A 55,140-nucleotide genomic window follows, 5' to 3' on the forward strand; every position below is an offset into this window, starting at 1 on the left:
AAGACGCAGGCCATCGTCAAGCAGGCCTGCCAGAAGGCGGGTATCGACGTCGAACTGAAATCGGTCGTCGCCTCCGTGTTCTTCTCCTCCGACGTCGGCAATCCCGACACCTATTCCAAGTTCTACGCCGACATGGAGATGTTCCAGATCCCGCTGAGCCAGCCCGATCCGTCGCAGCACATGCGTCGTTACCTTTCGAACCTCGTCGCCACCAAGGAGAACAAGTGGCAGGGCACCAACTTCCCGCGCTGGGTCAACAAGGAGTACGACGCGACCATCCTGGCCGCCGACGGCGAAATGGATCCGGTCAAGCGCGCGGCGCTCTACATCAAGGCCAATGATCTCATGTACCAGGACATCGTTTTCATCCCGGTGCAGCACCGTCTGAAGGTCGAGGCGGCCGCCAACAATCTGCGCCCGGTCGTTTCCGGCTGGGCCAACGAGACCGACAATTTGTTCGACTGGTACCGCGAAGAATGATCACGCACGCCTAGAGCGGTCCTTCTTCATGAGCCAGTATGTCCTGCGTCGCCTCCTGATCGCGATTCCGAGCCTGCTCGGAATTTCGCTCGTGCTGTTCGTCGTGCTCGCACTCGCCCCGGGCGATCCCTTCTCCGAGCTAGCGACCAATCCGAACGTGCCGCCCGAAGTCGCTCTCGCGCTTCGGGCGAAGTTCGGCCTCGACGATCCGATCTACCTTCGTTACCTGCACTGGCTCAACGCCATGCTGCACGGCGACTGGGGTTTCTCCTTCGTCAGCCGGATGAACGTGGACACGCTCATTCTCCAGCGACTGCCAACGACGCTGTACGTGATCGGCTCGGCGCAGATCCTTGCGCTCCTGATCGCGATCCCGGTCGGGGTCTACGCCGCGACGAAACCTTATTCGCTGTTCGACCAGGTCGCCAACACGCTCGCCTTTGTCGGCTTCTCGCTGCCGACCTTCTTCACCGGCATCCTGTTCATCCTGATCTTCTCGGTCACGCTGGACTGGCTGCCTTTCGTCTACACGACCGACATCAAGGGCACGGGGATTCACTGGGTGCTGGAGATGATCCGTCAGGCGATCATGCCGGTGGCGGTGCTCGGCCTGTTCCAGGCTGCGTCGATGACGCGTTTCGTGCGCTCGGCGATGCTCGACGTGATCCGGCTCGACTACGTCACCACCGCGCGCGCCAAGGGCATCGGCCAGAGGCGGGTGATCATCAAGCATGTGATGCGCAACGCGATGATCCCGGTCGTCACGTTGATTGCGTTGCAAATCCCGGCGGTGTTCGGCGGCGCCATCGTCACCGAGCAGATCTTCCGCATCCCCGGCATCGGCTCGCTGCTGATCTCCTCCATCCTTTCCAACGACACGCCGGTGGTGATGGCCGTCACCTTCGTCTTTGCGTGCCTGGTCGTGCTGTTCAATCTCATCGCGGACGTTCTTTATGGCTGGCTTGACCCTCGCATCTCCCTCCGCTGAGCGGCGCGTCTACTCGCCCTGGCGCGAGACGTGGCGGCGCTATAGCCGCCACAAGCTTGCCGTGGTCAGCGCGTTCCTGCTCCTCGTTCTGATCCTGGCGGTGGTGGTCGGCCCCTTTATCTGGCGGGTCAAGATCGACGACATCGACATCGTGGCGGGCATGCAGGGGCCGTCGCTGGCCCATCCCTTTGGCACCGACGATCTCGGGCAGGATATCCTCGCCCGCATGATCTATGGCGGGCGCATCTCGCTCGCGGTCGGTCTCGCCGCGATGCTGGTCTCGGTCTTTGTCGGTGTGCTGATCGGCGCGCTCGCCGGCATGTCGCGCGGCGCGCTCGGCCATGGGCTGATGTGGCTCACCGATCTCTTTTTGTCGCTGCCGCAATTGCCCCTGCTGCTGCTGCTGATCTATCTCTTCCGCGACGGGCTGAAGGCAGCGTTCGGCCCCGAGGGCGGCATTTTCATCCTGATCGTGCTCGTGATCGGTGGCTTGCGCTGGATGCCGGTCGCCCGCCTCGTTCGCGCCCAGTTCCTGTCGATCCGCGAGAAGGAATTCGTCGAAGCCGCGCGCGCTCTCGGAGCCAGCCCGGTACGGCAGGTGGTGCGCCATATCCTGCCCAATGCGCTCGGTCCGGTGATCATCGCCGGCACCATCGACGTGGCCGCAGCCATCATCGCGGAATCGACGCTGTCCTTCCTCGGCCTCGGCTTCCCGCCGGATACGCCGACCTGGGGCCGGCTGCTTTATGACGCGAAAGACTTTCTCGACATCGGCCCGCACTGGGCGCTGTTCCCGGGCGGCGCGATCTTCATCGCAGTGGTCGCCATCAACTTCATCGGCGACGGCCTGCGTGACGCGCTCGATGCGCGGCGGGTGATCTGATGGCGCCGCTGCTCGAGATCAAGGGACTGAAAACCCACTTCTCCACCGACGACGGCATCCTCCAGGCGGTCGACGGTGTCGACATCTCCATCAACCGCGGCGAGACGCTCTGCGTCGTCGGCGAATCCGGTTGCGGCAAGACCGTCACCGCGATGTCGATCCTGAAGCTGATCGCGATGCCGCCGGGCCGCATCGCGGCAGGCGAGATCATCTTCGAGGGCCGCGATCTCGTGCCGCTGACGAGCAGTCAGCTCGACGAGATCCGCGCCAAGGAGATCGGCTTCATCTTCCAGGAGCCGATGACCTCGCTCAATCCGGTGCTGACCATCGGCGAGCAGATCGCCGAAAGCCTGCGCCGCCATGAGAATGTCACCAGGAAACAGGCGCTCGATCGCACCATCGAGATGCTCAAGCTGGTGCAGATTCCCAACGCCGAAGGCCGCGTGCACAACTATCCGCATCAGTTCTCCGGCGGCATGCGCCAGCGTGTGATGATCGCGATGGCTCTCGCCTGCAAGCCGAAACTGATCATCGCCGACGAGCCCACCACGGCCCTCGACGTCACTATTCAGGCGCAGATCCTCGACCTGCTCCAGGACATGAAGGAACGCTTCGGCATGGCGGTGATGCTGATCACCCATGCCATGGGCGTCGTCGCCGAGACCGCGCAACGCGTCGTCGTGATGTATGCCGGCAAGGTGGTGGAGGAGGCGCCCGTCGACGACCTCTTTGGCAATCCCGGCCATCCCTATACCCAGGGACTGATCCGCTCGATCCCGCGCATCGATCTCGCCAGCGAGCACAAGGTGCGGCTGGAGGCGATCGGCGGCTCGGTGCCGATCCTGATCAATCCGCCGGTCGGCTGCCGCTTCGCCCCGCGCTGCCGCCACGCCATGAGCGTCTGCACCGAGAGGGAGCCGCTGCTGCGCGAGATCGCGCCCGGCCACCGTATGGCCTGTCATCTGGGAGATACGCAGTTGGGAGGCGCAGCATGACCGAGCCCCTGCTCCGCGTCAGCGGCCTGAAGAAATATTTTCCCGTGCATGGCGGCCTGTTGTCGCGCCAGGTCGGCAGCGTTTATGCCGTCGATGGGGTCTCGTTCTCGGTCAACCGCGGCGAGACGCTCGGCCTCGTCGGCGAATCCGGCTGCGGAAAGTCGACGACGGGACGCTGCGTGCTGCGCCTGATCGAACCGACCGACGGCGAGGTCGTGTTCGACGGTCAGGATGTCCGCCAGCTCGGCGGCAACGATTTGCGCGCGATGCGGCGGAACATGCAGCTTGTGTTCCAGGACCCGTTCGCCTCCCTCAATCCGCGCATGACGGTCGGCGCCATCCTCGGCGAAGCCCTCGTCATCCATAAGCTCGGCTCATCCGCCAAGGAGCGTGAGGATCGCGTCGCGAGCCTGCTGGTGAAGGTCGGGCTCAAGGCCGAGCACATGCGCCGCTATCCGCATGAATTCTCCGGCGGTCAGCGCCAGCGCATCGTGATCGCGCGTGCGCTCGCGGTCGAGCCGAAACTGATCGTCTGCGACGAACCGGTGTCTGCGCTCGACGTCTCGATCCAGGCGCAGGTCATCAACTTGCTGGAAGATCTCCAGGCGGAGCTGAACCTCACCTATCTCTTCGTTGCGCACGATTTGTCGGTGGTCGAGCACATCTCCGACCGAGTCGCGGTGATGTATCTTGGCCGTATCGTCGAGCTCGCCAAGGCCAGCGACCTCTACCGCAATCCGCAGCATCCCTACACGAGGGCGCTGTTATCGGCGGTGCCGGTGCCCGATCCCAAGCTCAAGCGCGAGCGTATCCGCCTCAAGGGCGACGTTCCGAGCCCGATGAAGCCGCCGTCGGGCTGCCACTTCCACACCCGCTGTCCTATCGCCCAGCCGCGTTGCGCGGAAAGCGCACCGGAGCTGAAGGAGGGAGCAGGCGGGCACTTTGTGGCGTGCCATCTCGCCTGACGCCGGGAAAAGCGGATCGCGCATTCATGCGTGAAGCAGGCCGTGCTCCGACAGGGCCCGCCTGAAAGCCTCAACCGAGGTGTGGTGATGCGCGAACAGGCCCGCCTCTCGCGCACCGGCGACATTGGCCATGAGATCGTCGACGAACAGGACGTTCTCCGGTTTGACGTCGAGCTCCGACAGACAGAGGCGGAAGCAGCGCGGGTCCGGCTTCGCCGTCTTGAACCGGGCCGAGGCGTAGATTCGCGAGCCGAACAGCGGTGGCAATTCCGGCAGCAGCGCTGCGATATGGTCGGCGACCAGCGTCGTGTTGTTGGTCAGGACGGCAATGTCGACGGTTTGACGCAAGCTGCCGACAATCTCCAGCATGGCACGATCGGCCTGCATTGAACGGCGTCGCGCCTCGATCCACTCGTGCAGTGACAGCGGATAGCCGATGCGGTCGCCGAAACCCCGCAAATAGTCCGCGGCATCGAGTGTGCCGGAATCGCCGAGCAGCTCGAAGCCGCTGTCCCAGATCGCCTTGTGGACGGATTCGCTCGTGGTCCCCGCAACCTTCGCCAGCCATGCGACACGCTTTGCCCTGTCGTAGTCGCAGAGGACATTGTCCATGTCGAAGAGGACGAGTTTGATTTGACCGGTCACCGCAGCACTCTCGGATTGGCCGAACATCCGGCCGTGATCCAAGCCATACCGCGCTGGAGCGCAGGCAACAAATCGGGCCAACGGTCGATCCGTCACGCGCTCCTGGCGGGCCAGGGAACGACCTGTCCCGACATCACCAGCCGGTCACGGCCGTTGTCCTTGGCGGCGTAGAGCGCGCGGTCGGCGGCGCCGACCAGCGTGCTGCAGTCCGCCGTGGTTTGGGACGGCAGACTCGTCGCGCCGCCAACGCTTGCGGTCACCAGGCGCGAGGGGGGACTTTGCGCATGCGGCATGGCGAGATCGTGCAGAGCCTTGCGAATCCCTTCGCCGACCTCGGCGCAGCCCTCGGGACCGGTGTTCGGCAACAGCACGGCGAATTCTTCGCCACCGTAGCGCGCCGCGACGTCGGCCTGGCGCTTGGTGTGGGTTGATAGGATCCGGCCCAGCGCGCGCAGGCATCCGTCGCCCGCCAGATGCCCGTATTGGTCGTTGAACTTCTTGAAATGATCGACATCGATCAGCAGGAGCGAGAGCTGCGTGCCATCGCGCCGGGCCCGGGCCCATTCCTCGGCGAGGCGCTCGTCGAACGCGCGCCGGTTGACGAGTCCGGTGAGGCCGTCGGTCGTTGCAAGCGAGGCGAGCTTGTCCTGAAGATCCTTCTGCTCGGTGATGTCGCGCACCACCGCGACGACGCCGTCGATCTCACCGCTGTCCGACGCCAGGGTCACGTGCAACGCCGCCTCCGCCCAAATCTCGCCCTTGTCGCGATGACGGTGGCGATAGACGAACCGCGTCTCCTCGGCCTCGCCATTCTTAAGCGCGGCGATAGCCTGCTCGACCCGCTCCATGTCGTCGGCGTGAATGCCGGCCAGGGCCGAGGTGGATAGCAGCTCGTCGGAGGACCAGCCCGTGATGCGTACGCACGAGGGGGAAACGTAGAGCAGCCGGTTGTCCAGCCCGATCCGGGTCACCATGTCGCTGGATTGCTCGGCCAACAGGCGGAAGTTTGCTTCGTTGACGACGAGGGCCTGGGCCGTGCGCTGCCGCTGTACGAGCTGACGGACCAGGTAGAAGCCGATCACCGCGATCAGCAGCACGAGGCCGAGGACGAAGGTGGTGCGCGCAGCCGCGGCTTGCCGCCACGGCGCCAGCACGTCGTCCCGCGACTTGCTCGCCAGCACCATTAGGGGATAGCGGCTGCTGCGTTGGTAATAGCTCAGCCGCTGGACGCCATCGAGCGGCGACTTGAAATAGTAGACTGCTGCGGCGGGGCGACTTTCCCATCCCTTGAACAAGGGCGCATTGGACAGGTCGCGTCCGACAAAGCCGCCACTGTCGTCGCGGCTGCGCGCCAGCATGATGCCGCTATCGTTGAGCAGCGATGCCGAGCCGTTCGTACCGATGTCGAACCGCTCGTAGAACTTGACGAAATAGCCGACGTCGATCGTGAGCAGGGCAACGCCGGCGAAGCCGCCGTCGGCATCGTTGATCCGGCGGGACGCGGTGACGACCCATTGGCCCCCGGCTCGACTCTTCACGGGCGGTCCGATCAGCGTGCCCATCTCCGGCGAGTCCCGATGACGCTGGAAATATTCGCGGTCGCTGTTGTTGAGCTTGGAGAAGTCGAGCCGCTCGGTCGTGGCAAGCCACTGCCCGCTCGCGTCATAAACGAAGATGCCGCGGATCCGGTCCGATGATTTTCGTGTCGGCAGATAGGCCTGAAGCTTGGTGATCGTGTCCGGACCCGTCCCGTCGATTTCGAGCCGGTGGACCAGGCCTACGAGGATTGTATCAACGAGTTCGAAGGTGTCGTCCGCGTGCTGGATCAGCGAATGCGCCAGATTGGCGACGTCGATCTCGGCGTTCTTGAGATCGGCATTGCGGGTTTCCCATTCACGCCAGGCGCTCAAGCCGAGGATGGCGAAGCAGGTCAGGATGACGAAACCCGCTGCCCAGAGCGGAAGGCGCGTCTTTCCGAGTTCGCGGCCCGTGGTCATCAGGCTTGCTCCATTTCGGCGCAAACCTCTCACTTTGGCCTTAACGGGCTGTTGCAACTTCCGTGCGGATTGTGCGCTTCCGGTCGGAACAATCCTCGACAATTGACGGGCTATCGTCGAGCTAACCAGGCTGACCCCGCGCGCCGGGCCTTTCTGCCTCACTCATCCAGCGTGAAGCCGACCCGCAGCGTCACCTGGTAGTGGCGCACGGCACCGTTCTCGATATGGCCGCGCGTTTGCACCACCTCGAACCATTTCATCTCGCGAACGGTCTTTGCGGCCCGGCTGACCGCGTTCTTGATCGCATCCTCGATCGACGTCTCGGACGATCCGACCAGTTCCAGGATCTTGTAGACGTGATCCGTCTCGCTTGTGGCCATGACTATTCTCCCCTCGTGCTGTGGCGGGACCGGATATGTCTGTCGCGGACAACTGGCGCCCGCGCGACATCCGGCCTCGACTCTGAACGGATGCCGGCGCCCCGAGTTCCGTCCCGGCAGGAGCCTGCCGCTCGCCTTCCGAGCGCTGCCTAGGCGTCCCAATTTTTCTAAGTGCACGAAAATCTGGATCGCGTGTGCAAGCGGCGCTCCTGAATTGGCGCGCGGTCGCCGGCCCGCTCTTGCCGGTTCCGATATGAGTAAGCTAACCTCGGCCTTTCCTCTGGCGTCTTCGAAGTGCGGTGATGATCGAGCGTTGGACGAGGGGCGCTCTGGCTGCGATCGGTCTCTGCGTTGTGCCCGCGCCAGCCATCGCGCAGGACGATCTCGACGGTGCCCCGATGAGCATGTCGCTGCAGGTCACGACCGATCCCTCCACCATCGAGTGCCGTCGGCTGGAGAAGGTCAATCCGGCCTCGCTGGTCTTCTTGCCGCTACGCCGGACCTTCAACGAGGATTTTGACGAGCATCCGCTGGCAAACGGACGCTGGGTGCCGCATTACGCCGGCGGCGCGGCCTGGCCGGAGGCGCGTTACTGGGGCGGCGACGGCTCCGACTTCAAGCGCAAGACCAGCGCCAATGGCGAGCAACAGATCTATGTCGATCCGCGGTATGCGGGGCGCAACGCGGCGCCGCTCGGGCTCGATCCGTTCAAGGTCAAGGACGGCGTGCTGTCGATCGTCGCCAGCCGTACCCCGCCGGGGTTGAAGCCGGTGCTGTTCGACAACGAGTACATCTCCGGGATACTGACGACCCAGGGCACGTTCGCGCAGAAGCACGGCTATTTCGAGATCCGCGCCAAGGTGCCGGTCGGGCACGCAGTGTGGCCGGCGTTCTGGATGCTGGCGGATGACGGTGGCTGGCCGCCGGAGGTCGACGTGCTGGAAGGCCGCGGCGAAAAGCCGGGCGATCTCGTGATGACGACGCATTGGCGGATTCCCTCGACCCAGAAGATTCAGTCCTGCGGCTTCGACTTCGCGGTCGGCGACGCGTCGAGCGCATTCCACACTTACGGTGTGCTGTGGGAGGAGGATCGCCTGGTCTATTTCATCGACCGCAGACCGGTGTCCGACATCAAGGTGCCGATCGGTTTCGACGATCCCATGTACATGATCGTCAATCTCGCGATCGGATCCAAATTCTTTCTCGGCGTCGGTCCGGTCGACGCGGAGTCGCCGCCTACCGTCGCATTCGAGATCGACCGGATTTCCGTCTATCAGATCGATCTGGAGCAGGCGCGCAGATAGAAGCTCGCTGATCTCTCCCGGCGTTGGGCGGCGCGAGTCAACGATGGATTGCCGAGGGCCTGCACGCCGACGTTACGGATCCAGCTCCGTATCCCAGTAGAGATAATCCAGCCAACTGTCGTGCAGATAGTTCGGCGGGAACAGGCGGCCGTTACGGTGGAGCTGGTGCACGGTCGGCGCGAAGGCGTGCTGGCGTGGAAACATCTTGGCCTGCACCGGCGTCAGATTGCCCTTGCGCAAATTGCAGGGCGAGCACGCCGCGACCACGTTCTCCCAGGTGGTCTGGCCGCCTTTGCTGCGCGGGATGATGTGGTCGAAGGTGAGGTCTTCGGGCGAGCCGCAATATTGGCAGGCGAAACGATCGCGCAGGAAGACGTTAAATCGGGTGAAGGCAGGGTGGGTGGTCGGCTTGACGAAGGATTTGAGCGAGACGACGCTCGGCAGCTGCATTTGCAGCGTGGGGCTATGGACCGCCTGATCGTAATGCGCGACGATGTTGACGCGGTCGAGGAATACCGCCTTGATCGCGTCCTGCCACGACCACAAAGACAGTGGGTAGTAACTCAGCGGCCGGAAGTCCGCATTCAGCACCAACACCGGCCAATGGCCTTGCGAGACATGTGCGTTCAAGTAACGCTCCTGGCCTCCAATGTACGCTGCGAAGCAGCACGTAACTGACATACTACATGCAGCGTGACGGGATTGTGAAGCCCGTTGAGCGACTTATTCCGGCACAAGCAATGCGGCCGGGGGGTGGCAAAGCGCGCAAAACGCTGTGATTTCCAAGTCCGAGGCCGTTGAGGCAGCGTCATCCTGACAGCGCGACGTGGATGTGCCGAGGCAGCTACTCCCGCACGCGCTCCAGCTTCTGCAAACATCGCGTCGCGCGCACCACGGCCGGCATCTCCTCGTCCGGAAAGCTGGTCTTCCAATCGGTGACGCCGACCTCGCCGACATAGATGTCGCCCCTGGAATCCAGTGCGATGCCGTGCGGCGCCAGGAACTTGCCGCTCGCAACGCCCGGGCCTTCCTCGCCACCGAGCCGCGCGATGCGGTTGCCCTTGGCGTCCACGATCGAGAGCCGCGGGCCGAGATTGGGCACCTTGCGGTTGACGGCCAGGCCAGGGCCGAGTTCCCCGATGACGAAGGTCGGGCTCTTAGCCCCACCGCAACAGCATAGCGCACAAGGGCGGTGCAGATTGTTCCACTGCGTCTCGTACTTGCCGTTGCCGTCGAACACCTGCACGCGGTGGTTCTCGCGGTCGGCGACATAGACAAAGCCGTCGGCGTCGGTGGCGATGTTGTGCACGATGTTGAACTGGCCGGGATCGGTGCCGGGTTCGCCCCAGCTTGTCATCAGCTTGCCGCCGGGCGTGAATTTGTGCACGCGCGCATTGCCATAGCCGTCGGAGACGTAGATTTCACCCTTCGGCGACAGCGCGGTGTGGGTGCAGCGGTGGAAGGGATCGCCGCTCATGAACGGCGACGGTTTCTCGGGGATGCCGATCGTCAGCAGCACCTTGCCGTCGGTGGTGCACTTGCGCACGGTGTGGTCGCCGTCATCGGTGCAATAGAGATTGTCGTCGGCATCGATGTGCAGGCCGTGGGCGCGCGAGAACAGGCCTTCGCCCCAACTTCGCAAGAAATTGCCCTCGCGGTCCAGCACGACCATCGGATGGGCCCCGCGGTTGAAGACGTAGACGCGGTCCTTGCTGTCGACCGCGACCGAGGCGACGTCGGTGAGCTGCCATCCGTCCGGCAGCTTTGCGAAGTTTTCAACGACGCGGTAGCGGTGCTCGCCGGTGCCGAGAATGGCTGGCATGAATTCTCCTCTTGTTCGTTATCGTGGTGCGACACTGCTTCTACGGTGTTGTTCAAGCGGTGCTCGCCGCTGCCGCTCCAGTCTGCCCCAAAATCCCTTCCTCGATCGCCTTGATCTGCAGCGCCAGATATTTCGAGTTGATCCGGCATTGCGCGAGGCTGCCGGCGATGAACCAGAGGCCGGGCTGCCTGGTGCGCGTATACATGTTACGCAGCTCGAGGCCGTCGCCAAAGCCCCAGATCGGGCCGACCCGGTCGGCGACGGCGTCGCCGAACAGTTTCTGCACCAGATATTCCTGTGTCTTGTAACCGGTCGAGAGCACGATCAGGTCGGCCGAAAGGGTTGTGCCGTCCTTCATGCGAACGCCCTCGGTGACGAAGCTCTCGATGTCGGAAAACTGCCTGAGCTTGATCGCGCCCTCGATGACGAGGTTGGAGCAGCCGACATTGAAATAATAGCCGCCGCCACGGGTGAGATATTTGAACTGCCAGCCGGTGCCGGCCTCGCCGAAATCGAGCTTGAAGCCGACGCGCCGCAACCCGTCGAGCAGTTCCTTGTCGAGCTCCTTCGACTGCTCCGTCAGCATCACATGGGTCTTTTTCGCGAGCGGTGTCGGCATCGAGGTCGCGATCAGATCGTTGTCCTCGAGCGTGCCCTCATTGTAGGTCGCATAAGCGAGTTGGGCCGACGGCTCGATATTGGTGACGAGCGTAGGTGAACGCTGCACCAGCGTCACTTCGGCACCACTGGAGTGAAGATCCTGCGCGATGTCGTGGCCGCTATTGCCGGTGCCGATGACGATGGCGCGTTTGCCTGTCCAGGTCTCGCCGTCCTCGTAGCGGCTCGAATGCAGCAGCGTGCCCTTGAAGTTATCCAGGGTCGGAATGACAGGCACATTGGCGATGCCGCTGACGCCGGTTGCCATCACCACATGGCGCGGGTGCATGATACGCTCACTGCCGTCGGTGTGCCGCAGTGTGACGGTCCAGTGGTCTTTCGCATCGTCGTAGGCGCCGCCCTCGAATTCGGTGCCGGTCCAGAAGTTCAGCTCCATCGCCTCGACGTAAGCTTCGAACCAGTTGGCGAGCTTGTCCTTGGGGATATAGGTCGGCCAGCTCGGCGGAAACGGCATGTAGGGCAAATGATTGACCTGCACCTGGTTATGCAGGGTCAGCGCGTGGTAGCGCTTGCGCCAATTGTCCCCGATCCGCGCCTCGCGATCGACGATCAGGGTGTCGATGTTCAACTGTTTCAGCCGCGCCGCGATCGCGAGCCCGGCCTGGCCGCCGCCGACCACCAGCACGGCGGGATCGCGATCGGCGTAGTCGCGCGAGCCGTTGCGCAAGTCCAGCCAGTTCGGTCCACGGAAGTCGCGCGAATAGGCCTGGCCGCGCGGCCGCGAGGTGCCGAGCTGCTCCTCGAAGCCCTTGAGCTCGTCGAGCGCGGTGAGGAGCGTCCACGCTTTCAGGCGGTCGCCGTCGGTGGCGTCGGGCACAAGCCTGACGGTGCCGCTGCCGCGCCCCAGTGCGGTTTCGAAATTGAAGATCACCTCGATAGTGTTGGTCCCGGCACGCGTCACCCAGCGCGGTGGCGCTCGGTTCGGCGCAATCTTGAAGCTGCCCGGCGCAGCCTTTGCCGCGAGCGTTGTCAGCTCCCGCTTGATCGAGTCGCCGCCGCCGATCGTTTGCAGGTTCCAGCTTAGTGCCAGCACATCGCGCCAATAGCTGTCGGCGAGGAAAAGACGATCCAGCGCAGCGCTATCGGCTGCGCCCAGCGTTAGCTCGACCTCATCGAGCCAGGCTTGCGCGGATGCGACAATGTCCTTGGTCCTGTCCAGCATGCGCGACCTCGTGCCGTCTCCGCGGCGTTTCCTCTACGGTCGAAAGCTATACTGTTTCGCAGACGGCCAATAGCCGATTACCCGAGCAGTGAGAACATGTGGCCCTGCTTCAGCGGAATGCGCTCGTTGAGAGAGACCTGCGGCACCCTCGTGGTGTTCGAGGAGGGGCACGCGAAAGAGGCTCCACCTTGGTGGAGCCTCCCTCGCGCTCTTGGGATTCACAGCCGCTGGCGTGGCGGCGAGCGGAACATCCCTACCTCACCCGCGTGCCGGCGCCGTACAGCTCACGCTCACGGCCGACATCGTCGGGTGACAACGGCGGGCTTGCGGCATCGAAGCCGTTCCAGCCGGATTTTTGCCAGGCGGCGCTCCGTTCCTGCAGGTTCACGGCCTTCTCGTGCAGAAGGGCATCGAGACGTGTGCTGTCCTGGTCGGGTACCCGCGCCGATACCAGCGTTCCGCCGCGACGGACGCCCTCCGCGTAGCGCGACGCATCATCCTTGGAGACGCCGGCTTCGGTCAGCGCGCCAACGATGCCGCCCGTCGCCGCGCCGGCCGCGGCACCAACTGCGGTCGAAGCCAGCCATCCGGCGGCAACCACCGGTCCGAGTCCCGGAATGGCCAGCAGGCCGAGTCCGGCAAGCAGGCCGGCCGCGCTTCCGAGGCCTGCGCCGATGCCGGCACCCGTGCCGGCACCTTCGGCGCGATCGTCGACGCCGTCGCGATCACGGTCAACCTTGCCGGTGGAGGAGCCGTACCAGTTATCGGAATTGTTCGCGACGATGCTGATGTCGGAGTGCGGCACGCCCGCGGCCTCCAGACGCCTGACCGCACGTTCCGCATCCGAATAGGTGTCATAGAGTCGAGAAATAGTGGTCGTCATGTTTCATCCTCCTTACTTGGCGGGGTTCACGTTGCCCTGGAAATCGACGCTCACGTCCGCCTTGGTCCCGGCCTTGTCGGCCTTGCCGCGCCAGACGCCGTTGTCGTCCTTTTGCAGTCCGGAAACATTGGAATAACCCGCGCCCTCGATCTTCGACTTCGCCTGGCCCTCGGTGAAGCTGTTGCGGCCCGCGACCGGTGCGTTGGAGTTGTTGTGATCAGAGCTGTTGACGGCGTTGTTGCCCGGCCCGCTCTGCGCAGGCTGTGACTGTGCACTGACAGGCGCTGATCCGAGCAGCAGCAGAGCTGCGGCGAGCATGGTGAGACGAGACATTTTTTATTCTCCGGCTGTTGATTGTGCCGGTCGACAACAGGCGAGATTCGAATTGGTTGCTCTTCCATTTGCGACGGAAGCGCGCGTCTTCAATCTGCCGAATATTGGAGAGGCGCAGGAACGATTGCCACTCGTTCCCGTTTATGCGGTCCGGCACTCTCGGACGGCGTTGCCTGTCCTCACATCGTCCAATAGGGCTCCCGCAGCTTGCGCTTGAAAATCTTTCCCGTGGCCTCGCGCGGCAGCGCGTCACGGAATTCGACGTCCTTTGGCACCTTGAAATTGGCAAGCCGCCCGCGCAGGAACGATCGGACGGCGTCGGCCGAGAGCTCGGCATCCGATTCAGGCTCGACAAAGGCGCACAGCCGTTCGCCGAATTCCGCGTCGGGGATGCCGAACACGGCACAGTCGCGCACGCCGGGCATTCCGATCAGCACGTTCTCGATCTCGGCGGGATAGATGTTGACGCCGCCGGAGATCACCATGTCGCGCTTGCGATCGCACAGGAACAGATAGCCGTCCGCGTCGAGGTAACCGACGTCGCCGACGCTGACCAGGCCGTCACGGCCGGCTTCGGCCCTTGCCTGCGACCTGCCGTGATAGTCGAAATCGGGCACTGACGTCTGGCGCATGTAGATTTCGCCGACTTCGTTTGCACCGCACGGGCTGCCGTCATCGCGGAAGATCCTGACGATGCCGCCTTCGATGGGGCGGCCGACCGTGCCAGGCTTCTTCAGTGCTTCCTCGGCCGAGTGCCACACCGGGATCCCGGTCTCGGTGGAGCCGAAATATTCGTTGATGACCGGTCCCCACCAGTCGATCATGGCGCGCTTGACGTCCGGCGGGCAGGGGGCGGCGCCGTGCACGACGAAACGCAGCGACGACAGGTCGTAGCGCTGCCTGACCGCTTCGGGCAACCGCAGCAGCCGGACGAACATGGTCGGTACCATGTGAATGTGCGTGACGCGGTGGCGCTCGATCAGCGCCAGCAGCTCCTCGGCATCGAACCGCGCCTGGAGGATGATGGTGCAAGCGCTGCGGAACGCCAGCATGCCGTAGGAATGCGGCGCCGAGTGATACATCGGGCCGTTGATCAGCACGATTTGGTCTTCCCGCGGCTTGATGCCATAGGCGATCCCGCCCACGCGTTCGGAGGCGGCCGCCTGTTCGGGCTGCATCGGCATGCGCCGCACGCCCTTCGGCATGCCCGTGGTGCCGGATGTATAAATCATCGCTGCGGCCCGCCGCGGCGGCTCCTGCGCTTGCGGATGGTCGTCGCGCCAGCGGTCCCAATCGGTCAGTCCCACCGGGATCTCGGTCAGTTCCCCAGGGATCGAAAAGGTCGCTGCGAGTTCGGGCGGCGTCGCGACGACCAGGAGAAGGACATCCGCCGGTACGCCGTCACGGATCTGCGGCAGCAAATCCGCGTGGCAGACCAGGATCTTCGCCCCGCTGTCGGCCAGGATGTAACGGACCTCCTCGGCCTTCAAATGCCAGTTGATCGGCACCACCGGACTGCCCAGCGCGGCCGAGGCCGCAACCACCTCGAACAGAGCGAAATCGTTGCGCAGCATCATCGCGACCGGCGCGGCCTCGGCAAGCCCCAGGGCGCGGAAGCCGCTCATCGCCCGCCTGATCCGAGCCCGGATGTCGTCATAGCTGATCTGGCGTTCGCCGCTGATGATCATGGCGTCTCCTCATCCCGCTCGTCTAGCGATCATCCAGCACGTCGCCGAAGCCGACCCAGCTCTTGCCATTGAAGCGCCGGAGCTGAAGCTGCTGGAACGGCAGATAGTCGTCGGGGCCGGTCGTAACCGCCATTCCCGGCAGCAGCAGCGGCAGCTTCACATCCTTCAACGAGGCCGCCTGGCGCATGATGTTGTCGCGGCTGATATCATCCTTGCACCCCTTCAGCACCGTCATCAGCAGCGTGGCATAGTGATAGCCCGCGGCGTAGTTGGAGTTGGAGAGGTCCGCGGCCGGCATGTAGCGCTTCATGAAGGCGAAGTATTCCTTCACGCCGGGATCGTCGACCCATTGCGGGTCCATCGTGTCCTTCTGATTGCTCGACGAGATCAGGCCGACCGCGTTGTCGAGCCCTGCCGGTTCCAGGAAAGAGATCGACGACGCCGAGGTCGGCACGAAGAACAGCTCCGGCTTCCAGCCGATCTCGGCCACGCCCTTGACCATTTGCGAGGTGAACTTGCCGAGCACGACGCCGAACAGCACGTTGGCGCCCGAGGCCTTCAAGGTCGAGAGTTGCGAGCTGATCGTCGGCGCGCTGGTCTCGTAGCTCGCTTCCGCGATGATCATGCTTGCGGCCTTAGGCCCGAGCGCTCGCTTGAAGCCGGCGACATAGTCGCGGCCGAAATCGTCGTTCTGCGAGAGGATCGCGATCCTGGCGTCGGGCTTGGCCTGCAAAATGTATTTGGCATAGACCACGCCCTCGGATTCGTAGGCCGCCATGCCCGGCATGGTCCACGGGTTCTTCTGCGGATCGGCCCATTTGGTGGCGCCGGAGAGCACGAACAGCTGCGGCACTTTCTTGGCGTTGAGATAGCGCTGCACGGCGCTGTTGGTGGCGGTGCCGAGCGAGCCGAACATCATCAGCACCTCTTCTTGCTCCACCAGCTTGCGGGTCTGCTCGACGGTCTTCGGCGGCGAATAGGCGTCGTCCAGCGTGATGAACTTGACCTTGCGGCCGTTGATGCCGCCTTCGGCATTGACCTTCTCGAAGAACGCTTCCTGCGTCCGTCCGATCGCGCCGAAGCCGGAGGCCGGGCCGCTGTAGGGCAGGGTCTGCCCGATGCGGATCTCGTCGCTGCCTTCGGCATGGGCGCTGCCGCCGGCCAGCATCAGCAACGACATCCCGATCAGTGCGGCTGCCAGCTTCATGGTGTCCTCCCGTTTTATTGTCGGTCCGAGACGTCAGGCGCTGACGCGCATCAGGAAATCCTGTCGGGCCTGGTCGAATTCCCGTTTCATCCGGTCGACGAGCTCGGCGACCGGCGGCGCGTCGGCGATCTGGCCGATACCCTGGCCCGAGCCCCAGATGTCGCGCCACGCCTTGGACTTCATGTTGCCGCCGGAGCCGAAATTCATCTTCGTCTTGTCGGCCGCCGGCAGATTGTCCGGATCGAGCCCGGCCGCGGCGATCGAAGGCCCGAGATAGTTGCCGTGCACGCCGGTGAAGAGGTTGGTGTAGACGATGTCATGCGCGGTGTGCTGCGTCAGCGCCGACTTGTAGGCTTCGTCAGCGTTGGCTTCCTTCGTCGCGATGAAGCGCGTGCCCATATAGGCGAGGTCGGCGCCCAGCGTCAGCGCGGAGGCGATCGCGAAGCCGTCGCTGATTGCGCCCGACAGCAGGATCGCACCGTCGAACCATTGTTTGACCTCGCGTACCAGTGCGAAAGGCGAGAGCGTTCCTGCATGTCCTCCAGCGCCGGCGCAGACCAGGATCAGACCGTCGACGCCCTGCTCGGCGGCCTTGCGCGCGTGCTTGACGTTGATGACGTCGTGGAACACGAGGCCGCCGTACGAGTGTGCGGCCTCGACGAGCTCGGCGGGCGGTCGCAGCGAGGTGATGATGATGGGCGCCCTGTGCTTCACACAGGTCTCCATGTCCTTCATCAGCCGGTCGTTGGAGGCGTGGCAGATCTGGTTGACGGCGTAGGGTGCGACCTTCTTGCCGGGATTGCGCGACTTGTATTCGCCGAGTTCGTCCTCGATGCGGCTCAGCCATTCGTCGAGCTTTTCCACCGGACGGGCATTGAGTGCCGGAAACGAGCCGACCACGCCGGCCTTGCACTGGGCGATCACCAGCTCAGGGCCGGAGACGAGGAAGAGCGGCGAGCCGACCACGGGCAGCTCGAGCGAATCCTTCAAGAGAGCGGGCAGCGCCATGATGTCCTCCCGGAAACGCAGCCCGCCGGCAGGCGGATGACGAGGCGTTTCCTTCTTTGATTGTCGCGGGCGAGTTGCCGCCCATGTTTCATTTGACGTCATTATAGGGGTTGGAGTGGGGCCTCTTATCGTTCAATATTGAACGGACGACTATTCAGATTTGAACAGAGGCCGCTCATGGACTGGGACCTTTGCAAGACCTTCCTCGCGGTCGCCGATACCGGCAGCTTCACCGGCGCGGCGCGCCGGCTGCACAGCAGCCATCCCACCGTCAGCCGCAAGATTGCGGCGCTGGAAGCCCAGCTCGGCACCAGGCTGGTGGCGCGTGCCGCCGACGGCCTTGCGCTGACGGCGGATGGACGGACGCTGCGCGAGCACGCCGAGGTAATGGCGGCGGCCGCGCTGCGGGCGGAGACGGCAGTCTCGGCCGGAGGGCATAAGGCGCGCGGGACCGTCAAGCTATCGATCGGCGCAACGCTGGCCTCGCATTGGCTGATGCCGCGCCTGCCTGCGTTCCTGCGCGCGCACGATCACGTCCAGCTCGAGATCATCACCCATCCGTTTCCGGCGAGCGTGCGCCGGCGCGAGGCGGACGTGGTGTTGCGGCCCTTCGACAGCGGCGAGGAAAATCTGGTCGGCCGCAAGATCGGCCGTCTCGGCACGGGATTCTACGCCTCGCGCGGCTACGCCGGCGGGCGGTCCTTGCCGGAACGGCGCGGCGAGTGGAAGGGGCACAGCGTCATCGGTTTCGCCGATCAGACCTCCAATCTCCAGCTTGCGCGCTGGAGCGACGTCGTCACGCGTCAGGCCTGGGTGGTGATGCGCTGCTCGTCCCAGGGCGACATGCTGGCGGCGGTCCGCGCCGGACTCGGAATCTCCGCCCTGTCGTGCTTTGTCGCGGAAAGCTATCCCGATCTTGTGCGTGTCGCGCCGCAGAAGCTCGCCAGCGTGGCGGACCTGTGGCTGCTCGCCCATCCCGACCTCGTCGAACTGCCGGCGGTGCGGGCCGTCATCGACTTCGTCGCCGATTGCGCCCGGACCGATCGCGTCGGGCTGCGGGGCTAGAGCGTGTTCGAGCGAAGTGGACACCGGTTCGCGTCAAGAAAACGCGTCAAAACAAAACACTAGAGCCCCGTTCCGATTCCATCGGAACGGAACTAGCTCTAGGTTGATCCCGCGATGACGCCTTCGCGTTTTTTCACCGCGCGATAATAGCTCCACCACAGATGTGCCGCCGCTCCGCGCAGGGGGCGCCAGGGTTCGGCGAGCGGCGCCATCTGCTTCTCCGTTGGCCGCGCCTGCAAGCCGAGCCCGATGCGGATGCCTTCCTGCACGGCGAGGTCGCCGGCCGGCCAGGCGTCGCCATGGCCGAGGCAGAACAGCAGATAGACGTCCGCGGTCCAGGGTCCGATGCCGGGCAGTGCGATCAACGTGTGATGCGCGGCATCAGCGTCTTCTTCCGCGAGCACGTCGAGGTTCAGCCGTTCTGCGGTGATCTCGCGCGCGAGATGTTTCAGCGTCTTGATCTTGGCGGCGGACAGGCCGAGCCGCCCCAGCCGGTCGGTGCGGGCGCGGCGGACAGCCTCGTGGTCGAACGGATCGAACGCGGCGGACAACCGTCCCCAGATCGCCGCGGCGCTCGCAGTCGAGAGCTGTTGCCCGCAGACGATGTGGGCAAGCCCCGCAAAACCCGGCTCGCGCCGCCGCAACGCCGGCATGCCGGCAGTCGCCAGCACTGGCTTCAGGCGCGGATCGCGCTTGACCAGCGCGTGGACGGCCTCTTCGAGATCGGATTGGGTTTCGAGGTGGATGGTCATGGCAATCGTCAACTCTCTCCGGCGTCATGGCCGGGCTTCCGCCCGGCCATCCACGTCTTTCCAACGTGCATCATTGTTAGCACGGCTGGTGATCATCGCATTCTCGGGGACCTTGACACGATCGGTGCGCCGCTCCGAAGAACGTGGATGGCCGGGACACAGGCGAGCGGAAGCGACGCCATCCGTCTAGACGGCTATGCCCGGCCATGATGAGTTCCGAAGCATGTCGCCACCCGTTTTCCGATTTGCCCCCAGCCCGAATGGCTACCTGCATCTCGGCCACGCTTATTCCGCGCTGCTCAATTCCGACCGCGCGCGCGAGACCGGTGGGCGGCTGTTGCTGCGGATCGAGGACATCGACGCGACGCGTTGCCGGCCGGAATATGAGACAGCGATCTACGAAGACCTCGCCTGGCTCGGCATCGCCTGGGAGACGCCGGTGCGGCGGCAGTCGGAGCATCTCGATGCGTATCGGACGGCGCTGGACAGGCTCTCGGCGCTCGGCCTGGTCTATCCAGCCTTCGAAAGCCGCGCCGAGATCGCAAGGCTGGTTAAGGCGCGTGAAGCGGATGGGCCGTGGCCGCGCGATCCCGACGGCGTGCCGCTCTATCCCGGCGCCGCCAGATCGCTGTCCGCGGACGAGCGCGACCGCCTCATCGACACCGGTGCGCCTTACGCGCTTCGGCTCGACATGGCAGCCGCCTGCCGCCGCGCTGTGGGCCTGAGCTGGAACGAACTGGGCGAGGGGCCGGATGGTGAGCGTGGCGTCGTCCCGGCGCGGCCAGAAGCCTGGGGCGACGTCATTGTGGCCCGCAAGAAGACGCCGACGAGCTACCATCTGTCCGTTGTTGTCGACGATGCGCTCCAGGACATCAGCGAGATCGTGCGGGGCCAGGACCTGTTCCACGCCACTTCGGTCCACCGTCTGCTTCAGGTTCTGCTCCACCTGCCCGAACCCGTCTACCGCCACCATGGGCTACTTCGCGACGAGCGCGGCCGGAAGCTGTCGAAATCAACCAGCTCGACCGGCCTTCGTGAACTGCGCGCCGGCGGCGCCACGCCGGCCGGTATCCGCCGGTTGGTGGGATTAGGTTAAGTTTCTCTGGGGGTTAGCCAAACGGCGCCGTGACTCCGGGTGTTCCGCCGTGCCATGCTCGGCTGACAGCGCGGGGTTCGAAGGGGATACTTCGAAGGGGAGTTATGGCGGCGAAAACGCGCGCAGCGCGCACTACGCGGACGTCCAAGCGAGTGGCTCGGAAGCGCTCCGGGCCGACCGCCCGGTTGCGCAAGCGCAGCACCAAGCGGGTCGAGCCGGACGTCGTCCAGGCCGCGCTTGCCGCCTTTGCCCATGAGGTCCGCACCCCCCTGACCGGCATTCTCGCGATCAGCGACTTGCTCGCGACTTCGGATCTCGGCGAACGGGAAAGACGCTGGGCCGACACGATCAAGGCCGGTGCCGAGCATCTGGCGAACCTTGCCACCCTGTTCGTCGATGCCGCCAGAACCGGCAAGGGGACCGGCAAGGGCATCGGAGGTGGAAGCTCGCTGCGGCAGGATTTGTTCGACCTGCGGACCCTCGCCCGCAACGCCGGCGATTCGCTGGCCGGTCGCGCCGCGGCCAAGGGTCTCCAGGCCGAGGTCGATATCTCGGAGAAGCTGCCGGGGCTGGTGGTCGGTGATCCCGTCCGCCTGCGCGCCGCGCTCGAGAACCTGATCGACAATGCCGTGAAATTCACCGAGCACGGCGGCGTGGCGCTCACGGTCGCGCCTTGGCGTTCCGTCAAGAGCAAGGACAAGACCAAGAGCAAAGGCAAAGCAAAGGGCAAAGGCAGCGTCGGTGTCGCCTTCGCGGTGTCCGACAGCGGCATCGGCCTCACCATGGCCGAGATCAAACGGCTGTTCCGACCGTTTACCCAAGCCAATGTCACCATTGCCTCGCGCTTCGGCGGCGCCGGACTGGGCCTGTCGTCGGTGAAGCAACTGGCGCGCGCGATGGGCGGCGACATCACGGTCGCGCCTCGGCCCGGCGGTGGCGCCACCTTCACATTGACGGTGTCGGTGTGTGCCACGGGATCGGGCAAGTCCCGCAAGTCGAAGGGCGAAGCCGAGATGGATGCGGTTCCGGCGCTGCGCTTGCTCAGCGTCGAGGACAATCCGTTCGGCCGCGTTGTGCTCAACACCATCCTGACCGAACTCGGTCATCATGCCGAGTTCATCGGGCGCGGCGAGGACGCGGTGAACCGGCTCGCGCAGGGCGCCTTCGACGCGGTGCTGATGGATATGGTGCTGCCGGGCATCAATGGCGTCGAGGCGATCAGGCGGATCCGCACCATGGCGACGCCGCTGGCTCAGATCCCCATCATCGGGGTGTCAGGTCGGGGCGAAGATGAAGTCGCCTCACGCGAGGCCGGCGCCGACGCCTTTCTGGTCAAGCCTGTGTCTCCGCGGGCGCTAGCGACTGCGCTGCTTGCAGCGACACGCCGTGAGGAAGCCGCGACTTGATGATCGCGGCGTTGAGCTCGCCGCCGTAAACGAAGATCGCGGCGATGAAATACAGGAACACCAGCGCGATGATCACCGAGGCGAGCCCCGCATACATCGTCACGTAATTATTGGCGAAGCGCGCCAGATATTGCCCGAACACGATGCCCGAGATCAGCGACGCCACGATGGTGAAGACGATGCCGGGCAGGATCTGGAGGAACCGGCGCCGTCCCGCCGGCAGCCAGGTATGCAGGATCATCAGCGCCACCACCAACGCGCCAACGGTGATGCCATAGCGCAGCCAGGTGAGGATCCTCTCGTTGGATTCAACGAACAGCGGGATGTGCGCACGCGCGGCCTCGATGAGCAGCGGCCCGAGCACGATCAGGAATGCCATGGCGAGCGCGGTGAAGGCCGCAATCAGCGTGTAGGCGATCGATTCCAGCCGTAGCCAGTACCAGGGCCGCATCTCCACGACCGCATAGGCGCGGTTCAGTGCGACCCGCAGCGCCTCGACGCCGTTGGAGGCGAAGTAGACCGACAGCACCGCGCCGATGGTGAATAGGCCGGTGCGGGTCGTGGTCAGCACGTCGTGGACTTCCCCCGAGATCGAATCCGCGACCTGCTTGGGCCAGACCTGGAGCATGAGGCTCGCAGCCTGATCGGCGAGTTCCTTGGAGCCGAAGAAGCCGGCGAGCGATGTCAGGACGATCAGGAACGGGAATAGCGCCATCAGCGTCGACAGCGCGATGTGGCTCGCGATCGCCCAGCCGTCATCGGCGAGGAACGTGTAGAACGCGTCCATTACGACAAGGTAGATGGTGCGGATTGCCTTCACGCACCACCTGCACTGCTGTTGCTGCTTCCGCTTCCCGCGCGCGGGAAACGCATTCCGACCTCTCCCCGCAGGCGGGGATAGGTCAAGAGGATAGGCAATTGGCGCAAATCCAGATTCATCCAGCTAGCTTCTGATATTATTGGCTTAAAAGCCAGATCGGGAACGCCATGGCGGACCGGCGCGGAGGGTGTTATTTACCCTCGAATGGCATCTCTCCTGAGTACTTTCATCCTGCCGATTGCGGTCGGCGCCGTGGCGTTGGTGCTGCTGCTCGGTCTCATCAACATGATGCGCGGCGGCTCGCCCAACACCTCGCAGAAGCTGATGCGCTGGCGCGTGCTGCTTCAGTTCGTGGCGATCGTCATCGCGATGGCCGCCGTGTGGGCGATGGGGCGTTAACATGGTCGTGCTCAACCGCATCTATACGAAAACCGGTGACGACGGCACGACAGCGCTCGGCTCGGGCGAGCGCCGGCCGAAATACGATCTGCGCATCGAGGCCTATGGGACGGTCGACGAGACCAATGCTGCGATCGGCGTGGTCCGGCTTCACACCGGGGATGCGCCCGAGCTCGACGCGATGCTTGGCCGCATCCAGAACGATCTGTTCGACCTCGGCGCGGACCTCGCGGTGCCCGAACGTGAGGGCAAGGCGGAGCGGCTGCGGGTGGTGGCAAGCCAGGTCGAGCGGCTCGAGCGCGACATCGACGCGCTCAACGACAAGCTGGCACCCCTGACCTCCTTCGTGCTGCCGGGCGGCACGCCAGCCGCGGCCTACCTCCATGTCGCCCGTACGATTTGCCGCAGAGCGGAACGCGTGATGGTGGAACTGGCGGCCCGGCCGGACGAACCTGTTGGTGCCGCTGGCATCCAGTATATGAACCGCCTGTCGGACTTCCTGTTCGTGGCCAGCCGCGCGGCCAACGATGACGGCGCCGGCGACGTGCTCTGGGTTCCGGGCCAGAATCGCTGACCCATTGGGCCGCGCATTTCTGGGCGCCAAAATTAGACCCCTTCGCGCGTTGACCGGGCCGGATCAGGCCTTTAGGTTCCGCGCCAGTTGATAAACCCCTCCCAGATTGAGTGAAAGAGGATCGATGAAGGTCTTGGTGCCGGTAAAGCGGGTGGTCGATTACAACGTCAAGGTCCGCGTCAAGAGCGATGGATCGGGTGTTGAACTCGCCAACGTCAAAATGTCGATGAACCCGTTCGACGAAATTGCGGTCGAAGAAGCGCTGCGCCTGAAGGAAGCCGGCAAGGCGACCGAAGTCGTGGTGGTCTCGATCGGACCGGCGCAGGCGTCGGAAACGATCCGCACCGGTCTCGCCATGGGCGCCGATCGCGGCATCCTGGTGAAGGCCGAGGGTGCGGTCGAGCCGCTCGCGGTCGCCAAGATCCTGAAGAAGATTGCGGACGAAGAGCAGCCGGGCCTCATCATTCTCGGCAAGCAGGCGATCGACGACGACAGCAATCAGACCGGCCAGATGCTGGCCGCGCTGCTCGGCTGGTCGCAGGCGACCTTCGCCTCGAAGCTCGAGGTCGAAGGCAGCGACTTCAAGGTCACCCGCGAAGTCGACGGCGGCTTGCAGACCGTGAAGCTGAAGGGACCGGCGATCGTCACCACCGATCTCCGTCTCAACGAGCCGCGCTACGCCTCGCTGCCGAACATCATGAAGGCCAAAAAGAAGCCGATTGCGGACAAGACTGCCGCCGATTATGGCATCGATCTCACCGCGCGCCTCGAGGTTCTCAAGACGACCGAGCCGGCGGGCCGCAAGGCGGGCGTCAAGGTCAAGGACGTCGCCGAGCTGGTGTCGAAACTCAAGAACGAAGCCGGGGTGCTCTGATGACGACGCTTCTGATTGCCGAACACGACAATGCGTCGCTCAAGGATGCGACCAACAAGGCCCTGACCGCGGCGGCCGCGCTCGGCGCGGACGTCGAGGTTCTGGTGGCCGGCGAGAACGCCAAGGCCGCGGCGGACGCCGCCGCAAAGCTCGCCGGTGTGAAGAAGGTGCTACTCGCCGACGGCGCGCTTTACGCGCACGATCTGGCCGAGCCACTGGCCGCGCTGATCGTCTCGCTGGCGCCGTCCTATGACGCCATCGTCGCGCCCGCGACCTCGCGCTTCAAGAACGTGATGCCGCGCGTCGCGGCCCTGCTCGACGTCATGCAGGTCTCGGAGATCACCAAGGTGATCGCCCCCGACACCTATGAGCGCCCGATCTACGCCGGCAACGCCATCCAGACGGTGAAGTCGAAGGACGCCAAGAAGGTCATCACGGTGCGCACCTCCACCTTCGCCGCAGCGGGTGAAGGCGGCAGCGCGTCGGTCGAGAGCGTCGCGGCGGCGGCCGATCCGGGCCTGTCGTCCTTTGTCGGCGAGGAGGTCGCGAAGAGTGACCGTCCCGAGCTGACCTCGGCCAAGATCATCGTCTCCGGTGGCCGCGCCATGCAGAGCCGCGAGAACTTCGCAAAGTACATCGAGCCGCTCGCCGATAAACTTGGCGCCGGTGTCGGCGCTTCGCGTGCGGCGGTGGATGCGGGCTATGCGCCGAACGACTGGCAGGTCGGCCAGACCGGCAAGGTCGTGGCCCCCGAGCTCTATGTCGCGGTCGGCATTTCCGGCGCGATCCAGCATCTGGCCGGCATGAAGGACTCCAAAGTGATCGTCGCGATCAACAAGGACGAGGACGCGCCGATCTTCCAGGTCGCTGATTACGGCCTGGTCGCCGACCTCTACCAAGCGGTTCCGGAGCTGACGGCCGAACTCGGCAAGCTCGGCAAGTAAAACGCGCTAAACACCGGCCGGAGCTATAAACTCCGGCCGGTGTTGCTTTTTGAGGCGTTTTCTTTGGCGCGGGACACGCCTTCGAAGCGATCCAATCTAGGTTTCGAGGCCGGGTTCTGATTAAATCAGACCTCCCGGCTCAGGGGGATAGGCAGGCGCGGTTGATAGCGCGCCGTTCCGGTGGATGACATTATGGCGGCAGTAATCAAGAAGGTCGGCGTGATCGGCGCGGGGCAGATGGGCAATGGCATCGCGCATGTCGCTGCGTTGGCCGGCTTCGACGTGGTGCTCAACGATATTTCGACCGACCGCCTCAAGTCAGGCATGGCCACGATCAACGGCAATTTGACGCGCCAGGTCTCCAAGAAGGCCGTCAGCGAGGACGACAAAGCCAAGGCGATGGCGCGTATCGTAGCCGGCGAGAGGCTGGACGATCTCGCGGACTGCGATCTCGTGATCGAGACCGCCGTCGAGAAGGAAGAGGTCAAGCGCAAGATTTTTCACGATCTCTGCGCTGTGTTGAAGCCCGAGGCGATCGTCGCTTCCGATACTTCCTCGATCTCGATCACGCGGCTGGCCGCCGCCACTGACCGGCCCGAACGCTTCATCGGCATTCACTTTATGAATCCGGTGCCGTTGATGGAACTGGTGGAGTTGATCCGCGGCATCGCCACCGACGACCAGACCTTCGAGGCGTCAAAGGAATTCGTAGGCAAGCTCGGCAAACAGGTCGCGGTCTCCGAGGATTTCCCGGCCTTCATCGTCAACCGCATCCTGCTGCCGATGATCAACGAGGCGATTTACACGCTGTACGAAGGCGTGGGCAACGTCGAGGCGATCGACGCGGCGATGAAGCTCGGCGCGCACCATCCGATGGGCCCGCTGGAGCTCGCTGATTTCATCGGCCTCGATACCTGCCTGTCGATCATGCAGGTGCTGCATGAGGGCCTCGCCGACTCCAAGTACCGCCCGTGCCCGCTGCTGGTGAAATACGTCGAGGCGGGCTGGCTCGGTCGCAAGACCCAGCGCGGTTTTTACGACTACCGCGGCGCCAAGCCGATTCCGACGAGATAAGGGGTTTCGTGCCGGGACATTGCGCAGCGCGTTAGCGATACGCAGCAGAGCCGGGACACGGAGAAAGCCTACCTTACGGCGACTCGCGACAATTCATGTCCCGTTAACCGCCCGCCTCTAGGTTACCGCCGGTACGAGGGTTTGCGTAATGGACATGATGGCGATGGTCAGCAGCATGCTGGCCTCTCAGCAAGGCGCGCTGCAGTCGAATATCTCGGCGACGCTGATGAAGCAGAACGCGGATGCGGAGAAATCCACCGTCCTGACGCTGCTCGGCGCCGGACAGCCCTCGCTTGCCAATGTCGGCGCTGGCGTCGGCAGCAACCTCAACGTCACCGCCTAAAACATCATCAATTAGAACGACGCTGCGGCTTTGCCCGTCGCAGCCCGGATCAGCTTGAGCGCATCCTCGCTCGCCCATTCCGCCGGCCCCGCGATCGTCGCGATCTCGCAGCCTTGAGGATCGACCAGCACCGAGGTGGGCATGCCCAAGGCCCGGCCTATCGCCTTAAGATCCTGAAAAACCTTGGCTTTCTGATCGCTGAAATAGCCGAGCCTGATGAGATTGGCCTCTTTCAGAAACGTCTTGGGCTTCTCGGGGTCGCGGGTGTCGATATTGATCGCCACCACCTCGAAATTCGGGCCCGAAAGTTTGCCCTGGAGCTCGTCCAACGCCGGCATTTCCTTGCGGCAGGGCACGCACCAGGTGGCCCAGAGGTTCACCAGCAGCGTCTTGCCGCGGAAATCCGACAGCTTCTTCGGCCTGCCGTCGGCGTCCTCGAAGGCCAGGTCCGGCAGCTTTAGCGGTGCGGTCGCCATGGTCAGCGCCGCCACCTCGCCATGGGCAAGCGGCGCGATCTTCTGTGCGGTGTTCACCGCGGCCCGGCAGGCGGGATCGCCGGAGGGGGCCCGGCCCAGGCCCAGCCCGTACAGCGCGGCAAAGCCAGCCAGGCCCCCGACCACCACGGTGGCGATGACCACGGGGATACGGCGCGTGGCCGACCGTGCTGTCCTTTGGTCGAGCCTGTCGTTGGGGTCGAGCATATCGTTTGTCATCCGGTCGCAGATATGGCTATCAGAGGCCTCTTAATACGGCTGGCAGCCGTCAGCAAACGTGCGGCGGCCACAGGCAAGGCGTGAGCAGGGGATCATGAGCAACAAGATGTGGGGCGGCCGGTTCTCGGAACGTCCCGACGAGATCATGGAAGAGATCAACGTCTCCATCGACGTCGATCGTCACCTCTTTGCCCAGGACATTGCCGCGTCCAAGGCCCACGCCGCGATGCTGGCCGCGCAGGGCATCATCACGGACTCTGATGCGAAAAATATCGGCAAGGGTCTAGACACGATTTTGTCAGAGATCGGCAAGGGCGCCTTTGAATTCAAGCGCGCGCTCGAGGACATTCACATGAATGTCGAGAGCCGCCTGTCCGAGCTGATCGGCCCTGCCGCCGGCCGCTTGCACACCGCGCGCTCGCGTAACGACCAGGTCGCGACCGATTTCCGTCTCTATGTCCGCGATGTCCTCGATGAGACCGACGCCTCGCTCGCCGCGTTCCAGCAGGCGCTGGTCGAGCGCGCGCTGGAGCACGCCGGAACGGTCATGCCGGGCTTCACGCATCTGCAGACCGCGCAGCCGGTGACCTTCGGCCACCATCTGCTCGCCTATGTCGAGATGGCCGCGCGCGATCGCGGCCGTTTCCAGGACGCGCGCAAGCGGCTGAATGAGTCCCCGCTCGGAGCTGCAGCGCTCGCCGGTACCTCGTTCCCGATCGACCGTCACGCCACGGCGAAGGCGCTCGGTTTTGACCGTCCGATGGCGAACTCGCTCGATGCGGTCTCCGATCGCGACTTCGTGCTGGAGACGCTGTCGGCGGCCTCGATCTGCGCCGTGCACATGTCGCGCTTTGCCGAGGAGATCGTGATCTGGACCTCGCCGCTGGTCGGCATGATCCGCCTCAGCGACAAGTTCACCACGGGATCCTCGATCATGCCGCAGAAGCGCAATCCTGACGCCGCCGAGCTGGTGCGCGCCAAGACCGGCCGCGTCATCGGCGCGCTCAATGGGCTGCTGATCGTCATGAAGGGCCTGCCGCTCGCCTATCAAAAGGACATGCAAGAGGACAAGCAGGGCGCCATGGAAGGCTTCGCCGCGCTGTCGCTCGCGATCCGCGCCATGACCGGCATGGTCCGAGATCTCGTGCCTGATGAAGCGAAGATGAAGCTTGCTGCAGGCGAGGGCTACGCCACCGCGACCGATCTTGCCGACTGGCTGGTGCGGACGCTGAAGATGCCGTTCCGCGAGGCCCATCACGTCACCGGCCGCATCGTCGCGAAAGCCGCCGAGGGCGGCGTGGCGCTGCACGAGCTGCCGCTGAGGGAGATGCAGGCAATCGAAGCGAAGATCACGAAAGACGTGCTTGGCGTGCTCTCGGTCGAATCGTCGGTGAAGAGCCGGACCAGTTTCGGCGGTACCGCGCCGAAGAACGTGGCATCGCAGGCCAAGGCCTGGCTGAAGCGGCTGGAAAAAGAGCGAAAATTGGGCTGAGGGGCAAAATTTCGCTTATGTTTCATGGTCATCCGGGTCTCGCCAGAGCGCGCCAATCTCTGTATGGTGCGCCGCGCGTAGTGGGGATTTCGTCGTGACGTCAAAGTTTCGCCCGGCCGGCTCGGGGTGGGCCATCATTGTCTTGAGCCTGACGGCGCTCGCGCTTGCCGGCTGTGGCCGCAAGGGCCCGCTGGATCTGCCGCCGACCGCCTCCAGCGCGTCAACGGCCAACGTCGCGCCGCCGACCGATACCGAGACCGAAGCCCAGAAGACGCCGAGCGTGTTCAACCCCACCTATGGCGCGGACGCCGCACCGGCGGCGACCAAGGGCAGGAAGAAACCGTTTATCCTCGACCCGCTCCTGGACGAAAGACCCAGCCGATAGGCTGGGGCAACTGAGCCAACGCCATGAATCATTTTGACTATCGCAACGGCGTGCTGCACGCCGAGGCGGTGAACCTGTCCGAGCTGGCTGCAACCGTCGGCACGCCGTTCTATTGCTATTCGACCGCGACGCTCGAGCGGCACTATCGCGTTTTCACTGACGCCTTCGCGGGCGAGAAGGTGCTGGTCTGCTACGCCATGAAGGCAAATTCCAACCAGTCGGTGCTGCGCACGCTGGCCAGGCTCGGCGCCGGCGCGGACGTGGTGTCCGGCGGCGAATTGAAGCGCGCGCTGGCCGCCGGCATTCCAGCAAGCAAGATCCTGTTCTCCGGCGTCGGCAAGACGGAAGCCGAGCTGCGCGCTGCGCTGGCGGCCGACATCCTCTGCCTCAATGTCGAATCCGAGCCCGAGCTCGAGCTGCTGTCGCGCCTTGCGACCGAGACCGGGAAGACCGCGCGGATCTCGATCCGTGTCAATCCTGACGTCGATGCCGGCACGCATGCGAAGATTTCGACCGGCAAGTCCGAGAACAAGTTCGGCATCCCGATCGCGCATGCCCGCGAGGTCTATGCCCGCGCCGCGAAGCTGCCGGGCATCGAGGTCACAGGCACCGACGTGCATATCGGCAGCCAGATCACCGACCTCTCCAAGATGGAGATCGCGTTCCGCATCCTCTCCGAATTCGTGCAGACGCTGCGTGCCGACGGCCACAACATCTCGCATGTCGATTTCGGCGGCGGTCTCGGCATTCCCTATTACATGGACCGCGAGGCGCCGCCGGCGCCCGACGCCTATGCCGCGATGGTCAAGCGCGTCAGCCACAATCTCGGCTGCACGCTGATGTTCGAACCGGGCCGCCTGATCGTCGGCAATGCCGGCATCCTGGTCGCCAAGGTGATCTATGTGAAGCACGGTGACGGCAAGAATTTCGTCATCATCGACGCCGCCATGAACGATCTGATCCGCCCGACGCTGTACGAGGCCCATCACGACATTCTGCCGGTGACGCAGCCTGCGACGGGGGCCGCGACCATCATGGCCGACGTCGTCGGCCCGGTCTGCGAGACCGGCGACTATCTCGCACTCGATCGCACGCTACCGACGCCAAAGCCCGGCGACCTCATCGCCATCATGACCGCCGGCGCCTACGGCGCAGTGCAGGCCGGCACCTACAATACGCGGCCGCTGGTGCCCGAAGTGCTGGTGAAGGGCGACCAGTACGCGGTCGTGCGTCCGCGCATCGAGGTCGAGCAATTGATCGCGATGGATACGCCGGCGCCGTGGCTATGAGGCTGTGATTGTCCACGATGAGCGCAGCTAGCGCTGCGCCCATCGCTGCATTGACCCTACTTCTTGAACCGGTCCCTGATTGCGGCGAGGCCGGAATCATAGACGCCGCCGAGGGCATCGACCGCTTCCTTCTCCCGCCCCGGGTCGGGCGTGTAGATGCCGGTCCATGTCACCACCGATGCGCCTTCACCCTTTGCCGTGACCTTGATGGTCGACTTGTACTGGCTCACCGGCAGTGGGCTCGACAGGAACGCGTAGGAATAGCTGTAGTCTTTGTCGTTCCGCGCAGTCTGCGTCTCCACGAACGAGGCCTTGCCGTCCCTGGTGACGAGCGTCCGGGTTGGCGGCGACTTGCCGTCCGCAATGCACTGCCCCACCGGCGGCAGCCAATCCTTGATCGCGCAGAACGGCCCGATGACGGACCACACCTCGGCCGCAGCACTGCTGACCTCGATGCTCCTCGTCAGATTGGCTGCGGACGCCGGCATGACGCCGACGCCCAGGCCGAGGGTGCAAATCGCGGCGCTGCGAACCGAAACGAGCAATCTGGAAGCCGTTGAATCGTATTTCTTCATGGTAATCTCCTGTGTCCGGCGGGCCGCGATTGCGGCGGCCGGCTTGCCAATGCCGGTCGAATAGACGCTCACCACGGTCCGCGGCCAGTTCAGAGAATGAATCGCTGCTGATACAGAAACTGAACTAGGAAGCCGCGCGCCGCGGCCCTAAGGTTGCGCCTTCGCTTGTCACGGAGGCCCGCATGACCATCGGCAGCTACAGGCAGTTCTGTCCGGTCGCGATGGCGGCCGAGATATTGTGCACGCGCTGGACCGTCGTGCTGCTACGTGAACTCGTCGCCGGCTCGACCCGGTTCAACGAGTTGCGCCGCGGCGTTCCCCGCATGTCGCCTGCGCTGCTTTCCCAGCGCCTCAAGGAACTCGAAGCTGCAGGCATCATCATCCGCCAGCCGTCGGCTTCCGAGCGCGGCGTGATCGAGTATCAGCTGACCGCTTCCGGACGCGAACTCGGCCCCATCGTCGAGGCGTTCGGCATCTGGGGCCAGCGCCGCATCGAGTCGGATCTGTCGCTTCAGCATCTCGATGTCCAGCTGTTGATGTGGGACATGCGGCGGAATTTGAACACGACGCCGATGCCGACCCGCCGCAGCGTGCTGCAGTTCGCGTATCCGGAATTACCTTCGACGCAGCGATTGTGGTGGCTGATCGTCGATCCCGACGACAGTGTCGACCTCTGCTCGATTGATCCCGGTTTCGATGTTGACCTTTACGTGTCGGTTGATCTGCGCACCATGACGGCGATCTGGATGGGACTCGATTCCGTGCGGGCGGCCGCCGCAAGCCGGCGGATGCTGCTCACCGGCGATCGGCAGCTTGCCGCGGCCATGCAAAGTTGGCTCGGCCTTAGCCCGTTCGCCAAGGAACGCAAGCTGGCGAGCTGATCCAGGGCGGCGCAATTCAGTATTTGTATCGCCCCGCTACAGTTCCCGTACTGGCAAGTCCGCGCCGTGTTCTGGCACCAAGTGATGCCCGCCCTTCAACGCGGAGCTGAACTCGAGCCAGGAGACACGACATGACAGCGTATCTGATCGCGGACATCAAAGTGACTGACGGAAAGTGGGTGCCGGACTACGCCGCGTCCGTCCACGAGCTGGTGCACAAGCATGGCGGCAAGTATCTTTCCCGCAGCGGCAATGTGAAAACTCTTGAAGGTGCCCCTCTCGACACATCGCTGATCGCGATCATGTCTTTTCCCACGGCGAAAGCGGCGGAGTCCTTCGTTACTGATCCCGCCTACGGCCGATTCGCGGCAGCGCGCAGGGGCGGCAGCGAGAGCCGCTTCCAGTTGATCGACGATACGGACTTGGCCGGCACGATCCCCTATCTCGCCAAGGCTTGAACTGCGTCTTCGTCAAAAACCCGGCCGCAGGCGCAGACGTGCCCGGCCAACACAGGAGATCGAATGAACGATTCACTCGCCGGCGCCGGCCTGCTTCGCATGCTTTTCGTAGCTTGCAGCGTGGCCTTCGTGCTCGGACTCTCCGGCGTCGCGTCGGCCCGGGTCACACGGTGCGACATTACGTGGGTCAGCTGCAACAATACCTCTGCGAAATGCTCGAGCGAGAGACGGTGCATGCGCAGGTGCGACGAGAAGTATATCAAATGCAGCGGGGGCTCGGCCTCCCTGCAACTGGAGCAGCCGACCGACCTTCCGGAACTTGGCAGACGCCGCTCGTAGCAGATCGTTCCAAGGAGGACAGCGCAGCGCCGGTCGTCGGCGCTGCGTTCTCATGTTGGCCCTAGCTGGGTGGCCTGCCGCCAACCAAAACGCCCGCTTTCCTCTCGATCGGCTTGATCGCCGCGGTGAAATCGGACTCGGCGCCTTCCGCGCTGATGACCGTCTCCCACAACCGGCCGACCGCATCCGCGACTTCCATCGACAGGCCGAGCTGCTTCATCTCCTCCAGCGCCAGCCGCACGTCCTTCACCATCAGTCCCGTGGTGAAGCCGAAGTCGAAACTGCGCGGCAGCACCGAGCGCGGAAATTTGTCGCGACTGGCGGTGTTCATGCCGGAGCCGGCATTGATGACGTCGATCATCACGGCGGGATCGAGTCCGGCCTTGACGCCCATCACTACCGCTTCGGAGGTCGCCACGATTGCGGTGGCCGACAAGAAGTTGTTGGCGAGCTTCATGGTCTGCGCCGCGCCGGGCTTCTCGCCGATAAAGAAAACCTTTCCGATGATCTCGAGCGCGGGCTTGAGCAGCTCGAACTCCGTCTTCGGCCCCGAGACCATCACCGCGAGCGTGCCTTTCTCGGCGCCGCCGACGCCGCCGGAGACGGGGCAGTCGATCTGCACGATGCCATGCTTGGCGAGCAGGCCGTGAATCTTCACCGCCATCGCCGAGCCGACGGTGGAGAGATCGATGAAGCGTTTGACGCTGCTCCCCTCGATCACGCCGTTCGGCCCCGTCGCAACCGCAAGCGAAGCCTGCAGCGAAGGCAGGCTCGCCATGACCGTCTCGACCTGGTCGGCGACCTGCTTCGGCGACGTCGCCGCAGTGGCGCCGCGCGCCACCAACTTGTCAACGACCTCCTGGCGCGCGTCGAACACGACGAGCCGGTTGCCGGCCTCGATCAGCCGTCGCGCCATCGGGAAACCCATGTTTCCGAGGCCGATGAATCCGATGTCCATGGTGTTTCCTTCCCGTTGTCATTGCGAGGAGCGAAGCGACGAAGCAATCCAGACTGTCGCCGCGGAGGGTTCTGGATTGCTTCGCTCCGCTCGCGATGACGAAGCGATAGAGTTAGGAGCGTTAGTCTAGCTCACGCCTTGCCGTCGATCTCGGCGAACACCTCGCGCGCGATCCGAAAACTGTCGACCGCGGCCGGCATGCCACCATAGATTGCGACCTGCATCAGGATCTCGCGGATCTCGTCGCGGCTGACGCCGTTGGTGAGTGCGCCCTTCAGATGCGCGCGGAATTCGTGCTGTCGATTGAGGATCGCGATCATCGCGATGTTGAGCATGCTGCGGGTCTTGCGCGGCAGCTCCTCGCGGCCCCACACGGTGCCCCAGCAATATTCGTTGAGCATCTCCTGGAACGGACGGTTGAAATCGTCGACGCTCTTCAGGGCGTTGTTGACGTAGGCCTCGCCCAGCACCGCTTTGCGGACTTCCAGGCCCTTGTCGTGCATCTTCTTGTCCATGGCGTTTCCTTCTTTTTCCTTGGATGGCGGCGCGGAAATTACGGGGTTGCGGCGGGCCAGTCACGTCCTCGTGTTATGCGGGAAAAGGGGTGTCTCCCGTGCAGGAACGGATGCCTCAGTGCTGCCGTTGTGGTACGCTTCTCTACCGGGCAACCTGGAGAGTTGATTGAACGGCGTCACCCCCGACCCGTCAGACCCGATCCGCGATGGCGACGCTCTGTCGCGGTTGAAGCTGGCGCAAGCCCTGCAGCGGGCCACTTATGCCATCGCGTGGGAGCGTGCCTGGCCAAATTTGGCGCGGCTTCTCACCGTCATCGGTCTGTTCCTGGTGGTGTCCTGGGCCGGCCTCTGGCTGGCGCTGCCGTCCATTGCCCGCGCCATCGGTCTTGTCGTTTTCGCCGGGGTCGCGACTGCCGTCCTGTTCCCGTTGAGTCGCTTCCGCTGGCCGAGCCGCGAGGAGGCGCTGGGCCGACTCGACCGCGGCTCCGGCATCCGTCACCGGCCGGCCACCACGCTGACGGACACGCTGAGCTCGCAGGACCCGGTTGCGCAGGCATTGTGGCGGGCGCAGCGCGAGCGCACGCTGGCTTCGATCAAGCGCATCCGCGCCGGTCTGCCGAAGCCCCGGCTCGCTTTGCATGATCCATGGGCGCTGCGCGCGCTGGTCATGGTGATGCTGGTTGCGACCTTTTTCGCCGCTGGCGACGAGCGTGCGATGCGGCTCGGGGCCGCCTTCCACTGGAACGGCGTGCTGGCCCCGACGAATGTTCGTGTGGATGCCTGGGTCACGCCGCCGCTCTACACCGGCAAGCCGCCGGTCATCCTGTCGGCCGCGAACAAGGAGGCCGCCGCGCTGCCGGCCAGCGGCCCGCTTGCCGTTCCCGCAGGTTCGACGCTGATCGTGCGCTCCTCCGGCGGCAGCCTGGATGTTGTCGTCTCCGGCGGCCTCAAGGACGTCGCGCCCACCGAAGCGGCGCCCAAGGGCACCAACGAGAAGCATTTTACCATCAGCGGCGATGGCACCGCGCATGTCCGCGCGCCCTCCGGCCAGCCGCAATGGGCGTTTGCGGCAACGCCGGACCGTGCGCCGACGATCGCGCTGGCCAAGGATCCCGAGCGCCAAGCCCGTGGCGGACTCCAGCTCACCTACAAGGTCGAGGACGATTACGGCGTCACCGGCGCCGACGCGCAAATCGGCCTGCGTCCCGCCGATGCCAAAGATGGCAGCAAGGAGGCCGACACCAAGGCCACCGCGCGGCCGCTATTCCAACCTCCGCAGTTCCCGCTCGTGCTCCCGAATGCGCGCACCCGCAACGGCGTCGGCCAGACGGTGAAGGACCTCAGCGAGGATCCTTATGCCGGCGCCGATGTCACGCTGACCCTCACTGCCAAGGACGAGGCTGGCAACGAGGCCAGGAGCGAGCCCTTCAACATGCGCCTGCCCGAGCGGCTGTTCACCAATTCGCTCGCGCGCGCGCTGGTCGAACAGCGCCGCATCCTCGCGCTCGACGCCAACAAGAATTCGGATGTCTACGCCGCGCTCGACGCGCTGATGATCGCGCCCGAATTGTTCACGCCGGATGCGGGCTGCTATCTCGGCCTGCGCAGCCTGGCGCAGCAGCTGGAGGCCGCCCGCACCGACGACGCGCTGCGCGAGGTGGTGGGAAGCATGTGGGCGTTCGCGGTCACCATCGAGGACGACGGTGTCGCCGGCAGCGTCAACGCCGCGCTGCGCTCGGCGCAGGATGCGCTCAAGCGGGCGCTCGAACGCGGCGCCAGCGAAGACGAGATCAAGGCGCTGACGCAAAAGCTTCGCGAGGCGATGGCCGGCAAGGTGCGCGATCTCGCCCGGCGCGCCGAGCAGAATCCGCTTGGCCCGCGGCAGCCTTTCCCGGCAGAGGTTCAGCTCATCCTCGACAAGTCCGTCGAGCTGAAACAAAAGACCCAGAACGCCACGCCCGAGCAGCTCGAAGAGCTGGCGAAGCAGCAGGACGCGCTGCGCGAGCAGCTTCAGGCCTATCGGAAGTCGGCGAGCAGCCGGGCGAAGGCGGGCAACGACGGGGCCAACCAGTCGACGCGAGACCGTAAATGCGGAAGCTAGCACGCGTGCCAGTCTTGAAGGCGATCTCGATCGCCTGCCTCGCCTTCCTGTTGGGAGGCGTCTCGCCCGTGGCTGCCCAGCAGGATCAGGATGTCGATGCCCTGCTCGATGGCGCTGAAAAGGCGATGCAGGATTCCGGCGACAGCCTCAGGCAGAAGGAATCCGGCAAGAGCCTGAACAATCAATCCGATGCGATTCAGAAGCTCGAGGACTACAAGCGTGCGACGGAAAAGAGCCAATCCTCCAATCGCGATCGTTCCGTCATCACGCAGCGCGACCTGGACGAATTGCTGAAGCAAATCGAGAAGGCGGCGCGCGAAGGCAATAAAGAAGCGGCCCAGCGCATGCTCGAACAGCTCGCGCAGATCATGGAAAATCTCCAGATGGCGCAGCCCGGGCAATCCGGCGACAGCGACATGGAGCAGGCGCTCAACGAACTCAGCGACATGATCCGCAAGCAGCAGCAATTGCGCGACAAGACTTTCAAGCAGGGGCAGGATTCCCGGCGTGAGCGCTCGCGCGGCAAGCAGCAGGGCGACCAGTCGATGTCGGATCTCCAGCAGGATCAGCAGTCGCTGCGCGACCGCCTGAAGAAGCTGCAGGACGAGCTCGCCAAGCGCGGCCTCACGCAGAAGGGGCAAAAGGGCCAGAAGAGCCAGGGCCAGAAGGGGCAAAAGGGTCAGCAGGGCGAGCAGGGACAGCCGGGCCAGGATGGCGATCAGGACGGTGACCAGGGCGATGACGACGGCAGTCTGGACGCCGCCGACGGGGCCATGGGCGATGCCGGCTCGCAGCTCGGCGAAGGCAATTCGGATGGTGCCGTGGACTCGCAGGGGAAAGCTCTCGAGGCCTTGCGCAAGGGCGCGCAGAAGATGGCCGAGGCGATGCAGCAGGGCGATGGCGACGGGCAGGGCGATGGCCCCGGCAACCGGCCCGGTCGTCAGCAGAGCGGCGGCAATCAGACCGATCCGCTCGGTCGCCCACTTCACGGCCGCGATCTGAGCGACGACTACACGGTCAAGATCCCCGGCGAGATCGACGCCCAGCGCGTCCGCCGCATCCTCGAGGAGCTCCGCCGCCGCTTGGGGGACAGCTCGCGCCCGCAGATCGAGCTCGATTACATCGAGCGGCTGCTGAAGGATTTTTGAGTTCTCTGTCATCGCCCGGCTTGACCGGGCGATCCAGTACTCCGAGACGGTTGTGATTCAATCGAGAGGCTGCGGCGTACTGGATGCCCCGGTCAAGCCGGGGCATGACAGCGGAATACGTGGCGCCCCGACGCCGCTACCCCTTCTTCGCCGCCAGCGCGTCCGCCACCGCCGTGCGGATGTCGGCGACCGAGAACGGCTTGGTCACGACGTCATGCACCAGCGCATTGAGGTTCGAGGCGCGCTCGCGCTGGTCGGCAAAGCCGGTCATCAGCAGAATGGTCAAATCGGGGAAATCGCGTGCGACAGAAAGCGCCAGCGCGATGCCGTCCATCACCGGCATCTGGATGTCGGTGAGCAGCAGGTCGAACCTGCCGTCCGCGCGCGTGAGGATCTCCAGCGCCTCGGCGCCGTCTTGCGCGGTGACGATCTCGTGGCCGTCCATGGCGATGGCGCGCGCCACCAGCTGGCGCATCGAATCCTCGTCGTCGGCGATCAGGATCTTGGACATGAGACCAACCTTGGGATCAATCTCGCCACCAACTTTGCCTGCGAGACCTGCGAAATCGATTATACGCTGCCGCCGGCGATGTCGCGCCGGTTGAAGAAGCGAACGTCGATATTGCGGCCCTCCGGCGGCGGCGAGGCCAGGCGCGAGCGGAAGAAGGCGCGCTCGCCGGGCTGTAGCACGGTCTGTTCCAGAACGGCGTTCCAGGCGTAGATTTCCGCGCCTTGCGCGTCGCGCACTGCGAAGCGCAAGCGGGGAATGTCGAGCGGCTTCTTGCCCTGTCCCACGATCACGCCCTCGATCACCAGCACCTGCTTACCGTCTACTGTCTCGCTGGAGAGCTTGACGTCCTTGAAGGCGAGTGCGCGCAGGTTAACTTCGAGGCCAACCATCCTGTAGAAGGCTGCCGTCTGCGGCAGCAGCCGCACCATGTCTCCGCGCCAGATCACCAGCGCCAGGACCAGCGCGCCCATGGCGGCGCAGGCGGTCGGCAGGCCGAAATGGGATTTTCGCGGGGCCGCCGTGGCCACCGGACGGCGCACTCGCGCGCCGCGGCGACGGCCGAACAGGCCACGGAACCAGGACTGGTGCTGTTCGCCGCCGACTTCCTCCTCAACGGATCGGGCGGCCGCGGACCATTCGTCCTCGGTGTCGGCGGCTTCCTGGTCCGGCCAGTCGCTGGCGATCGAGGGGCTGTCAACGACAGGCGCGTCAGCGGCTCCGTCGTCCTGGGCATAGGAGTTCCATTGCTCGGCGAGATCGGCCTGGTCGTCGGCCCGGCTGGCCGCGGCCATGGCCGGCACAGATGCCTCCTCGATGGCATCCTCGGCATGGGCGACCCACGTTTCCTTGCAACGGGAACAGCGCACGGTCCGGCCGTTCGCCCCAAGGCTCGCGGGCTTGATGGCGTAGGATGTCGTACAATGAGGGCAGACGATATGCATGGACGAGCCTTGATGCATGGACAAGTCTTGACCGTGACACGGTCGTGGAGAACCGAGACGGAAAGATGCTACCAATTATGCTACAGGACGACCGTTAACGAACCGGAAACCATAACGGCCGCAAAACCCGCGGATCGCGTGTGGCGGAGCACAGCCGTGCGGCCCGCGGCCTCTCTCGAACGGAGCTGAGCTTGGTTCGGTTCGAAAATGTCGGATTGCGTTACGGCCTGGGGCCCGAGGTCCTGCGCGACCTCAACTTCCAGATCCCGGCGCATTCCTTCCAGTTCCTCACCGGCCCGTCCGGCGCCGGCAAGACCTCGTTGCTGCGCCTGTTGTTCCTCTCGCATCGCCCGACGCGGGGGCTCGTCAATTTGTTCGGTCACGACATCTCGCAGCTCGGCAAGGACGAGATCGCAGACTTGCGCAAGCGCATCGGCATCGTGCTCCAGGATTTCCGCCTGCTCGATCACATGACGACCTATGAAAACGTGGCGCTGCCGTTCCGCGTGATGGGCCGCAGCGAATCGAGCTACCGCAAGGAGGTCATCGATCTCCTGAAATGGGTTGGGCTCGGCGAGCGCATGGACGCGCTGCCGCCGATCCTGTCCGGCGGCGAAAAGCAGCGCGCGGCAATCGCGCGCGCCGTGATCTCGCGGCCGCAGCTGCTGCTGGCCGACGAGCCAACCGGCAGCGTCGATCCGACGCTCGGTCGCCGCCTGCTGCGGCTGTTCATCGAGCTCAACAAGTCAGGCACCGCCGTCATCATCGCCACCCACGATATCGCCCTGATGGACCAGTACGAGGCGCGACGCTTCGTGCTGCACCAGGGACGGCTGCACGTCTATGAATAGGCCCGACGAGCGCGGCGTGCTGGTCGATCTCGGGCAGGAGGGGCCGCCGCTTCCGGCCCGGGCGCGCAATATGTCGCCGATCGTGCCGCGCGCCTCGATCCACGGCCGCGCGCTGGTCGCCGTTGTCGCCATCATGACCTTCCTGGCCTCGATGACGACCGGCACGGTGCTGCTGGTGAGCGCCTCCGCCGCCGAATGGCAGTCGGATGTCGCGAGCGAGATCACCATTCAGGTCCGGCCGCAGACGGGCCGCGATCTCGAACGCGACACCGCGGCGGTGACCGAGGCCATGCGCGCGCAAGCCGGCATCGTCGAGGTCAAGCCGTTCACGAAGGACGAGAGCGGCAAGCTGCTCGAGCCCTGGCTCGGCACCGGGCTGTCGATGGACGATCTGCCGGTCCCGCGCATGATCATCGCGCGCGTGCAGCCCGGCACGGCGCTCGATCTCGGCGCCTTGCGCGCCCGCGTGACCCAGGTGGCGCCAAGCGCCAGCGTCGACGATCACCGCGCCTGGATCGAGCGCATGCGCTCGATGACCAACGCCACCGTGCTCGCCGGTCTCGGCATCCTCGCGCTCGTCATCGTCGCCACCATCATCTCGGTGTCGTTCGCAACCCGCGGCGCCATGGCGGCGAACCGTCCGATCGTCGAGGTGCTGCATTTCGTCGGCGCCGGCGACCGCTACATCGCCAACCGCTTCCTGCGTCATTTCCTCAGGCTGGGGCTGGAGGGCGGCGTGATCGGCGGCGGCGCCGCCATGCTGGTGTTCGGCTTCTCCGAGTCGATTGCAGGCTGGTTTTCGGGCACTCCCGTCGGCGACCAGTTCGCCGCGCTGCTCGGCACCTTCTCGCTGCGGCCGTCCGGCTACATCGTGCTCGCGGTGCAGGCCGTGCTGATCGGCGCCATCACCGCGGTCGCCTCGCGCCAGACGCTGTTCGCGACGCTGAATGATGTCGATTGAGATGGTTTTCTTCCTTCTCCCCTTGTGGGAGAAGGTGGCGCGAAGCGCCGGATGAGGGGTTCTATCCACGTGCACGAACGTCGAGGCGAGTTCGCGGAGACATACCCCTCACCCGTCTCGCCGCTATCGCGGCGAGCCACCCTCTCCCACAAGGGGAGAGGGGAAATCTGGTTCGCGGCCCCAGCGCTTCGCCACATAGTTTGAGGCCGACAAACCGGACTCCACTTCGCCTCAAAACGTCCTAAAATCACCTCTGGGAAGGGATCACCGACATCGCATGAGCGCGCCGACCGACGATCGATCGCCGAAACTGCCGCGCGGCTGGCTGCGCGCGGCCGTGATGTCGACGATTGCGCTCGCCTTCGTCGGCGCGGCGGCGGGCTTTATTGCGTTTCTGTCGCAATTGCGCGGCGCCGAGATCGCGCCGGACCGCAAGGCGGACGGCATCGTGGTGCTCACCGGCGGCTCCTCGCGGGTGTCGGATGCGATGGAGCTGCTCGCTGCCGGCTACGGCAGGAGGCTCCTGATCTCCGGCGTACACCCGGCCTCGACGGCGAGCGACATCTCCCGGACGCTGCCGGAGAACCAGTCTTTCATGCGTTGCTGCGTCGATCTCGACCGCACGGCGGTCTCGACCCGTGGCAATGCCGCGGAAGCGCGGCGCTGGGCCGCGGGACGCGGCTTCAAATCGCTGATCGTGGTCACCTCGAACTATCATATGCCGCGCGCGCTGGTGGAATTCTCGCATGCGATGCCGGAGGCGACACTGATCCCGTTCGTGGTGGTCGGCGACAAATGGCGCGAGGAGCCGTGGTGGACCTCGGCGTCCACTTTGCGGCTGCTGCTGTCGGAATATGTCAAGTATATCGCGGCCGAGGTCAGGGTGCGGCTGGAGGATTTCGGGATTGACCTTTCGCCCGAGATGTCGGAGCAGCCTTCCGGGCTGCAGGCGAAGCGGCCCGCCACCGCACAGGCCAATTGATCGGCAACTGATCGGCAATTGATCGGATCCTCGATGTTCTTGATTTTCCTGCGATCGCTCGTGTTCAACGTGCTGTTCTACACCGTGCTGGTGTGCCTCGCGATCGTGGCGCTGCCGACCTTCGCATTGCCGCCGCGCGCCATGCTCACGGTCGCGCAATGGTGGGCAAAGGCGACGCTGTTTCTGATGCGGGCTGTCTGCAACATCAAGGTGGAATTCCGCGGCCTCGAAAAGATCCCGAGGGGACCATTGGTCGTTGTGGCGAAGCACCAGTCGTTCTGGGAGACGTTCGTCTTGCCGGGCTTCTTCGACCGTCCGATTTTCATCCTCAAGCGTCAGCTCATGCAGATCCCGGTGTTCGGCCAGTTCCTGGTCAAGACCGGGATGATCGCGATCGACCGCAATGCCGGCGTCAAGGCGCTGCTGGACATGACGCGGCGGGCGCGGGAGGCGGTGCGCAGCGGCGGGCAGCTCGTGATCTTTCCCGAAGGCACGCGTCGCGCCCCGGGCGCGCCACCGGACTACAAGAGCGGCTTCGCGCAGATCTATTCGTCCTGCGGCGCGCCGTGCCTGCCGATCGCGCTCAATTCCGGCCTGTTCTGGCCGCGCCGCACCTTCATGCGCTATCCCGGCACGCTGGTGGTGGAATTCCTCGATCCGCTGCCGCCGGGCTTGCCCAAGGACGAGTATCTCTCCCGTGTGCAAACGGTGATCGAAGACGCGACCGGTCGCCTCGTCGAAGCGGGCCGCAAGGAGCAGGAGCAGCTGATCGGCTCGGCGCCGAGCTATGCGCCGTTGGAGAGCTAGCGGTTTTCCCGATCGTCCGCCGGAGCCTCGTGCGGAGAATGCGCATCACCATGCAGCATCATGGCAAGCTGATGCAGCTGCGCATCGCGAAAGCCTTCGGCTTCGATCGCCTTCACCGTCGCAGTCACGTAGTCGCGGTTGGCGCCGGACTGGCCGTGGCCCTGGAGCACGTGGCGATGCTGGTCGGTGAGCGACAGCCGACCGGCATATTGCACATGGCCGCGGTCGACGACATAGGCGAGCGCGGAGACGCGCTGCCGCGCATCGTTCTCCAGCCACACCGAGCGCATGACTTCGCGATAGACCGACGTCACCTGCTCGCGCGCGCGCAGATAGGCGACGACGTCGGCGCGGTTCTTTTCGGCGACGCGGAAGGCGATGCCGCGGCAGGCGCCGCCGCGGTCGAGGCCGAGCACCAGACCCGGCTTCTCCGGCGTGCCACGGTGGACGAAGGAATAGACACAGAGCGCGCGGTGCTCGCCGACCAGCCGCGCGGGGACGCGCTCCTCGAATTCGAAACCCGGCCGCCACATCAGCGAGCCGTAGCCGAACACCCAGAGGTCGCCTTTGGCTGTGGTGACGGAGGGGAGGGTGATTTCCGACATTTCGGGCACGGCTACCAGAACCGCGCCCCCAAGCGAAGCGAATTCTCCGCCTTTCGGAGCACGCCAACCTCGCTTACATTTGACAAAATCAGGGGTCAAAGGGTCGCCGCATGTCCGATATGACCGTTGCCGCACGCCGGCGCTCCCGCTGGGGCCTTTTCATCGCCCCTGTCATCCTCCTGATCCTCGCGGTGGCGTGGAGCTGCTTCTGGTTCTATGCGGCGTCGCAGGCCGAAATCGCCGCCGATGCCTGGCGCGCGCAGGAGGCCAAATCCGGCCGCGTCTATGATTGCGCCAAGCGCTCGATCGCGGGCTTCCCCTTCCGCTTCGAGGTCCAGTGTTCGGGCGCCAGCGTCGCCCTGGTGTCGCAGAACGCCAGCAAGACGCCGTTCACGGCGAAGCTCGACAACATCCTGGTCGTCGCCCAGGTCTACGATCCCAAGCGCGTCATCGCGGAATTTACCGCACCCGCGACGCTCACTGACGGCGTCACGCAGAGCACCTTCGTGGTGAACTGGAGCAAGGGGCGCAGCAGCGTGGTCGGCCTGCCCGCCGTGCCGGAGCGCGCCTCCATCGTGTTCGAGGAGCCGACGGTCAATCGTGTCGACGGCAGCGTGCAGGTGCCGCTCGCGCGCGCGAAACAGGTCGAGCTGCATGGACGCCTCGCGGATGGATCGCCGTCCGACCATCCCGTGATCGAGACCGTGCTCCAGATCGCGCAGGGCAGTATCCAGGGCGTTCATCCGCTGCTCGCCGAGCCGTTCGAGGCCGACACGCGGGCGAAGATCACCGGACTGTCCGACCTCACGCCAAAGCCGTGGCCGCAGCGCTTCCGCGAGATCCAGGCCGCCGGCGGCCATATCGAGATCGTACAGTCCCGGATCCAGCAGGGCGAGATGATCGCGGTTGCGGCCGGCACGCTCGGGCTCTCGGCCAACGGCCGTCTCGATGGCGAATTGCAGATGACGGTGACGGGTCTCGAGCGCGTGATCCCCGCGCTCGGCATCGAGAAGATGCTGGAGGAGGGGGTGCCGCAGGCAACCCTCGACCGCGTCGCGCCCGGCGTGAAGTCGCAGGACCTCAACAATCTGTTCGGTGCGCTCGACCGCGCCGTTCCCGGCCTCGGCAAGGTCATCAAGCAGAACGCCAATGCCGGCGTTGCCGCCGGCATCAATTCGATCGGCACCGAGAGCACGCTGGAAGGCAAGAAGGCTCGCAGCTTCCCGCTGAAGTTCGTCGACGGCGCCGTGCTGCTCGGCCCGGTCAAGGTCGGCCAGATCCCGCCGCTGTATTAAGGTCGTGAATTCATAAACCTGCCGGGCGGACAGCTCGGTCCGTCTGATGCGTTCGAAACTGTGAACAGATCGCTTCTGCGAAGAGCTTCTTGTCGGCGCCGGTGACGCAACCTGCGAGGTTCTCTCCTGCGTCGGGCGAGGAGTGCGTCAGCGCGTCTGGACAGGTAGCGTTCTGCCGCCCTATTGAAGACCAACTGACGGCTCTAAGGTCGCGGCCAAATTATCTGGGGTTCGGGGGAAACAATGCGCGCGTTGAATTGTCTCGTGGCAGCATCGCTGCTCGTTGCCTCGCTTCAGACCGCAACCGCCAAGGATAGCGAACATTGGGTGGTGTCCTGGACGGGCGCGGTTCAGGGCCCATACCCCGTCGGCAATCCGTCAGCCCAGCCCGAACAGAAATTCGCGTTTCCCGAGCCTGCGGCCGGTGCGCGGGACCAGACCTTTCGCCTGATCGTGCGGCCGGATATCTGGGGCCGTCAGGCCCGCATCCGGCTCAGCAACGCCTTCGGCACCAAACCCGTCACGTTTGACGGCGTTTACGTCGGCCTGCAGTCGGGCAGTGCCGCGTTGATCCGCGGCTCCAACATTCCGGTTACGTTCGCCGGCACGGCTTCCGTTACGGTGTCGCCGGGGAATTCGGTCTGGAGCGATGCGATCGCGCTGCCGTTTGCAAAGCGGCCCGATGACCTCGCCGGCCGCCGGCTTGCGGTCAGTTTTCATGTCGCCGGCCAGAGCGGTCCGATGACCTGGCACGCCAAAGCGCTGACCACCTCCTATGTCAGTGCGCCCGGCGCCGGCGCGAAGGGCGCCCTGGAAGACGAGGCTTCCTTCCCCTATGCGACTGCGTCATGGTTCTTCCTCGATGCGATCGAGATGACTGCGCCTGCCGATGCCTTCGCCATCATGGCGTTTGGGGATTCGATTACCGACGGGACCGCCTCAACCATGAATGGCGAGGATCGCTGGCCCAACGTGCTGTCGCGTCGCCTGAAGGCGGTCTACGGCAACAAGGTTGCCGTAGTGAATGGCGGCATCGGTGGCAACCAAATCGCAGGCCCGGCCGAATATGGTCCCGACAAACCGTACGCGGGCGGCCCCGCTTCGGGCCAGCGGCTCGAGCGTGACGTGCTGTCGCTGTCCGGCATATCGAGCCTGATCTGGCTGGAAGGTATCAACGATTTCAGCAAGAACGGCAATTTTACCGCCGACCAAGTCATCGCCGCGATGAAGGATGGCGTCGCGAGGCTACGTGCGAAATGGCCGCAAGCCCGGATCATCGGCGCCACCGTCGTTTCGGCATTGGGTAGCACCAGCGCGGCACATGGTTTTCCCGAGCAGGATGACAAGCGCAAGGCGCTCAACGCATTCATCCGTAGCTCGGGGACATTCGACGGTGTAATCGATTTTGATCGGGCGACGCTCGATCCGGCCTCGGGTGGCCTCAAGCCGGAGTTCGTTCCCGAAAGCACGACTGGTGGCGCCGGCGACAAGCTTCATCCCAACCGCACCGGATATCTGGCGATGGGACAGGCCATCGACCTCGAGCTGTTCAAGCCGGGAAAGATTAGTCGTAGCGCGAAGCAGTAGGATGGATTCAGAGTCTCCTCTCTCCATTCATCGCCCTCAGCTGTCGTAACTCCCTCCATGCGGGTTACGAGCTGAACTCACGGCCGCTTCGCCGGATCGTGATGACCGGCCGGGAATGCCGAGCCGCAAACTCCGCTCTCTCTCCATGTCGGCCGCACGATGATGCGGTCGCCCAGGCAGGAGAGATATCATGACCAAGTCCAGGCTGTTCATTGCCGGTATCGCCATCTCGACCACGCTCGCGACGCCCGCGTTCGCGCAGTGGCAATGGCAGTCGCAGGAGCCGGCAGCATACGCCTCGATGTATCCGAACGGTGATCGCAACGTCTCGAATCCCACGACGCGGGAGACGATGGCCTTCGTCCCCTCGCCGAAATCACCGCGCCCAACGGTGATGCGCGCGACCAAGGGCAAATAGCCGCCATCCACCACTTGGCCGTCGCGAACTGGGCCCGGTCATGTCCCGGCCGGGCCCAATGCGCGTTGCCTTGAACGAGGCCTTGAAAAGTTGCCTTGGACAATCGCGACAGTCGCGCGTGCGGATCGACAGCCAACGAAAATATTCCAAACAGGATCGTCAGGAAAACGTGATGCAGAAGATGCACGGCGCCGCGAATAACCGCAGCCGCATTCAAATCACTCCACACCAGGGAAGCATGCATGCGCCGGAGATGGCGCGCGGAATCCAATCCGCTTCCCAAATGGAGGAAGCTTCAAGTGCGGATCATCAATTGCGGACTGATGCTGGGTATTCTCGCTGCCTGTTCAGGGCAGGCGCATGCCGACGACAATGTCACAACTGAAATCCACTCGCTGAAGGCGAAGCTGAAGGAGCTCCAGCAGCGCGTGGACTCCGAGGCGCGCAAGACGCGACAGGGTGAAGCGCAGGCGAAGGCCGTTCAGTTACCAGCAAGTTACAAGGCGCTCGCCGCCGATCCATGTGCGGCCGGCAAGGTCTGCTACAAGGGCGTGACGTTGACCTTCGGTGGCTGGGTCGATCTCACCGGCGTCTACCGCTCGCGCAATCTCGCTTCCGATACCGGCTCGGTCTACAACTTCATCCCCTATCAGCAGAGCCGCAACTTCAACATCCCGGAAACGCGCTTCTCGGCACGTCAGAGCAGGTTCTCGGTGCTGGCCGAGGGCAATGCCGATGCCGACACGCACCTCGCGGGTTATGGCGAGATCGATTTCGAAGGTGCGGCTCAGACGGCGAGCTCGGTTGCGACCAACTCGTTCAATCCGCGCATGCGGCAGCTCAGCCTGGAACTGGACCGCAGCGATCTCGGTCTTCACTTCCTCGCCGGGCAATCCTGGTCGCTGAACGCGCCGACCAAGTCCGGCATCGATCCTCGTGGCGTCGATGCGCCCGGCGTGATCGACTTCGAATCCGTTCCGGGATTTCTTGCCTGAATCAGGTGCCCGACGTCACGGTCAAGGCCGCCTGGGACCCAAGGCTCGGGCCCTATAAGTTGCATGTCGAGGGGTGGGCGCTCTACCGCCAGCTGTTCGACCGTTTCAACAACGCCAACCACCCCTACGACACCGGAAGCTTCGGCGGACACATCTTCGTCGAGCTGATTCCGAAAACCCTCGATCTTCAGCTCTATGGCTCGCACGGCGTGCTGGGCCGCTTCACGGCAACACCGTTCGCCGACGCGGCGGTGGCGCAGGACGGCACCATCCTCCCGCTGACGATCACGGCGGCCGCCGTCGGCCTGATCTGGCACGCGACTCCCAGCCTCGATGTCTACTCCTATGCAGGCCTCGAAAAGGCCAAGGCGAATTTCGCCAATGTTGGAACGGTGCCGTTCGGCTACGGCAATCCGCTCTACAACAACACCGGCTGCTTCACCGAAAACTCGGCGGGCGCGACCTGCAACGGCAACACCAGGGAGGTTCGGCAGATCACGGCCGGGATCTACGACACCATCTACCAAGGCAATTTCGGGACGCTCAAAGCCGGCCTGCAATATTCCTACACGCAACGGTTCGCGTTCGCCGGCGTCGGCGGCGCGCCGAAGACCGACGACAACGTCGTCATGACGCAGATCCGGTACTACCCATTCTAGTCACGGAGCCACGCAGGCTCGTAGCCCGGATGGAGCGAAGCGCGATCCGGGAATCCTGCCTCAAGCGACGGAAGTCCCGGATTACGCTTGCGCTCCATCCGGGCCACTTCGGTGCTACGGCTTGTTGCCGAGCTGCGCATGCGGCCGGCCGAAATCGGGCGCGGCCGAATCCTGGCCGATTTCGACAATGCCGCGGCGGATGGCGCGGGTGCGGGTGAAGTGGTCGAACAGCGCCTCGCCATCGCCGCGGCGGATCGCGCGGGTGAGCTTTGCCAGATCCTCAGTGAAGGTGCCGAGCATCTCCAGCACGGCTTCCTTGTTGGCGAGGAAGACGTCGCGCCACATCGTCGGATCGGAGGCGGCGATGCGCGTGAAGTCGCGAAAGCCGCCGGCGGAGAACTTGATGACCTCTGACTCCGTCACCTGCGCCAGCTCGTCGGCGGTGCCGACGATGGTGTAGGCGATCAGATGCGGCAGATGGCTGGTGATCGCGAGCACGAGATCATGATGATCCGGCGTCATGATCTCGACCTTGGCACCCATCGCCGCCCAGAACGCGCGCAGGCGATCGGTGGCAGCCGCATCAACGCCCTCCGGCGGGGTGAGGATGCACCAGCGGTTGATGAAGAGCTCGGCGAAGCCGGAATCGGGACCCGAATGCTCGGTGCCTGCGACGGGATGCGCCGGCACGAAATGGACGCCTTCCGGCAGGTGCGGCGCCATATCCCTGACGATGGCGCCCTTGACCGAGCCGACGTCGGAGATGATCGCGCCGGGTTTGAGATGCGCGGAGATCTCCTGCGCCACCGGGCCGCAGGCGCCGACGGGAATGCAGAGGATGACGAGATCGGCGTCCTTCACGGCTTCCGCATTGGTCGCGACGACCTGATCGACGATGCCGAGCTCCATCACGCGTGCGCGCGTCTTCTCCGAGCGCGCGGTGGTGACGATCTCGGAAGCCAGGCCCTGGAGCTTCGCGGCGCGTGCGATCGAGCCCCCGATCAGGCCGAAGCCGATCAGCGCAACGCGCTGGAAGTGCGGGGTCGCGCTCATCGTCCGGCCATGAAGTCGCGCAGGCCCTCGACGACGAGGCGGTTGGCCTCCTCGGTGCCGATGGTCATGCGTAGCGAATGCGGCAGGCCGTAGTTCTTCAAGCCGCGCAGCACCAGCCCGCGCTTGGTGAGGAAGGCGTCGGCTGCGTCCGAGGTCTTGCCCTCGGTCGGGAAGTGGATCAGCACGAAATTGGCGACGCTCGGCGTCACCTTCAGCCCGAGCTTGCCGATCTCCTCGGCGAGCCAGTCGCGCCAGGTCTCGGTGAACTGCTTCGACATGGCCTGGTGCGCTGTGTCCTCGATCGCGGCAACGGCGGCGTACATGGCCGGCGTCGACACGTTGAAGGGACCCCGGATGCGGTTGACCGCATCGATGATGTGCTCGGGGCCGAACATCCAGCCGATGCGCAGCGCCGCAAGTCCATGGATCTTGGAGAAGGTGTGGGTCACCACCGTGTTTTCGGTGGTCGCGACCAGCTCGATCCCCATCTCGTAATCATTGCGCGAGACGTAGTCGCAATAGGCTGCGTCCAGCACCAGCAGCACGTGCGAGGGCAGGCCGGCGCGCAGGCGCTTGACCTCGTCGAACGGCACATAGGTGCCGGTCGGATTGTTGGGGTTGGCGAGCCAGACCAGCTTTGTCTTCGGCGTCACCGCCTTGAGGATGGCGTCGACATCGCAGGTGAGGTTCTTCTCGGCCGCGATGACATTCTTCGCGCCGACCGCCATGGTCGCGATCGGATAGACTAGAAAGCCGTGCGTGGTCGAGATCGCCTCGTCACCGTGGCTGAGATAGGTGTGGGCGAGCAGGTTGAGGATCTCGTCCGAGCCGGCGCCGCAGATGATGCGGTTGGGATCGAGCCCGAAGGTGCGCCCGATTGCTTCGCGCAGCACGCGCGAGGTTCCTTCCGGATAGTCTTCCAGATGATCCGCCACCTGCTTGAACGCCTCGCTCGCCTTCGGCGAGGGCCCGAACGGCGTCTCGTTGGCCGAGAGCTTGAACACCTTGCGGCCGGGCTCTGCCACCGGGGTCTTGCCGGGCGTATAGGGCGCAATATCGAGAATGCCGGGATTCGGCACGGGGCGGGACATCTTCAACTCCGGACTGGCTTAAGCGGTTCGCGACTTACGATTTCGACCCGGTCGGGGGCACCGTATAGCGCGTTGCGTGGCTGCCGACGAGGGCCGTGGAGCGCACCGAGGCCCCCGCTTCGATCAGGGCAGCCTTGATCTTGTCGATGCTGCTTGTCGCGGTGACCGAGACCAGCAGCGCGGCGCCGTCGAAGGCGGTGTCGGGCACCGCCACGATCTCGGCGAGCGGCGACAGGGCGCGCGCGACCTCCGCATTCCACCCAGAGACGCGCACGCTGAAGGTCTCGACCTCCGTCACCAGCGCGCTGTCGGCGACGCGCGAGACCGCGAACACGGGCAACGCCGCCGGATGGTCGGCGCGCTCGACGAAGGGCAGCCGCGCGATGATCTTTGGCGCGCCGGCTTCTTCCAGCTCCAGCCACCATGGTGTGCGGCTGGAGGTCGCCGAGACCAGCGCCAGGTCGCCCTTGGACTTCGCGACGGCCTCGACCGCCGCCTGCGCGCTGAAATGCGCGACGTAAGGCACGGTGAAGCCGAAATGGAATCGCGCGGAATCGCGCATGGCCGGCTCGCTCGCCGAGATGTCGGCGTGGACCGAGAACGGGGCCTGGACATAGGTGAAGGTCGCGATGATGACGCGCCAGATGCTCTCGACGGTGTCGAGCGGCAGGATGCCGCGATGACGCTGCACGAGGTCGCGCATCATGGAGGCCTCGCGTGCCGGGCGGAACGCCGAGCCGACCTCCTGGGTCTGCTTCACCTGGATCAGGCGGTCGATGATGTCGCCGCGTTGCATCAGCAGGCGATGCATGCCTTCGTCGATCGCGTCGATCTCCTTACGCAATTCCTGGAGTGATGGTGGCGCGGGCGGACGTTGGGACATGTCTGACGGGTGCTGCTGAGAGGCGTTCCAATGCGGATCAGTCGAGCCGTCACCGCTGTGATGGATATCCTGATTAGGCAGTCGGGGCTGCGAAAGCAAAGAGAAATGCAAAGAGAAATCGGGCCCTTTCCGCCCGTGGCGCGACAGGCGAATTTGGTTGATCCGGGCCGTGACTTGACGAAAACCGTCCAAGACGGTAGTTTTTACCCGTTCCGTGGTCATTTGAGCCGGCCGGCTTGCAGCCACGTTAAAAAACTCGCTAAACAGGCCGGGGACGCTTTCGATCCCGGCCGAACCTATCGTTCAGGCCGGGTTTTTCATGGCCTGATGTCAATGCGGTCACTTCTACGATCGCAAACGAGGTCGATGGTCAGATGGTTGGCGTCCAGTCCATTCCGAGTCCCGCGATCACCGCCGACGAGCGGTCGCACGAGGTGGATCATCCGAGTTCGCACGTCGCGCAGTTCGGCTCGGAGCAGCCGCTGCGGCTCGACTGCGGGGTCGATCTCAGCCCGTTCCAGATCGCCTACCAGACCTACGGCGAGCTGAATGCCGATCGCTCCAACGCGATCCTGATCTGCCATGCGCTGACCGGCGACCAGCACGTCGCCAACGTGCACCCTGTCACCGGCAAGCCCGGCTGGTGGGAGACCTTGGTCGGCCCCGGCCGGCCGCTCGATCCCAACGAATATTTTATCATCTGCTCCAACGTGATCGGCGGCTGCATGGGCTCGACCGGCCCGGCCTCGATCAATCCCGCGACCGGCAAGGTTTGGGGGCTCGATTTCCCCGTCATCACCATCCCCGACATGGTGCGCGCGCAGGCGATGCTGATCGACCGGCTCGGCATCGACACGCTGTTCGCGGTCGTCGGCGGCTCGATGGGCGGCATGCAAGTGCTGCAATGGACTGCGGCGTATCCGAGTCGCGTGTTCTCCGCGCTGGCGATTGCCTGCTCGACACGACACTCGGCGCAGAACATCGCGTTCCACGAGCTTGGCCGCCAGGCGGTGATGGCCGACCCCGACTGGCACCATGGCGGCTATGCCGATCGAGGCATCCATCCGCATCGTGGCCTCGCTGTCGCCCGGATGGCGGCGCACATCACCTATCTCTCCGACGCCGCGCTGCATCGAAAATTCGGGCGGCGCATGCAGGACCGCGAGCTGCCGACTTTCTCTTTCGACGCCGACTTCCAGGTTGAGTCGTATCTGCGCTACCAGGGCTCGTCCTTCGTCGAGCGCTTCGACGCCAACTCCTATCTCTATCTGACCCGCGCGATGGACTATTTCGACATCGCCGCCGACCATGGTGGCGTGCTGGCGAAGGCGTTCGCGGGAATCCAGACCCGCTTCTGCGTGGTCTCCTTCACCAGCGACTGGCTGTTCCCGACCTCGGAATCGCGCGCGCTGGTGCACGCGCTGAATGCGTCGAGCGCGCGGGTGTCGTTCGCCGAAATCGAGACCGATCGCGGTCACGACGCGTTCCTGCTCGACGTGCCCGAGTTCTTCGACATCGCCCGTGCCTTCCTGCAATCGGCGGGCAAGGCGCGCGGGCTTACCGCCAGGAATGCTTAACAAGGACGACTAGGCATGTCTGTACAGGAAACGTTGCCGCTCGGCGGCGTTGTGGCCGGGCAACCCGGTGATTTTCGCGCGGACCATGTGCTGGTGGCCGAGATGGTCAAGCCGGGCTCGAAGGTGCTCGACGTCGGCTGCGGCGAGGGCGACCTGCTCCAACTGCTGGAAACCCGCGGCGTCGACGGCCGCGGCATCGAGCTGTCGCGCGAGGGCGTCAACCGCTGCGTCGCCAAGGGTCTTGCGGTGGTGCAGGGCGATGCCGACACCGACCTCGTGAATTATCCGGATGACGCCTTCGACTACGTGATCCTGTCGCAGACGTTGCAGGCGACGCGGCAGCCGAAAGTGGTGCTGGAGAATTTGCTGCGCATCGGCCGCCGCGCCATCGTGTCGTTCCCGAATTTCGGCTTCTGGAAGATGCGGCTCCAGCTCCTGATCGGCGGCCACATGCCGCGCACGGAGAACCTGCCCGCAAGCTGGTATGACACCGCCAACATCCATTTCTGCACTATCAAGGATTTCGTCGAGCTCTGCGACGCGATCGACGTCAAGATGGAACGTGCCGAGGCGCTCGACCTCTACGGCCGTCCGCTGCGGCTGCGGATGCCCTGGTGGGTGTGGAATCTGTTCGGCGAGCAGGGCGTGTTTCTGCTGACGCGGGGCGGCAGGAAGTAGGCCGGCCCGTTACCCCATCTACGCGACCCAGTACCTGGTGACGCCTTCGCGCTAATGCGCCGCCAGTGACCTCGGGTCGCGCACCGGCCATCTTCCCGCTTCCACCAGCGTGACGAACCGTTCCACCATTTCGTTGAACAGCGCTGGCTCTTCGAGATTGAGGACGTGGCCGGACTTTGGAAACATGGCGAGCCCTGCCGCCGGCAGATGCTTCTTCAGGAACAGGCTTGCGCCCACGCACGGATCGTCCTCGTCGCCGCAGATGATGAGTGCCGGCGTCGTGGCCGCTCTGATCGCGTCCGTCATCGTAAAGATCGAGGGACGGCCGGCCTGGAAGCCGCGCATCGTCCGCGCTGATCCCTTGGCGTCGTGCCGCGCCAGGGCGGCATAGAAATCGGCGTGACCGCGCGGGTCCTTCACCAGGAAGGGAATCCGGCTCGGCGCCTCGCGCGTGACTTTTGCGACTTCGGCTGAGCCGAGCATCTCGAATTGCTCCGCGTTGGCGCGGCACTGCTGGCGCCAGGCGTCGAGGTTCTCGATCTCCGAGCCCGAGCCGACGCCGGCGAGCGTCATCGACAGCGCACGTTGGGGCGCGTTGAGCCCGATCTGGAGCGACGAATAGGCGCCCATCGAGAGGCCGACGAAGTGCGCGCGATCGATCTTCAGATGATCGAGCACCGCGAGCGCATCGGTGTAGAAATGCGTGTAGCCGTAGACCTCGCCATCAGGCACGTCCGATGGCGTGTAGCCGCGTGCGGAATAGGTGATGCAGCGATGGCCGCGCGAGAAGTAGCGCATCTGCGGCTCCCAATTGGTGTAGTCGGCCGCGAATTCGTGCAGAAAAATAATCGGCGTGCCCGTGCCCGCTTCTTCGAAATAGAGTCGACAATTGTCCTTCGTGAGGGCGTGAGGCATCCGGTTTTCTCCCTGAGGTGGCTGCGGCTTTGGAATGCCGTCCTGCGGTCAGCGCATACGATGGTAGCACTTATTAATCATCGTCCAAATTCTTAGGGGCCGCGTCTTGTTCTCGCCACATCAGGATACTGATACAGCCCGCGGATGTCGGCCACCGCACGGGCCGACGGGGAAGTGGGGTGTCAACGAAGGATGAAGAATGTTCGAGTTGTTTGCGTCTCGCCTGTCGCGCTGTGTCGTCGCGCTGGCTGTTTTCTTCGCGGCGTTCGCCGCCTTCACTTCTCCGGCGTCAGCACGACCTCATCGTCATAGCGCAGAGCGGCACGCTTACGCGCATCACGCCAGCAGACATCATCATTACCGGCATGCACGCGGCTCGCGCTTCGAGCGCGGCGCGGCGCAATTGCAGGCGAACGGCTTCGGCAACACCTTCGCCAGCTATGATCCGAACGCCAATAGCGGCGGCATCGCCATAAGCGGCAGCGCTGGAACGGCTATGAGCGGCAGTGGTGGAATGGCCATGAGCGGCAGCCGTGGAATGGCCATGAGCGGCAACGCTGGAATGGTTACCAGCGGTGAGATGACCACGCGCGCCAGCCGTCGAATTATGAGGCGTGGAGGTGGGATAGCCACTAACGCGAATGACGGCGGCATGGCCAATAGCGCGACGAGCGGCGGCGGCTTCGGCGGTGGGTCGGGCCTCGTGTCCGAG

General features: G+C 64.6%; 58 protein-coding genes and 1 riboswitch (2 of these 59 running past the window's edge). Of the genes, 34 read left to right on the top strand and 24 right to left on the bottom strand.

Features of this window, described 5'->3' with window-relative positions; translation table 11 throughout:
- The 5 genes in view from RX329_RS04390 to RX329_RS04410 are tightly spaced (at most 28 nt apart) and all read left to right on the top strand, a layout consistent with a single transcriptional unit that may run on beyond the window.
- A protein-coding gene (locus tag RX329_RS04390; protein WP_085350827.1) for a peptide ABC transporter substrate-binding protein crosses the window boundary here: on the top strand, positions 1 to 480 show its 3' portion. The gene continues 1,311 nt to the left of window position 1, outside the view; the window shows 480 of its 1,791 coding nt (coding positions 1,312–1,791); its start codon lies beyond the left edge, outside the window; the stop codon is at positions 478 to 480.
- A 28-nt stretch (positions 481 to 508) separates the two neighbouring features.
- Entirely contained in the window at positions 509 to 1,468 is a 960-nt protein-coding gene (locus tag RX329_RS04395) for an ABC transporter permease (protein WP_007597394.1), read from the top strand.
- Positions 1,434 to 2,351, top strand: coding sequence for an ABC transporter permease (locus RX329_RS04400; RefSeq protein ID WP_007597392.1), 918 nt, complete (start codon positions 1,434 to 1,436; stop codon positions 2,349 to 2,351). Before RX329_RS04395 ends, RX329_RS04400 begins: the two co-directional genes overlap by 35 nt.
- A complete protein-coding gene (locus tag RX329_RS04405) occupies positions 2,351 to 3,346 on the top strand; it encodes an ABC transporter ATP-binding protein (RefSeq protein ID WP_085350758.1) in 996 nt (331 codons plus the stop codon). The genes RX329_RS04400 and RX329_RS04405 overlap by 1 nt, the downstream gene beginning before the upstream one ends.
- Entirely contained in the window at positions 3,343 to 4,311 is a 969-nt protein-coding gene (locus RX329_RS04410; RefSeq protein ID WP_007597389.1) for an ABC transporter ATP-binding protein, read from the top strand. Before RX329_RS04405 ends, RX329_RS04410 begins: the two co-directional genes overlap by 4 nt.
- A gap of 24 nt (positions 4,312 to 4,335) precedes the next feature.
- Here the strand turns inward: RX329_RS04410 and RX329_RS04415 are convergent, their stop codons facing one another.
- The 3 genes from RX329_RS04415 to RX329_RS04425 all read right to left on the bottom strand — a co-directional run bounded on the left by RX329_RS04415 (position 4,336) and on the right by RX329_RS04425 (position 7,333).
- Positions 4,336 to 4,983 (bottom strand): HAD family hydrolase, encoded by a 648-nt coding sequence (locus RX329_RS04415; RefSeq protein WP_085361092.1) that lies wholly within the window; start codon positions 4,981 to 4,983, stop codon positions 4,336 to 4,338.
- Between the two features lie 65 nt (positions 4,984 to 5,048).
- Positions 5,049 to 6,953 carry a diguanylate cyclase domain-containing protein gene (locus RX329_RS04420; RefSeq protein WP_085361091.1) on the bottom strand — a complete coding sequence of 635 codons (1,905 nt, stop codon included), beginning with the start codon at positions 6,951 to 6,953 and terminating at the stop codon, positions 5,049 to 5,051.
- A gap of 158 nt (positions 6,954 to 7,111) precedes the next feature.
- The gene (locus RX329_RS04425; protein ID WP_018453224.1) at positions 7,112 to 7,333 is read right to left on the bottom strand and encodes a dodecin; all 222 of its coding nucleotides are present in this window, start codon (positions 7,331 to 7,333) and stop codon (positions 7,112 to 7,114) included.
- 302 nt (positions 7,334 to 7,635) lie between these two features.
- Between RX329_RS04425 and RX329_RS04430 the strand changes: the two genes are divergently transcribed.
- Positions 7,636 to 8,637: a family 16 glycosylhydrolase gene (locus tag RX329_RS04430; protein ID WP_018453225.1), complete on the top strand. Its 1,002-nt coding sequence runs from the start codon at positions 7,636 to 7,638 to the stop codon at positions 8,635 to 8,637.
- Between the two features lie 72 nt (positions 8,638 to 8,709).
- Here the strand turns inward: RX329_RS04430 and RX329_RS04435 are convergent, their stop codons facing one another.
- From RX329_RS04435 to RX329_RS04470, 8 genes are all read right to left on the bottom strand, one after another.
- Positions 8,710 to 9,267 carry an HNH endonuclease gene (locus RX329_RS04435; RefSeq protein ID WP_007597381.1) on the bottom strand — a complete coding sequence of 186 codons (558 nt, stop codon included), beginning with the start codon at positions 9,265 to 9,267 and terminating at the stop codon, positions 8,710 to 8,712.
- A gap of 214 nt (positions 9,268 to 9,481) precedes the next feature.
- Positions 9,482 to 10,459 (bottom strand): peptidyl-alpha-hydroxyglycine alpha-amidating lyase family protein, encoded by a 978-nt coding sequence (locus RX329_RS04440; protein ID WP_018453226.1) that lies wholly within the window; start codon positions 10,457 to 10,459, stop codon positions 9,482 to 9,484.
- Positions 10,460 to 10,511: 52 nt separating this feature from the next.
- A complete protein-coding gene (locus RX329_RS04445; RefSeq protein WP_085385480.1) occupies positions 10,512 to 12,299 on the bottom strand; it encodes a flavin-containing monooxygenase in 1,788 nt (595 codons plus the stop codon).
- A gap of 253 nt (positions 12,300 to 12,552) precedes the next feature.
- A complete protein-coding gene (locus RX329_RS04450) occupies positions 12,553 to 13,182 on the bottom strand; it encodes a general stress protein (protein ID WP_018453227.1) in 630 nt (209 codons plus the stop codon).
- Positions 13,183 to 13,194: 12 nt separating this feature from the next.
- Positions 13,195 to 13,515, bottom strand: a complete 321-nt coding sequence (locus tag RX329_RS04455; RefSeq protein WP_026232489.1) for a hypothetical protein — start codon at positions 13,513 to 13,515, stop codon at positions 13,195 to 13,197.
- A gap of 179 nt (positions 13,516 to 13,694) precedes the next feature.
- The gene (locus tag RX329_RS04460; protein ID WP_085350753.1) at positions 13,695 to 15,203 is read right to left on the bottom strand and encodes an acyl-CoA synthetase; all 1,509 of its coding nucleotides are present in this window, start codon (positions 15,201 to 15,203) and stop codon (positions 13,695 to 13,697) included.
- 22 nt (positions 15,204 to 15,225) lie between these two features.
- Positions 15,226 to 16,410 (bottom strand): ABC transporter substrate-binding protein, encoded by a 1,185-nt coding sequence (locus RX329_RS04465; RefSeq protein WP_085350752.1) that lies wholly within the window; start codon positions 16,408 to 16,410, stop codon positions 15,226 to 15,228.
- A 33-nt stretch (positions 16,411 to 16,443) separates the two neighbouring features.
- On the bottom strand, positions 16,444 to 17,418 hold the full coding sequence (locus RX329_RS04470; protein ID WP_018453231.1) for an NAD(P)H-dependent flavin oxidoreductase: 975 nt from the start codon (positions 17,416 to 17,418) through the stop codon (positions 16,444 to 16,446).
- A 177-nt stretch (positions 17,419 to 17,595) separates the two neighbouring features.
- Between RX329_RS04470 and RX329_RS04475 the strand changes: the two genes are divergently transcribed.
- Positions 17,596 to 18,483 carry a LysR family transcriptional regulator gene (locus RX329_RS04475; RefSeq protein WP_018453232.1) on the top strand — a complete coding sequence of 296 codons (888 nt, stop codon included), beginning with the start codon at positions 17,596 to 17,598 and terminating at the stop codon, positions 18,481 to 18,483.
- Between the two features lie 98 nt (positions 18,484 to 18,581).
- Here RX329_RS04475 and RX329_RS04480 read toward each other — a convergent pair whose 3' ends face one another.
- Complete coding sequence (locus RX329_RS04480) at positions 18,582 to 19,235, bottom strand: DNA-3-methyladenine glycosylase family protein (RefSeq protein ID WP_085361089.1); 654 nt, start codon at positions 19,233 to 19,235, stop codon at positions 18,582 to 18,584.
- Positions 19,236 to 19,458: 223 nt separating this feature from the next.
- Between RX329_RS04480 and gluQRS the strand changes: the two genes are divergently transcribed.
- Positions 19,459 to 20,331 (top strand): tRNA glutamyl-Q(34) synthetase GluQRS, encoded by an 873-nt coding sequence (gluQRS, locus tag RX329_RS04485; protein ID WP_085361180.1) that lies wholly within the window; start codon positions 19,459 to 19,461, stop codon positions 20,329 to 20,331.
- A gap of 104 nt (positions 20,332 to 20,435) precedes the next feature.
- A complete protein-coding gene (locus RX329_RS04490) occupies positions 20,436 to 21,737 on the top strand; it encodes an ATP-binding protein (RefSeq protein WP_085361088.1) in 1,302 nt (433 codons plus the stop codon).
- Here RX329_RS04490 and RX329_RS04495 read toward each other — a convergent pair.
- Positions 21,664 to 22,557, bottom strand: a complete 894-nt coding sequence (locus RX329_RS04495; RefSeq protein ID WP_026232492.1) for a YihY/virulence factor BrkB family protein — start codon at positions 22,555 to 22,557, stop codon at positions 21,664 to 21,666. The genes RX329_RS04490 and RX329_RS04495 overlap by 74 nt on opposite strands.
- Before the next feature lie 204 nt (positions 22,558 to 22,761).
- Here RX329_RS04495 and RX329_RS04500 point away from each other — a divergent pair, with 204 nt between their 5' ends.
- From RX329_RS04500 to RX329_RS04525, 6 genes are all read left to right on the top strand, one after another.
- On the top strand, positions 22,762 to 22,956 hold the full coding sequence (locus tag RX329_RS04500; protein ID WP_018453237.1) for a twin transmembrane helix small protein: 195 nt from the start codon (positions 22,762 to 22,764) through the stop codon (positions 22,954 to 22,956).
- 1 nt (position 22,957) lies between these two features.
- Entirely contained in the window at positions 22,958 to 23,530 is a 573-nt protein-coding gene (locus tag RX329_RS04505; RefSeq protein ID WP_085350747.1) for a cob(I)yrinic acid a,c-diamide adenosyltransferase, read from the top strand.
- 124 nt (positions 23,531 to 23,654) lie between these two features.
- Entirely contained in the window at positions 23,655 to 24,404 is a 750-nt protein-coding gene (locus RX329_RS04510) for an electron transfer flavoprotein subunit beta/FixA family protein (protein WP_085350746.1), read from the top strand.
- Entirely contained in the window at positions 24,404 to 25,348 is a 945-nt protein-coding gene (locus RX329_RS04515; RefSeq protein WP_085350745.1) for an electron transfer flavoprotein subunit alpha/FixB family protein, read from the top strand. The genes RX329_RS04510 and RX329_RS04515 overlap by 1 nt, the downstream gene beginning before the upstream one ends.
- Before the next feature lie 192 nt (positions 25,349 to 25,540).
- Positions 25,541 to 26,422, top strand: coding sequence for a 3-hydroxybutyryl-CoA dehydrogenase (locus tag RX329_RS04520; RefSeq protein WP_085361189.1), 882 nt, complete (start codon positions 25,541 to 25,543; stop codon positions 26,420 to 26,422).
- 148 nt (positions 26,423 to 26,570) lie between these two features.
- Positions 26,571 to 26,765, top strand: a complete 195-nt coding sequence (locus RX329_RS04525) for a hypothetical protein (RefSeq protein WP_007615312.1) — start codon at positions 26,571 to 26,573, stop codon at positions 26,763 to 26,765.
- Positions 26,766 to 26,776: 11 nt separating this feature from the next.
- Here RX329_RS04525 and tlpA read toward each other — a convergent pair whose 3' ends face one another.
- A complete protein-coding gene (gene tlpA / locus RX329_RS04530) occupies positions 26,777 to 27,466 on the bottom strand; it encodes a thiol:disulfide interchange protein TlpA (RefSeq protein WP_026232493.1) in 690 nt (229 codons plus the stop codon).
- Positions 27,467 to 27,572: 106 nt separating this feature from the next.
- Here tlpA and argH point away from each other — a divergent pair, with 106 nt between their 5' ends.
- The 3 genes from argH to lysA all read left to right on the top strand — a co-directional run bounded on the left by argH (position 27,573) and on the right by lysA (position 30,644).
- On the top strand, positions 27,573 to 28,970 hold the full coding sequence (argH, locus tag RX329_RS04535; RefSeq protein ID WP_018453243.1) for an argininosuccinate lyase: 1,398 nt from the start codon (positions 27,573 to 27,575) through the stop codon (positions 28,968 to 28,970).
- A gap of 94 nt (positions 28,971 to 29,064) precedes the next feature.
- Positions 29,065 to 29,355 carry an LPS translocon maturation chaperone LptM gene (gene lptM, locus RX329_RS04540; RefSeq protein WP_007615309.1) on the top strand — a complete coding sequence of 97 codons (291 nt, stop codon included), beginning with the start codon at positions 29,065 to 29,067 and terminating at the stop codon, positions 29,353 to 29,355.
- 23 nt (positions 29,356 to 29,378) lie between these two features.
- Positions 29,379 to 30,644: a diaminopimelate decarboxylase gene (gene lysA, locus RX329_RS04545; RefSeq protein WP_085361190.1), complete on the top strand. Its 1,266-nt coding sequence runs from the start codon at positions 29,379 to 29,381 to the stop codon at positions 30,642 to 30,644.
- 56 nt (positions 30,645 to 30,700) lie between these two features.
- On the opposite strand, the gene RX329_RS04550 is transcribed toward lysA, so the two are convergent.
- Entirely contained in the window at positions 30,701 to 31,219 is a 519-nt protein-coding gene (locus RX329_RS04550; protein WP_026232494.1) for an SRPBCC family protein, read from the bottom strand.
- 182 nt (positions 31,220 to 31,401) lie between these two features.
- Here RX329_RS04550 and RX329_RS04555 point away from each other — a divergent pair, with 182 nt between their 5' ends.
- Together RX329_RS04555 and RX329_RS04560 are read left to right on the top strand one after the other, a co-directional pair.
- A complete protein-coding gene (locus RX329_RS04555) occupies positions 31,402 to 32,100 on the top strand; it encodes a winged helix-turn-helix transcriptional regulator (RefSeq protein WP_018453247.1) in 699 nt (232 codons plus the stop codon).
- Positions 32,101 to 32,231: 131 nt separating this feature from the next.
- Positions 32,232 to 32,558, top strand: a complete 327-nt coding sequence (locus tag RX329_RS04560; RefSeq protein WP_018453248.1) for a DUF1330 domain-containing protein — start codon at positions 32,232 to 32,234, stop codon at positions 32,556 to 32,558.
- Positions 32,559 to 32,958: 400 nt separating this feature from the next.
- On the opposite strand, the gene RX329_RS04565 is transcribed toward RX329_RS04560, so the two are convergent.
- Positions 32,959 to 33,855 (bottom strand): NAD(P)-dependent oxidoreductase, encoded by an 897-nt coding sequence (locus RX329_RS04565; protein ID WP_085361192.1) that lies wholly within the window; start codon positions 33,853 to 33,855, stop codon positions 32,959 to 32,961.
- A 131-nt stretch (positions 33,856 to 33,986) separates the two neighbouring features.
- A complete protein-coding gene (locus tag RX329_RS04570; protein WP_027514149.1) occupies positions 33,987 to 34,370 on the bottom strand; it encodes a carboxymuconolactone decarboxylase family protein in 384 nt (127 codons plus the stop codon).
- Between the two features lie 166 nt (positions 34,371 to 34,536).
- Between RX329_RS04570 and RX329_RS04575 the strand changes: the two genes are divergently transcribed.
- Together RX329_RS04575 and RX329_RS04580 are read left to right on the top strand one after the other, a co-directional pair.
- Complete coding sequence (locus tag RX329_RS04575) at positions 34,537 to 36,471, top strand: TIGR02302 family protein (RefSeq protein ID WP_085361193.1); 1,935 nt, start codon at positions 34,537 to 34,539, stop codon at positions 36,469 to 36,471.
- Positions 36,459 to 37,619 (top strand): DUF4175 family protein, encoded by a 1,161-nt coding sequence (locus tag RX329_RS04580; protein WP_085361194.1) that lies wholly within the window; start codon positions 36,459 to 36,461, stop codon positions 37,617 to 37,619. Before RX329_RS04575 ends, RX329_RS04580 begins: the two co-directional genes overlap by 13 nt.
- A 136-nt stretch (positions 37,620 to 37,755) precedes the next feature.
- On the opposite strand, the gene RX329_RS04585 is transcribed toward RX329_RS04580, so the two are convergent.
- Positions 37,756 to 38,130 (bottom strand): response regulator, encoded by a 375-nt coding sequence (locus RX329_RS04585; protein WP_018453253.1) that lies wholly within the window; start codon positions 38,128 to 38,130, stop codon positions 37,756 to 37,758.
- A 59-nt stretch (positions 38,131 to 38,189) separates the two neighbouring features.
- Positions 38,190 to 39,071: an MJ0042-type zinc finger domain-containing protein gene (locus RX329_RS04590; RefSeq protein WP_085385492.1), complete on the bottom strand. Its 882-nt coding sequence runs from the start codon at positions 39,069 to 39,071 to the stop codon at positions 38,190 to 38,192.
- 191 nt (positions 39,072 to 39,262) lie between these two features.
- On the opposite strand from RX329_RS04590, the gene ftsE reads away from it, so the two are divergent.
- From ftsE to RX329_RS04610, 4 genes are all read left to right on the top strand, one after another.
- Positions 39,263 to 39,922, top strand: coding sequence for a cell division ATP-binding protein FtsE (gene ftsE / locus RX329_RS04595; RefSeq protein WP_008135325.1), 660 nt, complete (start codon positions 39,263 to 39,265; stop codon positions 39,920 to 39,922).
- Positions 39,915 to 40,883, top strand: a complete 969-nt coding sequence (locus RX329_RS04600; protein WP_007597308.1) for a cell division protein FtsX — start codon at positions 39,915 to 39,917, stop codon at positions 40,881 to 40,883. The genes ftsE and RX329_RS04600 overlap by 8 nt, the downstream gene beginning before the upstream one ends.
- 277 nt (positions 40,884 to 41,160) lie before the next feature.
- Positions 41,161 to 41,865, top strand: coding sequence for a YdcF family protein (locus tag RX329_RS04605; RefSeq protein ID WP_085361196.1), 705 nt, complete (start codon positions 41,161 to 41,163; stop codon positions 41,863 to 41,865).
- 33 nt (positions 41,866 to 41,898) lie between these two features.
- Positions 41,899 to 42,672, top strand: a complete 774-nt coding sequence (locus RX329_RS04610) for a lysophospholipid acyltransferase family protein (RefSeq protein ID WP_085361285.1) — start codon at positions 41,899 to 41,901, stop codon at positions 42,670 to 42,672.
- Here the strand turns inward: RX329_RS04610 and RX329_RS04615 are convergent.
- Positions 42,669 to 43,277: a gamma-glutamylcyclotransferase gene (locus RX329_RS04615; protein ID WP_085385490.1), complete on the bottom strand. Its 609-nt coding sequence runs from the start codon at positions 43,275 to 43,277 to the stop codon at positions 42,669 to 42,671. The genes RX329_RS04610 and RX329_RS04615 overlap by 4 nt on opposite strands.
- Before the next feature lie 110 nt (positions 43,278 to 43,387).
- On the opposite strand from RX329_RS04615, the gene RX329_RS04620 reads away from it, so the two are divergent.
- The 5 genes from RX329_RS04620 to RX329_RS04640 all read left to right on the top strand — a co-directional run bounded on the left by RX329_RS04620 (position 43,388) and on the right by RX329_RS04640 (position 48,231).
- Positions 43,388 to 44,572, top strand: a complete 1,185-nt coding sequence (locus RX329_RS04620) for a DUF2125 domain-containing protein (protein ID WP_085361198.1) — start codon at positions 43,388 to 43,390, stop codon at positions 44,570 to 44,572.
- 243 nt (positions 44,573 to 44,815) lie between these two features.
- Entirely contained in the window at positions 44,816 to 46,159 is a 1,344-nt protein-coding gene (locus tag RX329_RS04625; protein ID WP_085361199.1) for a GDSL-type esterase/lipase family protein, read from the top strand.
- A 190-nt stretch (positions 46,160 to 46,349) separates the two neighbouring features.
- On the top strand, positions 46,350 to 46,577 hold the full coding sequence (locus RX329_RS04630; RefSeq protein WP_085361200.1) for a hypothetical protein: 228 nt from the start codon (positions 46,350 to 46,352) through the stop codon (positions 46,575 to 46,577).
- A gap of 299 nt (positions 46,578 to 46,876) precedes the next feature.
- Positions 46,877 to 47,572, top strand: coding sequence for a hypothetical protein (locus tag RX329_RS04635; protein ID WP_240543318.1), 696 nt, complete (start codon positions 46,877 to 46,879; stop codon positions 47,570 to 47,572).
- Between the two features lie 5 nt (positions 47,573 to 47,577).
- Complete coding sequence (locus RX329_RS04640) at positions 47,578 to 48,231, top strand: hypothetical protein (RefSeq protein WP_240543319.1); 654 nt, start codon at positions 47,578 to 47,580, stop codon at positions 48,229 to 48,231.
- Positions 48,232 to 48,345: 114 nt separating this feature from the next.
- On the opposite strand, the gene RX329_RS04645 is transcribed toward RX329_RS04640, so the two are convergent.
- From RX329_RS04645 to RX329_RS04655, 3 genes are read right to left on the bottom strand one after another with little or no spacing between them, the layout of a single operon-like run.
- Entirely contained in the window at positions 48,346 to 49,284 is a 939-nt protein-coding gene (locus RX329_RS04645; protein ID WP_018453262.1) for a prephenate/arogenate dehydrogenase family protein, read from the bottom strand.
- Positions 49,281 to 50,375 carry a histidinol-phosphate transaminase gene (gene hisC / locus RX329_RS04650; RefSeq protein ID WP_085361286.1) on the bottom strand — a complete coding sequence of 365 codons (1,095 nt, stop codon included), beginning with the start codon at positions 50,373 to 50,375 and terminating at the stop codon, positions 49,281 to 49,283. The genes RX329_RS04645 and hisC overlap by 4 nt, the downstream gene beginning before the upstream one ends.
- A gap of 34 nt (positions 50,376 to 50,409) precedes the next feature.
- Entirely contained in the window at positions 50,410 to 51,258 is an 849-nt protein-coding gene (locus RX329_RS04655) for a chorismate mutase (protein ID WP_085361201.1), read from the bottom strand.
- A 204-nt stretch (positions 51,259 to 51,462) separates the two neighbouring features.
- Positions 51,463 to 51,542, top strand: a riboswitch (SAM riboswitch).
- 90 nt (positions 51,543 to 51,632) lie between these two features.
- Between RX329_RS04655 and RX329_RS04660 the strand changes: the two genes are divergently transcribed.
- A complete protein-coding gene (locus RX329_RS04660; RefSeq protein ID WP_085361202.1) occupies positions 51,633 to 52,835 on the top strand; it encodes a homoserine O-acetyltransferase MetX in 1,203 nt (400 codons plus the stop codon).
- A 15-nt stretch (positions 52,836 to 52,850) separates the two neighbouring features.
- The gene (metW, locus tag RX329_RS04665) at positions 52,851 to 53,513 is read left to right on the top strand and encodes a methionine biosynthesis protein MetW (RefSeq protein WP_085361203.1); all 663 of its coding nucleotides are present in this window, start codon (positions 52,851 to 52,853) and stop codon (positions 53,511 to 53,513) included.
- Between the two features lie 51 nt (positions 53,514 to 53,564).
- On the opposite strand, the gene RX329_RS04670 is transcribed toward metW, so the two are convergent.
- Positions 53,565 to 54,428 (bottom strand): alpha/beta fold hydrolase, encoded by an 864-nt coding sequence (locus tag RX329_RS04670; protein ID WP_085361204.1) that lies wholly within the window; start codon positions 54,426 to 54,428, stop codon positions 53,565 to 53,567.
- A 199-nt stretch (positions 54,429 to 54,627) separates the two neighbouring features.
- Here RX329_RS04670 and RX329_RS04675 point away from each other — a divergent pair, with 199 nt between their 5' ends.
- Positions 54,628 to 55,140, top strand: the 5' portion of a protein-coding gene (locus tag RX329_RS04675; RefSeq protein ID WP_018453268.1) for a TIGR02594 family protein. 327 nt of this gene lie beyond the right edge of the window; the window shows 513 of its 840 coding nt (coding positions 1–513); its start codon is at positions 54,628 to 54,630; its stop codon lies off the right edge, out of view.

The organism is Bradyrhizobium sp. BWC-3-1 (assembly GCF_032917965.1).
GTDB classification, from domain to species: domain Bacteria; phylum Pseudomonadota; class Alphaproteobacteria; order Rhizobiales; family Xanthobacteraceae; genus Bradyrhizobium; species Bradyrhizobium canariense_D.

Bases quoted from the DNA above. Each gene is read 5' to 3' on its own strand.
- lysA (WP_085361190.1), top strand. From the start codon at position 29,379: ATGAATCATTTTGACTATCGCAACGGCGTGCTGCACGCCGAGGCGGTG.
- RX329_RS04520 (WP_085361189.1), top strand. From the start codon at position 25,541: ATGGCGGCAGTAATCAAGAAGGTCGGCGTGATCGGCGCGGGGCAGATG.
- argH (WP_018453243.1), top strand. From the start codon at position 27,573: ATGAGCAACAAGATGTGGGGCGGCCGGTTCTCGGAACGTCCCGACGAG.
- RX329_RS04415 (WP_085361092.1), bottom strand. From the start codon at position 4,983: ATGTTCGGCCAATCCGAGAGTGCTGCGGTGACCGGTCAAATCAAACTC.
- RX329_RS04655 (WP_085361201.1), bottom strand. From the start codon at position 51,258: ATGTCCCAACGTCCGCCCGCGCCACCATCACTCCAGGAATTGCGTAAG.
- RX329_RS04585 (WP_018453253.1), bottom strand. From the start codon at position 38,130: ATGTCCAAGATCCTGATCGCCGACGACGAGGATTCGATGCGCCAGCTG.
- RX329_RS04470 (WP_018453231.1), bottom strand. From the start codon at position 17,418: ATGGCGCTGCCCGCTCTCTTGAAGGATTCGCTCGAGCTGCCCGTGGTC.
- RX329_RS04670 (WP_085361204.1), bottom strand. From the start codon at position 54,428: ATGCCTCACGCCCTCACGAAGGACAATTGTCGACTCTATTTCGAAGAA.
- RX329_RS04560 (WP_018453248.1), top strand. From the start codon at position 32,232: ATGACAGCGTATCTGATCGCGGACATCAAAGTGACTGACGGAAAGTGG.
- RX329_RS04450 (WP_018453227.1), bottom strand. From the start codon at position 13,182: ATGACGACCACTATTTCTCGACTCTATGACACCTATTCGGATGCGGAA.
- tlpA (WP_026232493.1), bottom strand. From the start codon at position 27,466: ATGCTCGACCCCAACGACAGGCTCGACCAAAGGACAGCACGGTCGGCC.
- RX329_RS04445 (WP_085385480.1), bottom strand. From the start codon at position 12,299: ATGCTGGACAGGACCAAGGACATTGTCGCATCCGCGCAAGCCTGGCTC.
- RX329_RS04440 (WP_018453226.1), bottom strand. From the start codon at position 10,459: ATGCCAGCCATTCTCGGCACCGGCGAGCACCGCTACCGCGTCGTTGAA.
- RX329_RS04405 (WP_085350758.1), top strand. From the start codon at position 2,351: ATGGCGCCGCTGCTCGAGATCAAGGGACTGAAAACCCACTTCTCCACC.
- RX329_RS04395 (WP_007597394.1), top strand. From the start codon at position 509: ATGAGCCAGTATGTCCTGCGTCGCCTCCTGATCGCGATTCCGAGCCTG.
- RX329_RS04420 (WP_085361091.1), bottom strand. From the start codon at position 6,953: ATGACCACGGGCCGCGAACTCGGAAAGACGCGCCTTCCGCTCTGGGCA.
- RX329_RS04525 (WP_007615312.1), top strand. From the start codon at position 26,571: ATGGACATGATGGCGATGGTCAGCAGCATGCTGGCCTCTCAGCAAGGC.
- RX329_RS04600 (WP_007597308.1), top strand. From the start codon at position 39,915: ATGAATAGGCCCGACGAGCGCGGCGTGCTGGTCGATCTCGGGCAGGAG.
- RX329_RS04505 (WP_085350747.1), top strand. From the start codon at position 22,958: ATGGTCGTGCTCAACCGCATCTATACGAAAACCGGTGACGACGGCACG.
- RX329_RS04475 (WP_018453232.1), top strand. From the start codon at position 17,596: ATGGACTGGGACCTTTGCAAGACCTTCCTCGCGGTCGCCGATACCGGC.
- RX329_RS04510 (WP_085350746.1), top strand. From the start codon at position 23,655: ATGAAGGTCTTGGTGCCGGTAAAGCGGGTGGTCGATTACAACGTCAAG.
- RX329_RS04465 (WP_085350752.1), bottom strand. From the start codon at position 16,410: ATGAAGCTGGCAGCCGCACTGATCGGGATGTCGTTGCTGATGCTGGCC.
- RX329_RS04565 (WP_085361192.1), bottom strand. From the start codon at position 33,855: ATGGACATCGGATTCATCGGCCTCGGAAACATGGGTTTCCCGATGGCG.
- RX329_RS04500 (WP_018453237.1), top strand. From the start codon at position 22,762: ATGGCATCTCTCCTGAGTACTTTCATCCTGCCGATTGCGGTCGGCGCC.
- RX329_RS04570 (WP_027514149.1), bottom strand. From the start codon at position 34,370: ATGGACAAGAAGATGCACGACAAGGGCCTGGAAGTCCGCAAAGCGGTG.
- RX329_RS04480 (WP_085361089.1), bottom strand. From the start codon at position 19,235: ATGACCATCCACCTCGAAACCCAATCCGATCTCGAAGAGGCCGTCCAC.
- RX329_RS04605 (WP_085361196.1), top strand. From the start codon at position 41,161: ATGAGCGCGCCGACCGACGATCGATCGCCGAAACTGCCGCGCGGCTGG.
- RX329_RS04400 (WP_007597392.1), top strand. From the start codon at position 1,434: ATGGCTGGCTTGACCCTCGCATCTCCCTCCGCTGAGCGGCGCGTCTAC.
- RX329_RS04490 (WP_085361088.1), top strand. From the start codon at position 20,436: ATGGCGGCGAAAACGCGCGCAGCGCGCACTACGCGGACGTCCAAGCGA.
- RX329_RS04425 (WP_018453224.1), bottom strand. From the start codon at position 7,333: ATGGCCACAAGCGAGACGGATCACGTCTACAAGATCCTGGAACTGGTC.
- RX329_RS04610 (WP_085361285.1), top strand. From the start codon at position 41,899: ATGTTCTTGATTTTCCTGCGATCGCTCGTGTTCAACGTGCTGTTCTAC.
- RX329_RS04580 (WP_085361194.1), top strand. From the start codon at position 36,459: ATGCGGAAGCTAGCACGCGTGCCAGTCTTGAAGGCGATCTCGATCGCC.
- gluQRS (WP_085361180.1), top strand. From the start codon at position 19,459: ATGTCGCCACCCGTTTTCCGATTTGCCCCCAGCCCGAATGGCTACCTG.
- RX329_RS04615 (WP_085385490.1), bottom strand. From the start codon at position 43,277: ATGTCGGAAATCACCCTCCCCTCCGTCACCACAGCCAAAGGCGACCTC.
- RX329_RS04645 (WP_018453262.1), bottom strand. From the start codon at position 49,284: ATGAGCGCGACCCCGCACTTCCAGCGCGTTGCGCTGATCGGCTTCGGC.
- hisC (WP_085361286.1), bottom strand. From the start codon at position 50,375: ATGTCCCGCCCCGTGCCGAATCCCGGCATTCTCGATATTGCGCCCTAT.
- RX329_RS04620 (WP_085361198.1), top strand. From the start codon at position 43,388: ATGTCCGATATGACCGTTGCCGCACGCCGGCGCTCCCGCTGGGGCCTT.
- RX329_RS04460 (WP_085350753.1), bottom strand. From the start codon at position 15,203: ATGATCATCAGCGGCGAACGCCAGATCAGCTATGACGACATCCGGGCT.
- RX329_RS04455 (WP_026232489.1), bottom strand. From the start codon at position 13,515: ATGTCTCGTCTCACCATGCTCGCCGCAGCTCTGCTGCTGCTCGGATCA.
- RX329_RS04430 (WP_018453225.1), top strand. From the start codon at position 7,636: ATGATCGAGCGTTGGACGAGGGGCGCTCTGGCTGCGATCGGTCTCTGC.
- RX329_RS04630 (WP_085361200.1), top strand. From the start codon at position 46,350: ATGACCAAGTCCAGGCTGTTCATTGCCGGTATCGCCATCTCGACCACG.
- RX329_RS04590 (WP_085385492.1), bottom strand. From the start codon at position 39,071: ATGCATATCGTCTGCCCTCATTGTACGACATCCTACGCCATCAAGCCC.
- RX329_RS04625 (WP_085361199.1), top strand. From the start codon at position 44,816: ATGCGCGCGTTGAATTGTCTCGTGGCAGCATCGCTGCTCGTTGCCTCG.
- RX329_RS04660 (WP_085361202.1), top strand. From the start codon at position 51,633: ATGGTTGGCGTCCAGTCCATTCCGAGTCCCGCGATCACCGCCGACGAG.
- RX329_RS04555 (WP_018453247.1), top strand. From the start codon at position 31,402: ATGACCATCGGCAGCTACAGGCAGTTCTGTCCGGTCGCGATGGCGGCC.
- RX329_RS04410 (WP_007597389.1), top strand. From the start codon at position 3,343: ATGACCGAGCCCCTGCTCCGCGTCAGCGGCCTGAAGAAATATTTTCCC.
- RX329_RS04550 (WP_026232494.1), bottom strand. From the start codon at position 31,219: ATGAAGAAATACGATTCAACGGCTTCCAGATTGCTCGTTTCGGTTCGC.
- RX329_RS04515 (WP_085350745.1), top strand. From the start codon at position 24,404: ATGACGACGCTTCTGATTGCCGAACACGACAATGCGTCGCTCAAGGAT.
- metW (WP_085361203.1), top strand. From the start codon at position 52,851: ATGTCTGTACAGGAAACGTTGCCGCTCGGCGGCGTTGTGGCCGGGCAA.